We start from the raw sequence: 57141 nt of genomic DNA on the forward strand, positions 1-57141 counted from the left end.
CCGCCGCCCGACACAGCCCGCGGCGTCAAGCTCCGCCAGACAGGCTAGATTCCGCGGGCATTCCTACATGAGGCACGGGAACCATTTCGCGGGCATCTCGACATGAGGCACCTCGCGTGATTCTCCACGTCGCTCACACCAGCAGCTGATGCTTGGCGAGGTCGCGGTACAGCGGCGTGGATTCGACCAGCTCGGAGTGGGTGCCCTGCCCCACGACGCGGCCGTGGTCCATCACCACGATGTGGTCGGAATCGACCACCGTCGACAGCCGGTGCGCGATCACGATGAGCGTGCGCCCGGTCGCGACCGCGTCGATGGCCTCGCGCATGCGCTGCTCGTTCAGTCCGTCCAGCGACGACGTGGACTCGTCCAGCAGCAGGATCGGGGGAGCGGCCAGCAGCGCCCGCGCGATCGCGAGCCGCTGGCGCTCGCCGCCCGAGAGCATGACGCCGGCCTCTCCGACGGGCGCGTCGATGCCCAGCGAGCTGCGTTCGAGCACCTCGCCCAGGTTCACCGCGCGCAGCACGCGTTCGCAGTCGGCGTCGGATGCCTCGGGTGAGGCCAGCCGCAGATTGTCGGCGATGGTGCCCGCCAGGGTGGGGGCATCCTGCTCGACGTATCCGAGCTGTGCGCGCAGCGCGGCGCGGTCGAGCGTGCGCACGTCGATCCCGCCGACGAGGATCGCCCCGTCGGTCGGGTCGTAGAACCGCTCGATGAGCGCGAGCGTCGTCGACTTGCCCGCACCCGACGGGCCCACCAGCGCCACCCGCGAGCCGCGCGGCACCGTGAACGACACCCCGTGCAGCACCTCGCCGTCCGTGGTCGCCGGGCCCGAGGCATCCGTCGTCTCGGGCAGGTCCACACCCGACGTATCGACCCGGGCCGACTCGAGCAGGGCGAGCGCCTCGGTCTCGGCCTTGCGCCGGGCCTCGACGACCGCCGCCGGATAGGCGAAGTGCACGTCGCGGAACTCGATCGCGGCCGCGGCCGCGGCATCCCGCCCCTCGCTCGAGGCCGAGCCGACGGATGCGACCCGCGCCGCGATGGCGGCGTCGTCCTGCGTCTCGGTGGGCAGATCGAGCACCTCCTGGATGCGGCCCAGCGCCCCGAGCGCCTGGTTGACCGACATGATCGCGCCGAAGAACGTGCCCAGCGGCTGGATGAGCATGAACAGGAACATCACGAACGTCACCAGCGACGCGATGGTGAGGGCGCCGGATGCCACGCGGTACCCGCCGACGCCGAGCACCACCAGCAGCGACACCTGCAGCGCGATGCCGGCGATCGGCACCACCAGCGCCGACGCTTTCGCGATGCGCACGCCGACGTCATAGGTCTCGGCGGCGAGCGCCGTGATCGCGGTCTGTTCACGGTCGGCGGCGCCCGACGCGCGGATGGTGCGGATCGAGCCCACGGCCCGCTCGACGCCCGACGCGAGTTCGCCGACCTTCTCTTGCTGCGCCCGGGTTTCGCGCCGGATCCGGCCCGACAGCATCCCCACCACCGCGACCGAGGCGCCGATCACCACGAGGATCAGCACGAGCAGGATGGGGTCGATGACGGCCATGGCGATGATGGCACCGACGAACAGCAGTGCGTTGCCCACGGCATCCGCCAGCCCCTGCGTCAGCACCGCGTACAGCAGCGTCGTGTCGGTGCCCACCCGCGAGACGATGTCGCCGGTGCGGCGGGCGTCGAACTCGCTGATCGGCAGGTGCAGGATGCGGGCGATCAGGCGTCGGCGGCTGGAGTACACGACGGCGGTGCCGGTGCGCTGCAGCAGATAGTGCTGGTATCCCGAGAGGAGGGATGCCACGACCACCAGCGCGACCAGCAGCCACACCAGCGAACCGAGCGGCTGCGCGGCCTGCACGCGGGCGATCACCTGGCCGACCACGAGCGGCTGACCGAGGCTCGCGGCCGCACCGAGGATGCTGAGGATCACGACGACCGTGACGACGCCGCGGTGCTCGAAGATGTAGGGCAGCAGCTGGCGCAGGCTCGCGCGAGGGCCGTCCTGTCGGCCGCGGCGGAACAGGGAGCGCCGCGCCGGGGCGGCGGGGGATGCGGACATACGGGGTGTCTTTCCGGAATCGGGGCGAGACGTGGCGCCGGGAGGGCCGCCTGTCATTGTCGTCCGTATTTCTTATGTGCTGCCTGACGGGTCACGCCCAGGGCGTCGGCGATCGCGACCCACGGCGCGGTGGACGGTGATCGACCCGTACCCGGTGCGCACCCGCAGTTCGAGGGTGTCTTCGCCGTCGCGCGGGCCGGCGTCCGCGGCCAGGTCGGTGCGCACGACGCCGTGCTGCGAGCCGACATCCAGCCACACCGCGGTGCCGCCCCGCACGCCGACGTCCACGTTGCCGTACGACCCGTCGATCCGCACGGCGCCGCGCACCGCCTCGCGCACGGTGATGCCGCCGTAGGCGGCGCGGACGGTGAGATCGGATGCCGCGGTGCCGACCTCGATCGCGCCGCTGGAGGTGGACAGTTCGCCGGGCCCGTCGAGCGCGTCGATCTCGATGCGCCCGTCGGCGCCGGTCACCCGCAGCCGGCCGCCCACCCGGCTCAGGTGTACGCTGCCCGACTTGATCCCGATCCCGGCATCACCGTCGACCTCGCCGACGCGGTAGTCGCCGTGCCCGCCGGTGAGGTCGAAACGCTGCGCTGCCTGCACATCCAGATCGCCGTACGACACGTCGGCCCGCACGGCGCCCAGCTTCCCCGCCGTCTGCACCGACCCGTACGAGACCGTCACGGTGAGGTCGGTCCCGGCCGGCACCTCGACGCGCACCTCGACCGAGTCGCCGGGGCCGAGCATCCGCATACGGAACGGTGTCTTCACGACGATGCGCTCGCCGACCCGCTCGATGCGGGTCGCCTCGGCCGCGCGCCGATCGCCCGCCCGGTTCGGCCGGCTCGGCGTCACGGCGACGGCCACATCGGTGCGGTCGCCGGCGACCACCTCGACGCGGCCCATCTGCACCTCGACCTGCACAGTGGCGGGGCCCTCGACGGGGGACGCGGTCATCGCACCCACCCGGTGTAGGCGTTCGCCGTGCCGCCGCCTGCGGCGGGTCGGCGCGGCTCGAGTGCGGCGGTGACCGCGCGCACCAGCCAGGTGTTCAGTGACAGCCCCTCGGCCGCCGCCGCCGTCTCGGCCCGTGTCTTCAGCGCCTCGGGCAGACGCAGCGTGGTGCGCGTCGAGGCGGCATCGGCATCGTCGTCGGATGCCACGGCCGGCGCCGTCGCGGCGGGTTCGGCATTCGCGTGCTCGGCTGCGGGCAGGCTCACCACGAAGTCCACGTCGCGCCCGCGCAGGCGCACGTCCACCGAACCGGGGGCGAGTTCGCGGGTGATCTCGCCCGCCGCATCCGACAGCGCCTCCAGCAGCACCAGGCGCGCCGACGCGTCGAGCGCGGTGACCAGGTGCTCGGCGATCTCGGCGGCCTCGGGAGTGCCGGCGGCGGCCGCGGCGAGCAGCTGGCGCTGCAGGTCCTCGACGTGGGTGGTGATCTGCATGACCCTATGCTACTGTGACGCCAAGATGACGTCAAAGTGACACCATTACGACGTCAGAGTGACGGAAGAGAGAAGCAATGGACCGTGGACCCGCGATCCGCGTGCGGGACGTGCAGAAGTCCTACAAGGATCTGCACGTGCTGCGCGGGGTCGATCTTCAGGTGGCGCCGGGCAGCGTCTTCGCGCTGCTCGGCTCGAACGGCGCGGGCAAGACGACGCTCGTGCGCATCATGTCGACGCTGCTGCGGGCGGATGCCGGATTCGTCGAGGTCGCCGGTTTCGACGTGGCGGCCGCGTCGGAACGGGTGCGCGCGTCGATCAGCCTGACCGGGCAGTTCGCGGCGGTGGACGGCATCCTCACCGGCCGTGAGAACCTCGTGCTGGTCGCCCGGTTGCGGCACCTGCGCGACCCGGAAGGCATCGCCGACCGGCTGCTGGAGCGGTTCGGGCTCACCGAGGCCGGCTCGCGCCGGGCCGCGACGTATTCGGGCGGCATGACGCGGCGGCTCGACATCGCGATGAGCCTCGTGGGCGACCCCCCGGTCGTGTTCCTCGACGAGCCGACGACGGGCCTGGACCCGCAGGGCCGGCTCGAGGTGTGGGACACCGTGCGGCAACTGGCGGGGCAGGGCACCACGGTGCTGCTGACCACGCAGTACCTCGAAGAGGCGGAGCAGCTGGCCGACCGCATCGCGATCCTGCACGAAGGCCGCATCATCGCCGACGGCACGCTCGCCGAGCTGAAGCGCCTGCTGCCGCCGGTGAAGGTCGAGTACGTCGAGAAGCAGCCGACGCTGGAAGAGGTCTTCCTCGCCGTCGTCGGCGCCCGGGACGAGGCATCCGCCCGCCCCGCCGACCAGATCACGGAGGAGAACCGATGACCACCCACTTCGTCGACGACGCCGTGGTCCTGACCGGCCGGTCGCTGCGGCACATCCTGCGCAGCCCCGACACCATCATCACGACCGCCGTGATGCCGATCGCGATCATGCTGATGTTCGTGTTCATCTTCGGCGGCGCGATCGACATCGGCGCACAGCCCTATGTGGACTACATGCTCCCCGGGATCCTGCTCATCACGATCGCGTCGGGCATCTCGTACACGGCGTTCCGGCTGTTCCTCGACATGAAGGGCGGCATCTTCGAGCGGTTCCAGTCCATGCCGATCGCCCGGTCGGCGGTGCTGTGGGCGCACGTGCTGACGTCGCTGGTGGCGAACCTGGTGTCGCTGGCGGTGGTGACGGGGGTGGCGCTGCTGCTCGGCTTCCGCTCGGGCGCGGGCGTGCTGCCGTGGCTGGCGGTCGCGGGCATCCTCGTGCTGTTCACGCTGGCGCTCACCTGGATCGCGGTGATCCCGGGCCTGACCGCCAAGACGGTCGACGGGGCGAGCGCGTTCTCGTATCCGCTGATCTTCCTGCCGTTCCTCAGTTCGGCGTTCGCGCCGACCGACACCATGCCGGGCCCGGTGCGGTGGTTCGCCGAGAACCAGCCGGTGACCTCGATCGTCGACACGATCCGGGCCCTGCTGTCGGGGCAGCCCGTAGGGTCCGACATCTGGATCGCGCTGGCGTGGTGCGTGGGCATCCTCGTGGTCGCCTACGCCGGGGCGATGGCGATCTACCGTCGCCGCCTGTCGTGACGGGCGCCGCCGCCGCGGGGCCGCGGGTGCGGGTGTCGGCAGCCCCGGCTACAGTGGTCCGGTGCCTGAACCCGTGATCCGCGCCGCGAACCTCGTGAAGACGTATCGGGTGAAGGGAAAGCCTGACTTCACCGCCGTCGACGACCTCAGCTTCGAGGTCGCGCCGGGGGAGTCGTTCGGCCTGCTCGGACCCAACGGTGCGGGCAAGTCGACCACGATGAAGATGGTCGGCGCGGTGTCCACGCGCACCAGCGGCGACCTGCAGATCCTGGGCCTTGACCCCAACCGGTACGGGCCCGAGATCCGGTCGCGGCTGGGTGTGGTGCCACAGGACGACAACCTCGACGGCGAGCTCAACGCCCGCGAGAACCTGTACGTGTACGGCCGCTACTTCGGCATGCCGGGCAAGGAATGTGCGCGCAAGGCCGACGAACTGCTGGCGTTCGCGCAGCTGCAGGACAAGGCCAAGAACAAGGTCGACCAGCTCTCGGGCGGCATGAAGCGGCGGCTCACCATCGCCCGCGGGCTGATCAACGACCCGCGCATCCTGCTGCTCGATGAGCCGACGACGGGCCTGGACCCGCAGGCCCGGCACATCCTGTGGGACCGGCTGTTCCGGCTCAAGGAACGCGGCACGACCCTCGTGCTCACCACCCATTACATGGACGAGGCCGAGCAGCTGTGCGATCGCCTCATCGTCGTCGACAAGGGCCGCATCATGGCACAGGGCACACCGTCGTCGCTGATCCGTGAACACTCCAGCCGCGAGGTGCTCGAGCTGCGGTTCGGGTCCAGCCGCAACGAGCAGATCGCCCCCCGGCTGCAGGGCATCGGCGACCGCGTCGAGGTGCTGCCCGACCGCATCCTCATCTATGCCGCCGACGGCGAGGCCGCCCTCGACCGGGTCACCGCCGACGGCCACGAGCCGATCACCAGCCTCGTGCGCCGCTCCAGCCTCGAGGACGTGTTCCTGCGCCTGACCGGAAGGTCGCTGATCGAATGACGGATGCCACGACCCGCGGCGCGCACCCGACCCTCGACGAGCTGCGTGCCGAGGCCCTCGCCGGCGGTCGCGCACCCCGCCGGTTCGGCAGCTGGTACGCGGCCGAGCACATGCTGCGTGCCATGCGCGCGTACGGCTGGACGATCGTCGTCGGCGCTCTCGGGCAGCCCCTGGTGTACCTGTTCGGGCTGGCGATCGGTCTGGCCGCACTCATCCAGCAGAGCATTCCGACCGCCGGCGGCGGTCACGTGGCGTATCTCGTGTTCGTGGCGCCGGCGCTGCTGATGACCGCGACGATCGCCGTGGCCAGCGAGGAGTTCACCTACCCGGTGATGGCGGGCTTCAAGTGGCGGCGCTACTTCTACGGCTTCAACGCCTCACCGCTGTCGTCGCCGCAGATCGCGAACGGCGTCATCATCGCGGCATCCGCTCGCATGTTCTTCGCCGCCGCGGCCTATTACCTGTTCATCTGGGCGTTCGGTGCTGTGCTGCCGGTCGTGACCGTGCCGGCTGCGGCCACCGCGTGGCTGGCGGTGTTCGTCGGTCTGCTCGCCGGACTGGCGTTCGGGATGCCACTGCTCGCGTATGCCGCGTCGCTTCAGGAGGACACCGGCCAGTTCGCGCTGGTGCAGCGCTTCGTGTTCATGCCGATGTTCCTGTTCTCGGGGACGTTCTTCCCGCTGACGAACCTGCCGATCTGGTTGCAGTGGATCGGGTGGATCTCGCCGCTGTGGCACGCCACGGAACTCGGCCGGATGGCGAGCTTCGGCGCGCCGGTCGACCCGGTCATGCTGGTCGTGCACCTGGGCTACCTGCTGGTGCTGGCGGTCGGCGGCTACCTGGCGGTGCGGCGCATGTTCACCCGGAGGTTGGCGAAATGACGGCCGTGATCGACGAGGTCGACACCACCCGGCATCGCGGCGGGGTGCGCGCGCTGTGGTCGGGCAACCCGTGGGCGGTCGTGCAGCGCGGGCTGATCGCCGCGCGCTCGTCGAGCTGGGTGGTGATCCTGTCGGGCTTTTTCGAACCCGTCTTCTACCTGGCATCCATGGGTCTGGGGCTGGGCGCGCTGGTGGGTGACGTGCAGACGTCGGCGGGGATCACGGTGCCGTACGCGGCGTTCATCGCGCCCGCGCTGCTGGCGGTGTCGGCGATGAACGGGGCGATCTACGACTCGACCTGGAACGTGTTCTTCAAGCTGAACTACGGAAAGCTGTACGAGGGGATGCTGGCCACCTCGCTCGGGCCGCTGGATGTGGCGCTCGGCGAGATCCTGTACGCGCTGCTGCGCGGGCTGCTGTACGCGTGCGGGTTCATGGTCATCATGCAGGTGTTCGGGCTGAACCTGGCACCCACCGCGATCCTCGCGCTGCCGGCGGTGCTGCTGATCGCCTTCGGGTTCGCGAGCCTGGGCATGGCGGTGACCAGCTACATGAAGACGTTCCAGCACATGGACTGGATCAACATCGTGCTGCTGCCGATGTTCTTGTTCTCGGCCACGCTGTACCCGATCTCGATCTACCCGGAGTGGATCCAGACCGTCATCATGGCGTTCCCGCTCTGGCACGGGGTGGAGCTGATCCGGGCGCTGACCACCGGGGCGTTCACCCCCGCGATCGGATGGCACATCCTCTACTACGTCGTCATGATCGCCGTGGGCCTGGTGTTCACGACCAAGCGCCTGCGCGCCCTGTTTCTGGACTGAGGGGATGCCGCACCCCGCGGCATCCCCTGAACAGACCCCTCAGAGCGAGGCGGTCTCGCCGAGCCCGATGCTGTCCTCGTCGTAGTCGACGTCCTTGGTCTCCTTCGACAGGAGCAGTGCGACCAGCGTGAGCACGCCGGCCACGCTGAGGTAGACGCCGACGAGCCACGGTGATCCGCCGGCGGCAGCCCACAGCGCGACCGCGACGATCGGGGCGAGCGCGGCGCCCAGGATCGACGACACGTTGTAGGCCACGGCGGATCCGGTGTAGCGCACGTTCGTCGGGAACAGCTCCGGCAAGAGAGCGCCCATGGGGCCGAAGGTGGCGCCCATCAACGTGAAGCCGAAGATGAGGAACGCCTGGACGAGGGCGCCCGTGAACTTCGGGTCGGCCTGCGGCAGCAGGAACACGGTGAACAGGAACCCGAACACGATGATGCCGCAGGTGATCCAGATGAGGAGCTTGCGGCGTCCTATCGCGTCGGCGACGGGCCCCGCCAGCAGCGTGAAGATGCCGAAGAACACGACACCGATGATCTGCATGAGAACGAAGTCGACATACCCGAATCCGAGACCCGCGACATACGTCGACGGATCGAAGGCGGTGCCGGCGGTCTCGGCGGCGGCCTTCGCACCATCGAGCGTCGCCTTGGTGCCGTACGAGAGTGTGAAGTTCGTCATCAGGTAGAACAGCACGTACGTCGCCAGCATGATGAAGGTGCCGAGGATGAGCTGCTTCCAGTGCTTGCGCAGTGTCTCACCGAGAGGGAACCGGCGGATGGCTCCGATCTTCTCGGCCTTCGTGAACGACTCCGACTCGACGAGCTTCAGTCGCACCCACAGGCCGATGACGACCATGACCGCCGAGAACCAGAACGGCACGCGCCACCCCCACGAGAGGAACGCCTCGGAGCCCTGCAGGGCGCCGTCGGGGTGCGGCAGCGCCACGTTGATGAACAGGAAGATCGTGTTCGCGATGATGAAACCCAGCGGCGCGCCCATCTGCGGGAAGGTGCCGTACCAGGCGCGCTTGCCCTGCGGGGCGTTCTCGGTGGCCACGAGTGCCGCGCCCGACCACTCGCCGCCCAGGGCGAACCCCTGCGCGAGGCGCAGCACGAGCAACAGCAGTGCGGCCCACCATCCGATCGACTGGTAGGTGGGCAGACAGCCGATGAGGAACGTGGCGATGCCCATGGTGAGAAGGGATGCCACGAGGGTGGCCTTGCGGCCGAATCGGTCGCCGAAGTGGCCGAAGACCACGGCCCCGATCGGGCGGGCGACCATCGCGGCGCCGAAGACGCCGAACGAGGCGAGGAGGGCAGTGGTGTCGTCGCCGGTGGGGAAGAAAAGGATGGGGAAGACGAGGACGGCAGCGGTGGCGTACGCGTAGAAGTCGTAGAACTCGATGGTGGTACCGACCAGGCTGGCCAGGATCACGCGCGAACGCGGGTTGGCCGGTGCCGTCGTCGCGACGGAAGCAGACATGTGAAGTGAGGACCTCAAGACAGATGACGGACGAGGTCCTTGTGGGACGGGCCGGTGGGCACGTCCGAGGCAGGGGTGATGCGTCGGGCGGGCCGACGCTGGATCACCGGAAACGCCGGCGGAATCGCCGGCGTGCTCCCCATCCTAACCCGGGGCCGCGCGGGCTTCGTCCTACCTTCAGCATGACGTAAGCTTGCGGGTATGGACACCGTGATGAGCATCCTGCACGTCGCCACCGCCGTCTTCATCGTCGGCCCGATGGCGATCATCCCGATGACGGGGCTGCGCGCACTGCGCTCGGGCAACGCCGGCCAGGTGAGGACGCTGGCGAAGTCCACCGCGATCTTCTCGTGGCTGTCGCTGATCACGTTCGTGCTCGGCTTCGGCCTGGCCGGCATGTGGAAGATTTCGATCACCACCCCGTGGGTGCTGTGGTCGATCATCCTGTACGTGATCGCGTTCGTGCTGAACGTGTTCGTGGTGGTGCCGCAGATGAACAAGGCCGCCGAGACCACCGCCGGTGCGACCGAGGGCGCCAAGCCCGCGGGGTACGGCATGATCGTCGGCAGCAACGGCGTGGCGACACTGCTGCTGGTGGTCGTCGTGATCCTGATGATCTGGCGCCCGTAACCCGCCTACGCGCACGGCCCCGCGGACGACGTTCCCGCGGGGCCGTCGTCGTACGACGGCGTCGTCGCCCGAATCCTCAGCGCCCGGTGCGCACCTCGCGCAGCACGCCGACCATCTGCAGTGCGGCGTCGGCCGCTTCGGCGCCCTTGTCTTCGTGCGAGCCGGGCAGGCCGGCGCGGTCGAGCGCCTGCGCGTCGTCGTCGCAGGTCAGCACTCCGAAGCCGACCGGCTTGCCGGCATCCAACGCCACCCGGGTCAGCCCGTCGGTGGTCGCCTGCGACACGTACTCGAAGTGCGGCGTGCCGCCGCGCACGATCACGCCGAGGGCCACCACGGCATCGGCGCCGGCGGCGAACGCGGCCTGCGCCGCCAACGCCAGCTCGAACGAGCCGGGCACCCGCACGAGTCGGTGCGTGGCCCCGGCTGCGTCGAGGGTGCGCTGCGCCCCGGCCACCAGGCCGTCCATGACGGTGCGGTGCCAGGATGCCGCCACCACCACGACCTGCATGCCCCGGCCGTCGATCTGCGCCGCTTCGGGCGCGCCGTCCTTGCTCACTCGTGTGCTCCTTCGGTTTCAGCGCCGTCGGGGCCGGACGCGTGCAGCCGGCCGACGGCGTCGGCCAGCTCGTCCGCGTCGATGATGTGGCCCATCTTGTCGCGTTTGGTCTGCAGATACTGATGGTTGTTCGGGCCGACGCCGACCAGCAACGGCACCTGTTCGACGATATCGAGTCCGAACGCGCGCAGCTGGTCGACCTTGTCGGTGTTGTTGGTCAGCAGTCGCACCCGCTCCACGCCGAGATCGGCGAGGATGCCGGCCGCCGCCGCATAGTCGCGGGCGTCGGCAGGCAGGCCGAGCGCGAGGTTCGCGTCGACGGTGTCCATGCCGCGCTCTTGCAGGCTGTAGGCGCGCAGCTTGTTGATCAGACCGATGCCCCGGCCCTCGTGCCCGCGCATGTAGATGACGACCCCGCCGTCGCGGTCGATCGCATCCAGCGCCGCCTGCAGCTGCGGGCCGCACTCGCACTTGAGCGAACCGAACGCCTCACCGGTCAGGCACTCGGAGTGCACCCGCACCAGCGGGGCGGCGTCGCCGGTCAGGTCGCCCGAGACCACTGCGAGGTGGTCGGTGCCGGTGGTGCGGTCTTTGTAGGCGAGAAAGCGGAACCGCCCGTGCGCGGTCGGCACGGTCGCCTCGGCGCGTAGGCTCACCCGGCGCCGCCGGGTCACCGGCTCGGTGCGCGGCTCGTGCTCGTCGAGGTAGGCGATGAGCTGCTCGATGGTGATCACCGGGATACCTTCGCGTTCGCCCATCTCGATCAGCCCCGGCAGGCGCATCATGCTGCCGTCGTCGGCGACGACCTCGCCGATCGCGCCCACCGGCGCGAGCCCCGCCAGTCGCATGAGTTCGACGGCCGCCTCGGTGTGGCCGCTGCGCTCGCGCACCCCGCCGTCCACGGCGCGCAGCGGCAGCACATGGCCGGGACGGATCACCGAGGACGGCGTCGAGTCCGGGTCGGCGAGCACGTTCAGGGTGTGCGCACGATCGGCGGCGCTGATCCCGGTCGAGATGCGGTCCGCGGCATCCACGCTCACCGTGTACGCCGTGCCGCGCGAGTCTTCGTTGTGGGCGACCATCGGGGGCAGATCGAGCCGGTCGGCCCAGTCGGCGGGCATCGGCGCGCACAGGTAGCCGCTGGAGTAGCGGATCGTCCAGGCCAACCATTCCGGTGTGGCCAGCTGTGCCGACAGGATGACGTCGCCCTCGTTCTCGCGGTTCTCGTCGTCGGCGACGAGCACGGGACGGCCCGCACGCAGGCTCGCAAGCGCCTCGGGGATGGTGGACAGGCTCATCGCGAGCCTCCTTCGGTCGATGCGAGGGGTGCGGCATCCGGCCCCGACGCGGCAGCCGGTTCCGGCGTGGCGGCGTCCGGGGCGACGGATGCCTCGGCCCGCGGCTCGAACGCGAGCAGTCGTCGCACGTGCCGGGCGAGGATGTCGGTCTCGAGGTTCACCCGGTCGCCGGCGACGCGCTCGCCGAGCGTGGTCGCCGCCAGCGTCTCGGGGATCAGCGACACCTCGAACCAGGGTTCGGCGTCGCCGGGGGAGCCGGCCGCGCTGACGGTGAGCGAGACGCCGTCCACGGCGATCGAGCCCTTGTCGACCACGAGCGGTGCGAGCGTCGCGGGCAGGCCGATGCGCAGCACCCGCCACTGCTCGCCGGGCCGCACCGCAAGCACGCGGCCGGTGCCGTCGATGTGCCCCTGCACGATGTGTCCGCCCAGGCGGGCGCCCGCGGCCAAGGCCCGCTCGATGTTGACCGCGCGCCCGGTGGCCGCCTCGTCGAGCGTGGACATGTCGAGGGTCTGTCGCATCACGTCGGCGCTGAACCAGTCGGGGCCCTGGTCGACCACGGTCAGACACACGCCCGACACCGCGATCGAGTCGCCGTGTGCGGCATCCGTCACCGCCTGCGGCGCGTGCACGGTCAGCCGCACGCCGTCGCCCGACGGTGTGACAGCGGTGATGCGGCCGATCTCTTCGATGATCCCGGTGAACATCAGCTCTCCTTCTCGGTGGATGTGCGCGGCGGCGTGTCGGTGGGTGTGCGCGGCGGGGTCTCGGTGGATGTGCGCGGCGGGGCTGCGGTGGATGCGCGCGGCGGCGCGGCGGTGGATGCGCGTGGCGGCGCGGCGGTGGATGCGCGAGGCGGGGCGGCCGGGCGGGCGACGACGAGCAGGTCGTCGCCGAGCGGGTGAACCGACGCGACCTGCAGACGGCGCGCGTCGGCGATGGTGCCGACACCGATGTCGCCGAGGGCGAGCCGGTCGCCGCCCAGCAGCATCGGCGCGATGTAGGCGAGCACCTCGTCGAACAGTCCGGCCCGCACGAACGCGCTGGCGAGGGTCGGGCCGCCCTCGACGAACAGGCGATGGATGCCTCGGGCCTGCAGATCGGCGAGGGCGCTGTCGATGTCGCTGTAGAACAGCGGCGGGTGCGGATGGCGGCGCACGGCCGCATCGGCGGGCACCGGGCGCGTGCCGAGCACGACCGGCACCGGCTGGTGGTCGTACAGGCCGCCGTCGGGGGTGCGGGCGGTCAGCGCCGGATCGTCGGCGAGCACGGTGCCGGTGCCGGCGAGGATCGCGTCGGAGCCCGCGCGCCGGGCGTGCACGTCGGCACGGGCGGCGGGGCCGGTGATCCACCGGCTGGTGCCGTCGGATGCCGCGGCCCGGCCGTCGAGGCTCTGTGCCCACTTCACGGTGATGAACGGGCGGCCCAGGCGCGCGGCGACCAGCCAGTCCCCGATGAGGGCGGTCACGTCGTCGGCGAGCACCCCGCCGACGACGTCGACGCCGGCCGCGCGCAGCCGGTCGGCACCGCCGCCGGAGTGCACGCCGGGGTCTTCGGCGCCGAACACGACCCGGGTGATGCCGGCGTCGATCAGGGCGAGCGCGCACGGGCCGGTGCGGCCGGTGTGGTTGCAGGGTTCGAGGGTGACCACGGCGGTGGCGCCGCGGGTCTGCTCGGGGGTCAGGTGCGAGAGCGCGTCGACCTCGGCGTGGGCGGTGCCCGCGCCGCGATGCCAGCCTTCGGCGAGCACGGCACCGTCGGGCGAGAGGATGACCGCCCCGACCTGCGGGTTGACCCCGCGCGGGCCGCGGCGGGCGAGTTCGAGCGCGCGCTCCATCGCGGTGCGCTCGGCCGGGGTCACCGCCATCCGCTCTCCTCACTGTCGTGCAGCGGGCGCGGGGAACCGGAAGGCGACAGCCCACGGCGACGCCGTGCGCTGTGCGTGCTGCCTCCCATCCGGACTAGCGATGGCGGACCATCGCATCACCGTCGGTTCCGGAATTGCACCGGATCAGCCGGGCGGCCTTTCGGGCCGTGCGGCTCGCGGACTGTCACCGCCGGTTCGGATTCTCACCGACCCCGGAGCACGTTGCTGCTCCCGAGTCTACCCAACGCATTCCGGCCCGGCGCATTCCCCCGGTTCCCGCCCGCCCGCGCACTCACCGCGCGCCTCGAGGCCTTGCCCCTGACGCCGCGCGCCCTGACGCCGCGCGCCCTGACGCCGCGCGCCCTGACGCCGAAAGTGCTTCTGACGGACGAAGGTGCGGGTAACACCCGACCTCTCGTCCGTCAGAAGCACTCTCGCGGATCGTCGTCGCCGGGCGGCCCGGCTGGGCCGGTCGTCGCCGCGCGGCCGGGCTGGGATCGTCGTCGCCGGGCGGCCGGCCGGGCCGGCGGCGCGGGGGAGCGCCGGGGTCGGTGGGGGCGCATAGCCTGGAGGCAGGGGAAGGGGACCCATGCACGTCACACTCGACCGCGCCGGTTTCGCCGCGCTCGCCGCGCGGCCGTACGCCGATGTGCTGGTGATCGGCGGCGGCATCAACGGCATCGCCACGTTCCGCGACCTCGCGATGCAGGGCGTCGACGTCGCCCTCGTCGAACGCGGCGATTTCGCCGGTGGCGCGTCCGCCGCGTCCAGCCACATGATCCACGGCGGCATCCGCTACCTCGAGAACGGCGAGTTCAGGCTCGTGCACGAGGCCGTCACCGAGCGCAACATGCTGCTGCGCACCGCGCCGCACTACGTCCGGCCGCTGCAGACCACGATCCCGATCTTCTCCACCTTCTCGGGGGTGCTGTCGGCGCCGCTGCGGTTCCTGCGGCACGGCACCGGCCGCCCGCACGAGCGCGGTGCGGTGCTCATCAAGATCGGCCTGGTCATCTACGACTCGTTCTCGCGCGGCGGCGGGCGCGTGCCGCGGCACGCGTTCCACGGGCGCCGTGCGTCGCTGCGCATGCTGCCACGGCTGAATCCCGATGTGAAGTACACCGCGACCTACTGGGACGCTTCGCTGCGCGACCCCGAGCGGCTCGCGCTCGACGTGCTGCGTGACGGCGTCGCGGCGGGCCGGGATGCCACGGGCACGACGCTCGCGTCGACGGCTGCATCCGCAGCACCCGACCAGGTCGTGGGCGCGACCGCGACCGCCGCACCGTCCGCCGCAGTCGACCGGGCCGGCCGGTCCGCGCGTGCGGCCAACTACACCTCGGCGGTCGGGGTGGACGGCGGTCGCGTCGTGCTGCGTGACGGCGACACCGGCGAGGAGGTGCGGTTCGCGGCATCCGTCGTCGTCAACGCCACCGGGCCGTGGACCGACCTGACCAATGCGGCCCTGCACGAGCCCACCCGGTACATGGGCGGAACCAAGGGGTCGCACATCGTGCTCGACGACCCGGCGCTGCTGGCGGCGACCGGCGGGCGCGAGCTGTTCTTCGAGCACCGCGACGGCCGCATCGTGCTGATCTACCCGCTGCGTGGGCGCGTGCTCGTGGGCACCACCGACATCGAGCACGACATGGCCGAGCCGATCGTGTGCACCGAGGCCGAAGTCGACTACTTCCTCGACCTGATCGGGCACGTGCTGCCCGACGTGCCGGTCGACCGTGACCGCATCGTGTACCGGTACTCGGGGGTACGGCCGCTGCCCGGGCACGGCGACCTCGCGCCCGGGTTCGTGTCGCGCGACTATCGCATCGAGCAGACCCGGCTGCCCGGCGACGCGGTGCTGCTGAGTCTGGTCGGGGGCAAGTGGACGACGTTCCGCGCGTCGGCCGAGCACCTCGCCGACCGGGCGTTGGCCGCCCTGGCCGTGCCGCGGCGGCGCACCACCCGGTCGGTGCCGATCGGCGGCGGGCGCGGATTCCCGACCACCGAACGGGCACGGCAGCAGTGGACCGCCGACCACGGCACCGTCGTCGGCGTCGCCCGCGCCGGCGAGCTGCTGGCGCGGTACGGCACGGTCGCCGCCGACGTGATCGCTGCGATCGCCGCCGATCCCGACGACCGGATGCTCGCCGCCGCGCCCGGGTACTCGACGGGCGAGCTGCGCCACCTGGCACGCACCGAAGCCGTGCAGCACCTCGACGATATGCTGCTGCGCCGCACCGGTCTGGCCTTCACGGGCATGGCCGGCCCCGAGGCCGCGCGCGAGGTCGCCGCTGCGGTCGCGCCCGTCATGGGGTGGGATGGCGCAGCCTGCGAGACCGAGGTGGCCCGCGCGCTCGCCGCCGTGCACGCCGCCGACCCGGTCACCGCGCCCTGACCCACACCGCACCACGGGATGAGACGGCTCTCATCGAGGCGATAGTCTGGCGTGACCGACACCGCGCAGGGAGGCGACGTGGCAGATCACGTGTTGGCGATCGACCAGGGCACCACCTCGACCCGGGCGATCGTGTTCGACGCGGCCGGGCAGATCGTCTCGGTCGCGCAGCGTGAGCATGCGCAGATCTTTCCGCGTGCCGGGCAGGTCGAGCACGACCCGGTCGAGATCTGGACGAACACCGAGTGGGTCGTCTCGCACGCCCTGTCGCGGGCCCGGCTGATCGCCGGTGAGGTCGCCGCGATCGGCATCACCAACCAGCGCGAGACCGCCATCGTGTGGGATCGCCGCACCGGGCGTCCCGTGCACAACGCGATCGTGTGGCAAGACACCCGCACGCAGGAGCGCATCGACGCGATCGCCGCCGCCGACGAGGCCGGCACCCGGCGGTTCGCCGCGCAGACCGGACTGCCACTGGCGACGTACTTCTCGGCATCCAAGATCGACTGGATCCTGCGCCACGTCCCCGGCGCCCGCGAAGCGGCCGAATCCGGCGACCTGCTGTTCGGCACCCCCGACACGTGGGTGATCTGGAACCTCACCGGCGGGGCGTCCGGCGGCGTGCACGTGACCGATGTCACGAACGCGTCGCGCACCCTGCTGATGGACCTCGAGACCCTCGACTGGGCGGACGACCTGCTCGAGGTGTGGGGCATCCCGCGTGCGATGCTGCCGCAGATCCGTTCCTCGTCAGAGGTCGTCGGCGAAACGCGCGTGCCGAGCGTGGCCCGCGGCATCCCGATCGCCGGAATCCTCGGCGACCAGCAGGCCGCGACGTTCGGGCAGGCCGCGTTCGACGCCGGCGAATCGAAGAACACGTACGGCACCGGCAACTTCCTCATCGTGAACACCGGTGAGCGCATCGTGCGCAGCGAGCACGGCCTGATCACCACGGTCGCCTATCGCCTCGGCGACGAGCCGGCCCGCTATGCACTCGAGGGCTCGATCGCGGTCACCGGCTCGCTCGTGCAGTGGTTGCGTGACAACCTCGGCATCATCCGCACCTCTGAAGAGGTCGAGACGCTCGCCGCCACCGTCGACGACAACGGCGGCGCCTACTTCGTGCCCGCGTTCTCGGGCCTGTTCGCCCCGTATTGGCGACCGGATGCCCGGGGTGCCCTGGTCGGTCTGACCCGCTACGTCACCAAGGCGCACATCGCCCGGGCGGCGCTGGAGGCGACCGCGTTCCAGACCCGCGACGTGATCGACGCGGTCGTCGCCGACACCGGACGGGTGCTGCCCGATCTGCGGGTGGACGGCGGGATGACGCGCAACGACATGCTCATGCAGTTCCAGGCCGACATCCTCGGCACCCCGGTGGTGCGACCCAAGGTGGTGGAGACCACCGCGCTCGGTGCCGCCTACGCGGCGGGACTGGCCACCGGCGTGTGGGGCGGGCGCGACCGGCTGCGCGAGCTCTGGGCCGAGGACCGGCGGTTCGAACCGGCGATGGATGCGGACGAGCGCGACCGCCGCTGCCGGATGTGGCAGAAGGCGGTGGCCAAGTCGCTCGACTGGGTCGACGACGACGCCCGCATCCTGATGGGAACGACCGAGCGATGACCGGCGGTCAGATCCCGCGCCTGCCGCGGGCTGGATCGACGTCGCCCGACGACCGCGCCGGTGGCAGGCCGCCGCGCGGGCGCGGTTCGGTGCGGCAGGGTTCCGTACCGCGCGGGCGCGGTTCGGTGCGGCGCGGTTTGGTGCGGCGCGGTTTGGTGCGGCGCGGTTCGGTGCGGCGTGGGATGCCCGTGGTCGTGCTCGCCGCGCTGGTCGCGGTCGGCGTCGGCTGGCCGCTCTCGGCGACCTCGGCCGCCGCGTCGGCGATTCCGACGGCGGTGTCCGCCGGCGAGGTTCCGCGCGCCGGCGCGCCGGCGATCGCCGGATCGGCCGGCACGGCATCGTCCGGCACGGCGTCGGGCACCGCGTCGGCCGGCACGGCGTCGGGCACCGCATCGGCGGCCGTGCCCGTGGCATCGCGAGCCGCTGCCGAGGCGTGGACCGGGCCGGAGGTGCCCGAACTGGACGTCATCCCCGCGGCCGGAAGTCGCCCGCACGCACCGAAGACGATCTTCGTCGACGTCGACGGCGGCGAACTCACCGACACGTACTGGAACGACGAGGCGAACACGGCTCGGATCGAGTATTCGGCGGCGAAGCTGTCTGCCGACGAGCTGCTCGACGCCTACCGGACGCTGGTGCAGGTGTTCTCGCCGTTCGACGTCAACATCACGTTCACCGATCCGGGGCGCGACAAGCTCGTCAAGGACTCGCTCGACGATCGGGAGTACGGGGCGAAGGTCATCGTCACCGAGAGTATGACCGCTTCCGACGGCGCCACCGCCGGCCACGCATACCCGGACGGCTCGCTGCTCGGTCTGATCGAAGGGGATGCGCTCGGCACGGGCCCGATCAACATGTTCGGCACCGAACACGTCGGCTCTGCGCTGGTGTCACTGCCCCACGTTCGCGACGACGACGGGTACGACACCGTCGCGGGCATCGTGCCGTGGGAGGGAGGCATCGGCGCCCGGGTCGGCAACGTCGCCGCGCACGAGGTGGGTCACCTGCTCGGCCTTCAGCATCAGGGGTATGACGATGACGAGTACTTCTTCACCATGAGAGGGGTGTGGGGACCGATCATGGGATCAGCCGACCCGGTGGGGCAGAACCGGTGGACCGCCGCGTACCCGCACGCCACGCGCGACCAGGACGACCTCGCCGTCCTCACCGCGCAGCTGCCGCCGGACGAGGCCGTGTTCCTGTGGAAGTTCGACCACCACGGCACCGCGCTGCACCCGGTCGACACCGCTGTCTGTCTGCGGGGCGACCGGGTCTACCTCGAGACCGCGTCGGGTGAATGCCGTGCCCGTGACGAAGACGAGGTCATCCCGGTGTTCGATGATCGCGGGCGCCTCGATTACCGCGAGTCGCCCGAAAGCCACGATGTGACCTCGCCGCGGTTGTTGCCGGATGCCGGTGGCCGGATCGCCGACGGCACCTTCGGCGAGTTCGTGCGCAACGACCAGGCCGACTACTACCGGGTGAACGCGGCCGCCGGGCCGGCGTCGATCACGGTCGCCCCGTACGGCGACCGTCATCTGCTCGATCTGAAGCTGACCGTGCTCGACAGGGCAGGCACCGTGATCGCCGGGCCGGTCGATCCGCCGATCGCCCAGGTCACCGCTCCGCTGCGGTTCGGCGACAAGTGGTTGGCCGACGTGCCCATGCCCGGGCTGGTGACCGGCGCGGATGCCCGGGTGAGCTTCGATGCTCCCGCAGGCGGGTTCATCGTCAAGGTCGAGCAGGGCTCGTACGGCGACGTCCACGACAACTCGCCCCGATCGACGCCGGCGTCCCCCACCTACGGGGCGCTGGGTTGGTTCACGATCGCCGGAGACTACCCGGTGGCCGGCGGGTCGACACCGGCACCCTCGCCCACCCCGAGTGCGACTCCCAGCCCGGGCACGCCCACACACCCGGCCCCCGGCCCGGGGCAGTCGGTCGTGATGGTCCGCCCGGCTCCGTCGGCGCCGCGCGGCGACGACGCCGTGGTGCTCGGTCCCGTATGGTCGCCGCCGACGGCGGCGGGGTCGGAGGCCGACACCGCCTCGCCTGCCCCAGCCGACACCGCCTCGCCCGCCCCATCCGACACCGCCTCGCCGGCCCCCGGCGCGACCGGGTCGCCGGCAACGGGGGCGACCGCCTCGCCCGATGACACGGCGTCCGACGCGACGGATGCGGCCGGCACGGCCGTCGCCGCCTCGTCCGCCGGCAGCGTGCTGGTGCCGCTGGTGATCGCCGTCGGTCTCGTCGTGCTCGCCGGGATCGTCGTGGCGGTCGTCGCCGTCCGTCGCAGGATGGTGTCGTGATGACGGGGCCGTCGATGAGTGCGTTCGGGCGCAGGGCGGCGGCGGTCGCACTGGCCGCGTTCGTGACGGCTGGGCTCGCGTGGCCGGTGCAGGCCGCTCACGCCGTTCACGCTGCGGCGGCGTCGGAGCCCGCGCGGGCGGCCGGGGCGGCGTCGGGGTCGGGGTCCGCGCAGACCACCGCGATGGTGGCGGGCCTGGGTCAGGGCACGGCGGCGTCGGGGTCCGCACAGGCGGCCGGGCCGGTGGCATCCCGCACCGGTGCCGGGGCGGTGGCATCCGGAACCGGAGCCGGGCCGGTGGCATCCGGAACCGGTGCCGGGGCGTGGGCGCCGCCGGATGTTCCCGAGCTCGACGCGATTCCGGCGGCGGGCAGTCGGCCGCAGGCGTCGAAGACGATCTTCATCGACGTCGACGGCGGCGAGCTCACCGGCACCTTTTGGAACGCCGCGACGAAGACCGAGAAGATCGTCTACTCGGCGGGGCAGCTGCGGTCCGACGAGATGCTGGACGTGTACCGCACACTGGTGCAGACGTATTCGCCGTTCGACGTCAACATCACATTCACCGATCCCGGGCGCGACAAGCTCGTCAAGGACTCGCCCGCCGATCAGGAGTACGGCGTGACCGTGCTGATCACCCAGGACTTCAACGGCGACACCTCGATGCTCGATCTGATGGTTCCCGACGCGCTGGGGCTGGCCCCCATCGGCGGCTTCGGTGCGGAGCACTTCTCGTACGTGCTGGTGTCGGCGCGGCACATCCGCGACGGCGCCGGGTTCAACGCGCCCGACGGACTCATCCCGTGGCCGGACGGGGTGGGGTACGCCGTCGGCAGCACGACCGCGCACGAGATCGCACACACCCTCGGATTGCAGCACCACGGATACGACGACCGGGAGTACTTCGCCAGCGTCGAGGGCGTGTGGGGGCCGATCATGGGATCCGCCGACCTCGTGGGACAGCTCCGGTGGACGGCGGGTTACCCGCATGACACGCGCGATCAGGACGATCTGGCGATGCTCACCGAGCAGCTGTCGCCGGACCGGATGCGGATGACGGTCTTCTACGACCGAGGCGGCATGCCGCTCGTGTTCACCTCGACGGACCAATACTGCACGGTGGGGGACCGCACCTTCCTCTCTGTCGTCGGAAGCGAATGCGGGGCCCGCCCCGAAGACGTGCTCAGCCCGCGGGTCTTCTACCAGGGGCGCCTCGACTACCGCCCGTCGGTCGAAAGTCATGCCATCGCCTCGCCGCGGCTGCTGCCGGATGCCGGTGGCACGATCGCCGACGGAACCTTCGGTGAGTTCGTGCGCAACGATGAGGCGGACTACTACCGGGTGGATGCGGCTGCCGGACCGGCGACGATCTCGGTGGCCCCGTACGGCGAGCACCACGTGCTGGATCTGAAGCTCACCGTGCTCGACCGGGAGGGAAAGGTGATCGCCGGACCCGTCGACCCGCCGATCACCCAGGGGAAGGGGGATCTGCTGATCCCGTGGGAGCCGGGTCTGCAGTATTCCGGTGTCCCGTTCCCGGGCCTGGTGACCGGGGCGGCCGCACGGGTCGACTTCGATGCGCCCGAGGGCGGGTTCATCGTCAAGGTCGAGCAGGGCTCGTACGGCGACATGGCCGACAACTCGGTCGACGGCTCGCCCGCCTCGCCCACCTACGGGGCGCTGGGCTGGTTCACGATCACCGGCGAGTATCAGGCGGTGGGCGCGGCGCCCGGCCCGATCACGCCCACACCCACTCCGTCGACCACTCCGACCCCGGCTCCCTCGACCGGCCCCTCGCCGGGTCCGTCGACGAAGCCGTCACCGGGGCACACGCTGACGCCGCCGCATCCGCGTCCGCCGACACCGCGCCCGAACGATGGGGTGTCCGTCGAACCGGCGCTGTCGGGCCCGGCCGGTTCGCCGGGTTCGGCGTTCGACGGGTCCGCTCCGGGCGACGGGTCTCCGCAGGTTCCGGCCGGTGGGGCGGTACCGGGTGACACGGCGTCGCCGGCGCCGTCCACCGCTGCGTCGCCGGCGCCGGGCATGACCGCGTCGCCCGGTGGCGCGGCATCCGATGCCGACGGCAGGGCCGCGGCCGACTCAGACGAGGCGACTGCTGCGGATACCGGCGGGAATGTGCTGGTGGCGGTGGGGATCGCCGTGGGTGCCGCGGTGCTCGCCGGGCTGGTCGTCGTGATCGTCGCCCTGCGCCGCCGAACGACGCCCTGACGACAGTCGCCGCCGCCGGCGCCCGCGCCCTACTTCAGCAGGCGCGAGAGCCGCCGGTCGGCGAGGATCTTGCCGCCGGTCTGGCACGTCGGGCAGTACTCCAGGCTGTTGTCGGCGAAGAACACCGAGCGCACCGTGTCGCCGCACACCGGGCACGTCTCGCCGCGCCGTCCGTGCACGCGCATGCCGCGGCGCTTGGCGTCCTTCAGATCGGCCGGGGGCTTTCCGGATGCGGCGGCCACCGCATCCGTCACCGTCTCGGTCATCGCGGCGTAGAGGCCGTCGATCTCCGCGTCCGACAGGTTCGCGGCCAGCGCGTACGGCGACATGCGCGCGGCGTGCAGGATCTCGTCGGAGTAGGCGTTGCCGATGCCGGCGATGATCGACTGATCGCGCAGCACGCCCTTGATCTGGGTGCGCCGGCCGGCAAGCAGCGTCGCGAAGGCGTCACGCGTGAACTGCGGGTCGAGCGGGTCGGGGCCGAGCCGGGCGATGCCGGGCACGTCCTGCGGATCGCGCACCACGTACACCGCGAGCGACTTCTTCGTGCCCGCCTCGGTGAGGTCGAACCCCGCGCCGTCGTCGAACGCGACGCGCAGCGCGATCGGCGTGCGTCCCGGCTTGATGATCGTCGACGGCAGCTGGTCGTACCAGCGCAGCCACCCGGCCTTGGCGAGGTGGAACACCAGGTGCGCGGCGTCGGTGGCGACGTCGACGAACTTTCCATGCCGGGTGACGCCGCGAACGGATGCCTCGCGCAGTGCCTCGATCGGCGGGTCGTAGGTCTTCAGCGCGGCGATGTTCGCCACCGTGGCGCGGGTGATGCGCAGGCCGGCGATCCGCCCGGCCAGGAACTCGACCAGGCCCTGCACCTCGGGCATCTCGGGCATGCGCCCATCCTGTCACGGGGTGCCGACGCCGTCAGCCCCGGTTCCCGGGCCGTCGACAGGCGGAAACGGCACGCACCGCCGCGCGGCGCATGTTCCGCGCATCTGAGCATGTCGACGGCCCGCCATGGCCACCGGCCCCGCCCGGCGGCCGCATGAACCCAGTCGACCGACTCAGTCACCCCCGCCCGGCGGCCGCATGCACCCAGGCGACCGACTCAGAGCACGGGCCAGGCCACCGGCGTCCGGTCGTCCGTCGGCAGCAGTCCGGCGATCCAGCAGTCCGAACGCACGCCGGCACCGTTCACCAGCGCCCCGCGCAGGGTGCCCTCGAAGCGGAACCCGACGGAGCGGGCGGTGCGGGCGGATGCCGTGTTCCCGACGACCGCACGCCACTCGATGCGCTGCAGATCGAGGCCGTCGGGCGACAGTCCCCAGTCGACCACGGCACGTGCCGCCTCGCCGAGCAACCCCTGACCGCGCAACGGCGCCGCCGTCCAATACCCGATCTCGCCGGAGCCCGCGTTCAGGCGGTGCAGCCCGATCATCCCAGCCAGCACACCGTCGCGCCGGAACGCCCACGTCGCCTCGGCCCCGGCATCCCACCACTGTGCGACCTTCTCGACGAACTCGACCGCATGCTCACGCCGGTACGGCGACGGCACCGTGGTGAAGCGGCGCAGCGTCTCGTCCTGACAGGCGTCGGTGATCACGTCGATGTCGGCCTCGACCGGGATCGACAGCTCCAGCCGCGCGGTGCGCAGCACGATCGGCTGCACTACAGCGCCACCCGCCGCAGCAGCCCGACCTTCTCGTACACGTCGGCCAGGGTGCGCTCGGCCACCTCGGACGCCCGCGCCGCGTTCGCGGCGAGCACCCGGTCGAGCTCGGCCGGATCGGCCAGCAGCTCGAGCGCGCGCTCGCGCACCGGACCGAACTGGTCGGTCACGACCTCGGCGAGTCCCTTCTTGAAGTCGCCGTACCCGCGCCCGGCGTACTCGTCCTCGATCGCCGGGATCTGCCGGCCGGTCAGCGCCGCGTAGATCACGAGCAGGTTCGACACGCCCGGCTTGTTCTCGCGGTCGTACCGCACCGACCCTTCTGAATCGGTCACAGCGCGCATGATCTTCTTCGCCGAGACGCCCGGCTCGTCCAGCAGCCACAGCACACCGGCATCCGACGCGGCCGACTTCGACATCTTCGCCGTCGGGTTCTGCAGGTCGTAGATGCGGGCGGTCTCCTTCTGGATCACCGGCACCGGCACCGCGAACGCCGTGCCGTACCGCTGGTTGAACCGCTCGGCGACGTCACGGGTCAGTTCGACGTGCTGCTTCTGGTCCTCGCCGACCGGCACGATGTCGGTCTGATAGAGCAGGATGTCGGCGGCCATCAGCACCGGGTAGGTGAACAGGCCCACCGTGGTGGCGTCCTGACCGTACCGCTGCGATTTGTCCTTGAACTGCGTCATCCGGTTCGCCTCACCGAACCCGGTGATGGTCGACAGGATCCACGCCAGCTCGGCGTGCGCGGGCACGTGCGACTGCACGTACAGCGTCGATTTCGACGGCTCGATGCCGGCGGCGATGTACTGCGCGGCGGTGCGCCGGGTCTTCTCGCGCAGCTCGGCCGGGTCGTTCGGCTGGGTCAGCGCGTGCAGGTCGACCACCGAGAAGAAGGCGTCGTACGCGTCCTGCAGCTCCCGCCACTGCAGCAGCGCCCCGATGTAGTTGCCGGCCTGAAGCGAGTCGGCCGATGGCTGCATTCCAGAGTAGAGACGGGGCTTGTTCACCCGTCAATCCTATGGGTGACGGATGCCACGCCCCGGGCGCCGCCGTCCGCCCCCGGTCGAAGTTCGTCCGGGCGAAAGATCCGCCGGTCTTTCACGGCCGATTCGCCGGAAACCGGGTGCTTGCGGCCCGTATTCTGATCGCAGGCCGGGATCTTGCCGGCGCCCCGACCGGAGTCCGTGATGATCGACCCCCGCATCGAGCCCGTGACCGTCGCCCCCGGCGGCGACGGCCCCCGTCCGCGGCGTGCGGCGTACTTCATCTCCGACAGCACCGGCATCACCGCCGAGACCCTGGGCAGCGCCCTGCTCGTCAACTTTCCCGGCATCGACTTCGTGCGGCACACCATCCCGTTCGTCGACACCACCTCCGGCGCCGACCGGGTGGTCGCCGACATCCGCCGCGCCGAGGCCGAGGGGCTGGCGCCGTTGGTGTTCACCACGGTCAAGCAGCCGCCGCTGCGTCGCATCATCGCCGACTCGGGCGCCGTCGTCATCGACCTGCTCGCCGGGCACCTCACCCAGCTCGAACAGGCGCTGGGCACGACGGCATCCGAGCAGCTCGGTCAGTATCACGGTGTCGGCGACATGCACCGCTACCTCGCTCGCATGCGTGCGGTGGAATACGCGATCGAGCACGACGACGGGCAGAGCACCCGGGCGCTCGACATCGCCGACGTCGTCATCATCGCGCCGTCGCGCTGCGGCAAGACGCCGACGACGATGTACCTGGCGCTGCAGTACGGGCTGCTGGTGGCGAACTACCCGCTCACCGACGACGACTTTCCGACCGAGCACCTGCCGCGCACGGTCGCCCCGTACAAGGCGCGGTGCTTCGGGCTGACGACGACGCCGTTGCGGCTGAGCCAGGTGCGCCACGAGCGCCGGCCCGCCTCGCGTTACGCCAGCCTCGAGCAGTGCACGCTCGAACTGCGCCGTGCCGAAGACCTGTACCGGCGCAACAACGTGCCGTTCCTGAACTCCGCGACCAAGAGCGTCGAGGAGATGTCCGCCGTCATCATGCAGACCATGAAGCTGCGTGCCTGAAGCCGGGAGGCGACCGAAGATGAGCAATGTCCTGTGGTTCCACGAGATCGGAATGGACGACCTCGCCCAGGTGGGCGGCAAGAACGCGTCGCTGGGCGAGATGGTCTCGAACCTCGCCGACGCCGGCGTGCGGGTGCCGGGGGGCTTTGCCACCACCGCCGACGCGTATCGCGCGTTCCTCGCGCACGACGGCCTGGCAGATCGCATCCGCAGCGCCGTCGAGTCGCTCGACATCGACGACGTCGCCGCCCTCGCCCGGGTGGGCGCGCAGGTGCGCCGGTGGATCGAGGAGCAGCCGTTCCCGTCCGATTTGGAACGCGACATCCGCGACGCGTACGCCACCCTCATCCAGAACGACCCCGACCCGGATGCGGTGACCTGGGCGGTGCGCTCGTCGGCCACCGCCGAAGACCTTCCCGACGCCTCGTTCGCCGGACAGCAGGAGACGTTCCTGAACATCGGCGGCATCGACAACGTGCTGCAGGCGATCGCCCGCGTGTTCGCGTCGCTGTACAACGACCGCGCCATCGCCTACCGCGCCCACCACGGCTTCGAGCACCACGAGGTCGCGCTGTCGGCCGGCGTGCAGCGCATGGTGCGCTCGGACGTCGGCGCGTCGGGGGTCATGTTCACCGTCGACACCGAGTCGGGCTTCGATCGGGCCGTGTTCATCACCAGTTCGTACGGGCTCGGTGAGGCGGTGGTGCAGGGCGCGGTCAACCCCGACGAGTTCTACGTGTACAAGCCGGCGCTGCGCGCGGGCCGCCCGGCGATCCTCAAGCGCCAGGTGGGCGAGAAGGCCGTCGCGATGCGGTACACCGAGGCGGTGGGGGTGGATGCCTCGACCGCGTTCGAGGACGTGCCTCTCGCCGATCGGGTGCGGTTCAGCATCACCGACGACGAGGTCTTGCAGCTGGCGCGGCACGCGCTGGTGATCGAGGAGCACTACGGCCGGCCGATGGACATCGAGTGGGCGCGCGACGGCGTGGACGGGCAGCTGTACATTCTGCAGGCCCGTCCCGAGACGGTGGTCTCGCGCGCGGACGGCAACGTGATGCGCCGGTTCGTGCTGCGCGAGCGCGGCGACGTGCTGGCCACCGGCCGCGCCATCGGGCAGAAGATCGGCGCCGGCGCGGTGCGCGTGCTGCGCGACATCTCGCAGATGGACCAGTTCCGCCCCGGCGATGTGCTCGTGGCCGACATGACCGATCCCGACTGGGAGCCGATCATGAAGCGGGCCTCGGCGATCGTCACCGACCGGGGCGGACGCACCTGTCACGCCGCGATCATCGCCCGTGAACTCGGCATCCCCGCCGTCGTCGGCACCGGTGACGCGACCCGGTCGCTGGCCGACGGCACCGAGGTGACGGTGTCGTGCGCCGAGGGCGACGACGGACACGTCTACCGCGGCACGCTGGAGTTCGTCGAGGAGGAGACCCGGCTCGACGCGATGCCCGAGATCCCGGTCAAGCTCATGATGAACGTGGGCACGCCCGACCAGGCGTTCTCGTTCTCGAAGCTGCCCAACCGGGGCGTGGGGCTGGCGCGGCTCGAGTTCATCATCAACCGCCAGATCGGCATCCATCCCCGTGCCCTGCTCGAGCACGACAGTCTTCCCGACGCGCTGCGCGCGCAGATCGACGAGCGCATCGCGGCGTACCCGTCGCCGCGCGACTACTTCGTGCAGCGGGTGGCCGAGGGCGTGTCGATGATCGCCGCGGCGTTCGCGCCCGAGCCGGTGATCGTGCGGATGAGCGACTTCAAGTCCAACGAGTACGCGAACCTGCTCGGCGGCGAACGGTACGAGCCCGACGAAGAGAACCCGATGCTCGGCTGGCGCGGCGCGTCGCGCTACGTGTCGCCGGCGTTCCGGGAGTGCTTCGACATGGAGTGCGCGGCGCTGCGGTACGTGCGCGACGAGATGGGCCTGGACAACGTCAAGATCATGATCCCGTTCGTGCGCACCGTCGCCGAAGGGCAGGCCGTGGTCGACCTGCTCGCCGAGAACGGGCTGCGGCGCGGCGAGAACGGCCTTCAGGTCGTGATGATGTGCGAGATCCCGTCGAACGCGCTGCTGGCCGACGAGTTCCTCGACCACTTCGACGGGTTCTCGATCGGCTCGAACGACATGACCCAGCTGGTGCTCGGCCTCGACCGCGACTCGTCGCTGGTGGCCGATCGGTTCGACGAGCGCAACCCGGCGGTCAAGAAGGTGCTCGGCATGGCGATCGAGGCCTGCACCCGCCGCGGCAAGTACATCGGCATCTGCGGTCAGGGGCCCTCGGACCACCCCGACCTGGCCCAGTGGCTGCTCGAGCAGGGCATCGAGTCGATGTCGCTGAACCCCGACACCATCGTGGAGACCTGGATGCGGCTCGCCCGCTGACGCGGCGTGCGCCGCCGGGTCTGGTGCGCGGACTTCGACAGGCGTACTCTGAGACCACTGGTCCGACCGATGGTCTGAGGGGTGATCCGGATGCGGGTGCTCATCGTCGGGGCCGGGATCGCCGGTCCCACCCTCGCGTACTGGCTGCGGCGCACCGGGCACGACGTCACGCTCGTCGAGCGCGCGCCGCGGCTGCGCGAGGGCGGCTACGTCGTCGACTTCTGGGGTGCCGGCTTCGAGGTCGCCGAGCGGATCGGGATCGTGCCGCGGCTGCGGGACGAGGGCTACCGCTTCCGCGAGGCGCGCGAGGTGGGCGGCGATGGCAGGCGCATCGCGCACTTCGACCCGCAGCGCGTCATCGACGGCGCCGCCGGCCGTTACGTCACGATCGGCCGCTCCGATCTGTCGCGGGCGATCTACGACGCGCTGGACGGCGATGTCGAGACGATCTTCGGCGACACCGTCGCGGCCCTCGCCGACGACGGCGGCCGGGTGGGGGTGACGTTCCAGAGCGGGGCGGAGCGCGAGTTCGACCTGGTCGTGGGCGCCGACGGGCTGCACTCGCGGGTACGTGCGCTCGCGTTCGGTCCTGAGCGCGAGTTCGAGCGGCATCTCGACATCGCCGTCGCCGCCTTCGACATCGACGGGTATCGGCCGCGCGACGAGCTCGTCGCCGTCATGCACACCGAGGTCGGGGCGCAGGCGCTGCGGATCGCGCTGCGCGACGGAGCGACCATGTTCTGCATCATGTTCCGGCACGAGGGCGAGCTGCCCGTCGACGACGTGACGGCCCAGCAGGACCTGCTGCGCGAAAGGCTGACCGGATTCGGCTGGGAGATGCCGCAGATCCTCGCGCAGCTGCCGCAGGCGCGCACGTTCTACATGGACGGCGCGAGCCAGATGCTCATGCCGTCGTGGTCGCGCGGGCGCATCGCCTTGGTGGGGGATGCCGCGGCCTGCCCGTCGCTGCTGGCAGGTCAGGGCTCGGCGCTGGCCATGGTCGAGGCCTACGTGCTCGCCTGCGCGCTGGCCGAGGCATCCGGCGATCACCGGGCGGCGTTCGCGGACTATGAGAACCGGCTCGCCGGGCTGGTGCGGCGCAAGCAGGACGGGGCGGTCGGACTCTCGGGCGCGTTCGTGCCGCGCAACCGGATGATGCTGCTGCTGCGCAATGCCGTCTTCGGCCTGATGGGTGTCCCGTTCATCGAGAACCTGGCGATCGGGCGCAGCCTGCGCGACCCGATCGAGTTGCCGCCGGTTCCGGCGGGGTGAGCCGGGCGCACGGTTGAATGGCAGCATGGCCCGTCCCCGATTCCATCGGCTCCCCGCCGCGCAGCAGGAGGCGATCCTCGACGCCGCGCTGGCGGAGTTCGCCGCTCACGGCTTCGCCGCCGCCTCGCTGAACCGTGTCATCGCGGCGGCGGGGCTGTCGAAGGGGGCGATGTACTACTACTTCGACGGCAAGGAGGACCTCTACGCCGACGTCATCCGCCGCCAGCTCGAGGGGCTGATCTCCGCCGGCGGGGCCATGCCGGTGCCCGAGGACGCCGCGGACGCCGCGGCGTTCTGGGGCGCGGTGGAGGAGTACTACCTGCGCATGATGCGGCTGCTCGCGCAGACGCCTGCGACCGAGGCGCTGCTGCGCGACTGGCTCACCGGCACCTCCTCGCCGTCGCTGGCCGCGGCGCAGCACGACGCCGAGCAGCAGCTGATGCCGTGGCTGATGCGCCTGGTGGCCGTCGGGCAGCGGGCGGGCGCGGTGCGCACCGACCTGCCGGCGGAGTTCCTGATCGCCGTGGCGATGGGCATGGGTCAGGCGATGGACACCTGGATGATCGCGAGTCCGCCCGACGAGTCCAGCCTGACGGATGCGGTGCACACGCTCGTCGACATGATGGCCCGGGCGCTCGGGCCCTGATCATTCCGACCGATTGCGGCAACGACCGTGTGTCGGGTGGGTAGGTGGGCCGGTGGTCGGTGGGTGGGTGAGCGCGCTCACCATTGGCTCCAGATGAGGTGCTGCACGAGCAGCGCGAACACGACCTGCACGCCCAGGCCGACCCGGCGCCACCGCGCGGGCAGCAGCGCCGAGGCGACCAGCAGCCACGGCACGAACGGCAGCCAGATCCGCTCGACCTCCGCCCGGCTCATCTGCGACAGGTCGGCCAGCAGCACCATCGCCACCGCGGCGGCGGTCAGCGCGGCCACGACGATCCGGGCGCGGGTCGCGGCATCCGTCGCCGGCAGGGATGCCACGCCCCGGCGTGTGTGCCCGGTCCCGGCGGGTGCAGCCTGGTGCTGCTGCTGCCGCCCCGCGTCTGACCGCGGTCGGTGACGTGCCGACGGCCGCCGGCTCCGCGCATCGTCGCTCACACGGTCCACCGACGTCCCGCGCCGGCGCCCTGCGCTTGGCCACCCGCGCACCGCGTCGACGAGCGTCGCTCCGGCAGTGCCGACCGATGCGCCCAGCCATGGCCCGGCGCTGAACGTGAGCGCGGCGAGGTCGCCCCAGATCCAGTACCCGCCCGGTCGGGCGCTTGCGATGCCGTCCCAGTAGCGCTGCACCAGCACGGGGTACGCCTCCCACCACGCGAACCCGCCGAGCGCGAACCCGCCGACCACGGCCAGCGCCGCGGGGATTGCGCCGGCAAGCGGCAGCGCCGAACGAGCGAGCACCAGGATCGTCACCGCCAACACGCCCAGCAGCGGCAGCCCGTACGAACTCATGACGCACCACCCGAACAGCAGGCCGGGTGCCGCCCCCCACGCGATCCGGCCCGCTGCGCTTCGGGAGGTCGCGGCCACGGCCAGGGCGCACGCGCCCCAGGCCGCGACGGCCGCGAACACGGCGTCGGCCGACACCGCCATCCAGATCGCGGCGGGCCCCGCGACCAGGAACGGCGCCGCCTGCCGCGCCAGCTGCTCGGACGCCAGCCGGCGCACCGTGATCATCACCGCCACCGCCGTGGTCGCGGCCAGCACGATGACGACGAGCCCGGCGGCGAGCGCGCTGCCCAGGCCCAGCCGCACCAGCAGCACGAAGAACAGCACCGCCCCCGGCGGATGCCCGGCGAGGTGCGTCGGCCAGGCGCCGTCGCTGTGCAGCGGGATGCGGGCGATGTACTCGCGCAGCAGCGCCCCGACGTCGGTGATCTCGCGCGCGGGGCCGAGGTACTCGCCCTGCCGTTCGAGCACCGCGCCGAGCCCGGCGACGCCGTCGACGGCGGCCAGGCTCACCATCCACGCCACGCCGAACCCGAACACGACCAGCAGCAGCCGGTGCCATGGCCAGCGCTGCACGCGCGGCGCCCACACGATCGCCGCGACGCCGAGCAGGATCGCCGCGGGCGTGCCCGGCCCGAGCCGCGGCTCACCGCGCGCGTGCAGCGGCGCGAGGCCCTGCGCGTGCACCTCCCACCCGGTCCACAGCGGCACCACCATCGCGACGACCATCAGCACGACGCACACGCCGACCCCGATCGCGACGACGCGGCCCCAACGGGGGCCCGTCGGGCGAGGGGATGCCGCGGCCCGCCGCGACGTCGCCGTCGCCGTCACCGCCGACCCTCCGCAGGGAACCGGTTGCTCGTGGTCGCAGCGTAGCGGCCTGCCAGCCCGCCCGTGTCGGCCGGTGCACCGGCCAGGTTCCGCGCGCCGGCCACGCCCCGCGTCGACGGGCCGGCCGCGGTTTCGGTCGGCCTGTCGGCCTGAGCCTCAGCCCGCGCACCGACCACGCCTCGCACCTGCGCGCCGGCCGCAGCTCCGGCCGGCCCGTTGGCGCGAGCCCCGGCCCGCGCACCGGCCACGGTCGGTCGCATCGCGGCGAGGGCGAACTCCCCCACCCCCTCGGAAAAGCCCACGCGGGCGCGCCAGCCCAGCTCGGCGTGGATCCGATCGGCCGAGGCGGTGATGTGCCGCACGTCTCCGGCCCGGAATCGGCCGGTCACGACCGGTGGCGGACCGCCGCGGGCCGCGGCGATCGCGGCGGCCAACTCACCCACGGTGTGCACCTCGCCGGTGGCCACGTTGAACGCGCGCACGGCACCGGCATCCTGCCCCGCCGTCGTGCCCGGCGCAGTCCCGCCCGGCACCGTCCCCTCCGGCACCGTCCCATCCCGCGCGGTCCCGTCCGGCATCGCCCCGGCCCGCCCCGCCCCCTCCGGCACCGCCGTGTCCGGCACGGTCCCGTCCCGCGCGGTCCAGTCCAGCGCGGCGAGGTTCGCCGCGGCGACGTCGTCGACGTGAACGAAGTCGCGCCGCTGTCCGCCATCCTCGAACACGAGCGGCGGCCTGCCGGCCTCGGCCTCGGTGCGGAACAGTGCCGCCACCCCGGCATACGGCGTACCCTGCGGCATGCCCGGCCCGTACACGTTGTGATAGCGCAGCAGCGCGGCGCGGCCGCCGGTCTCGCGCGCCCACGACGCGGCCAGCTGTTCCTGCGCGAGCTTGGTCGCCGCGTACACGTTGCGCGGGTCGGTCGGCGCGGATTCGTCGATACGCTCCGGCTGCAGCGGCTCGCCGGTGCGCGGCGAGCGCGGCTCGAACATCCCCGCCTCAAGGTCGGCGATCGTGCGCGGCGCCGCGGCCACCGGCCCGAGCGCATCGCGGTAGCGGCCCTCGCCGTACACGACCATCGACGACGCCAACACCAACCGCTCGACGCCGGCGTCAGCCATCGCGGCCAGCAGCACGGCGGTGCCGAGCACGTTGCTCGCCGTGTAGTCGGGGGCGTCGGCGAAGTCGACGCCCAGTCCCACCTTCGCGGCCTGATGGCACACCGCCCGCACGCCGCGCAGCGCCCGCGCGCACATCTCGGCGTCGCGCACGTCGCCGCGGATGAACTCGACGTCGTCGGGCAGCGGGGGCGGGGTGGATGCCGGGTGCACATCGTCGCGCAGCGAGTCGAGCACCCGCACCCGCAGTCCGCGCTCGCGCGCTGCCGCGACGATGCGCGAACCGATGAACCCCGCCCCGCCGGTGACCAGCAGCACGTCGCTCACCGGGTCGCCACCGCGTCGGAGACGTCCGACGGCGAGCCCGCACCGGTGTCGATCGGCGTCGGGGGCGTGGCATCCCGCGCCGGACGTGACGCCTCGCGACGGGGATGTGCGCCCACCACCCCGCGGTCGGGGTCCGAGCCCGCTCCGGCCGCGACCGGCGTCGGGCACGCGGCATCCCGCGCCAGCACGCGTCGCACGGCATCGGAATCGACCAGGCCGCGCGGTGCGGGCTCGGCGGGCAGGGCACGCACCGCGTGCTCGAGCACCGCGACCAGCCGCGGCCGGGCGTCGGCCAGGCGCCCCAGCACGACCTCAGCGGTGACCGGCTCGGCGCCGTCGGTGTCGCGGTCGGTGACGATGCACAGGCTCGCGTAGCCGAGATCGAGCTCGGCGGCCAGCGCCGCCTCGGGATACTGCGTCATGTTCACGAGGTCCGCGCCCGCGGCCCGCAGCGCCCGCGACTCGGCGCGCGTCGAGAACCGCGGCCCGGGGATCACCGCCGTGGTCGCCCGGTCGACGACCGGCTCGCCACAGGCGCGCAGTCCCGCGATCAACGCCTGCCTCGTCTGCGGGCAGAACGGGTCGGCGAACGCCAGATGGCACACGTCCGGTCCGTCGAAGAACGTGTCGTCGCGCCGGCCCGACCGGTCGAGCAGCTGGTCGGGAACCACGAGCGCCCCCGGCTCCAGCGACGGTTGCAGCGACCCGACCGCGGCGGTGGCCAGCACCGCGCGCACGCCGAGGCGGGCCAGCGCCCACAGGTTCGCGCGGTGGTTCACGCGGTGCGGCGGCAGCGTGTGTCCGGCACCGTGCCGTGCCAGGAACGCCACTTCGCGCCCGGCGAACCGGCCGATCGCGATCTCGTCCGACGGCGCACCGTACGGGGTCGACACCGACACCCGGCGGGCCGCGTCGAGCAGCGTGTACAGTCCGGAGCCGCCGATGACGGCGATATCGGGGGAGGCCATGCCCCTTACGGTGGCATCCCGCCCCCGCGTGCGGCACCGCCGAACCCTTACGGTTCGATGACGCTGCAGGTCGCGGTCGGTCTTGTTCTCGGTTCGTCACCGGATGCCACGGTGCCGGGGTGCGGGCGACGGGCACACTGGCGGAATGAGTGTGGTCGATCGGCTCGGCGCGGTGGTGCAACCGCGGTTCGCCGCCGTGCAGCGGGCACTCGGCGCACCCGAGCGCACCACCGGCACCGCGGTCGCGATCGGCCGTGTGCTCGGCGCGGCGGTGGGGGTGTGCTTTCTCACCGGCGTGTACAGTCACCTGCTGCAGCATCCGATCCCCGGCCTTGCGCTGCCGGTGCGCCCGGTCGGCCTGTACGCCTGGACGCAGGGGGTGCACGTCGCCGTCGGCACCGCGCTCATCCCGCTGCTGCTGGCAAAGCTCTGGGTGGTGTATCCGCGGCTGTTCGACTGGCCGCCGGTGCGGTCGGTCACCCATCTGCTCGAACGGGTGTCGGTCGCGGTGCTCGTGGCGACCGCGCTGCTGCAGGTGTTCATGGGCACGCTGAACACGTTCCAGTGGTACCCGTGGCCGTTCTCGTTCACGAAGACGCACTGGGCTCTCGCCTGGGTGCTGGCCGGCGCGATGCTGCTGCATGTGGGGGTCAAGCTGCCGCTGATCCTGCGGCGGCCCGGCGCCACCGGCTCGGCCGAGGATGCCGCAGGCGCCGGGCGGGACGGCACCGCCGATCGTACGGATGCCTCGGCCACGGGTGCGCCGGACGACACCATCGGTCGTACGGATGCCTCGGGCACAGGTGCGCCCGACGGCACCGCCGGTCGTACGGATGCCTCGGGCACGGGTGCGCCGGACGGCACGGGCGGCCGAGGGGATCCGACATGACCGAGACACCGCCGGGTACCGGCTGGCCGGGCACCGGTGGCCTGGGCAGGCGTGGGTTCCTCATCGGCACGGGGGTGGCCGCCGTAGGGCTCGTCGCGCTCACCGCGGGTCAGTCGTTCGACGCACTCGCGCCGGTCAACGCGTTCGCGCCGCGGACGATCGGTGCCGGTCCGCTGCACGTTCCGGTCAATCGCACGGCGCGTCAGGCGGAGGTCGAGTCCGCCGCATCCGCCCCCGACTGGACCCTCGAGGTGGCCGGTCCGAACGGCACGCTCGCCTTCTCACGCGACCGACTGCTGGCGATGCCGCAGGCGCAGGCACGGCTGCCGATCGCGTGCGTGGAAGGGTGGAGCACCGTGGCCGACTGGACCGGCGTGCGGTTGTGCGATCTGCTGGATGCCGCCGGCATCCCCGCCGATCGCACGGTCGAGTTGGCGAGTCTGCAGCGGCGGGGACCGTACCGCACCACGACCATGCCACCCGCGTACGCGCGCGATCCGCTGACCCTGGTCGCACTCGCGCTGAACGGACAGCCGCTCGACCTCGACCACGGATACCCCGCGCGCGTCATCGCGCCAGGGCGGCCCGGCGTGCTGCAGACGAAGTGGCTGCGTTCGATCCGGGAGGCGCCGTGATCGCGGCGCGGATCGCCCTCGGTGTCGCGGGGCTGGGTCTGGCGGGATTCGGCGTGGTCACCCTCGCCCAGACGCTGGCGCTTGCGTCACTGATCTGGGTGGGCGTGTGGCTGGCAGGGGCGGTGGTCGTGCACGACGGCGTGCTGGTGCCCGCGGTCTCCCTGCTGCGCGCCCGGCTGCGCCGGCGCGGGCGCCGCTGGCCGCGGGCGGCGACGGCGGTGATCGAGCTGGGCGCGATGGTCACCGGCGTGCTCGTGCTGTTCGTGGTGCCCGAGCTGATCGCCCAGGCCCGCGGCAACCCGAATCCGACCATCCTGCAGGGCGACTACGCACTGCGGCTGCTGGTCGCGGTGCTCCTGATCGCGGCTGCCGCCCTCGTCGTGGTGCGCGTGCTCGTGCGCCGTGCCCGCCGCCGCGACGCGGATCAGGACGCCGGACGGTAGCGGGCGAACCAGCGCCCGCCGACGCACCACTCGTGCTGCAGGGCCAGACCGGCCTCGGCCGCGCATCCGCGTAACGCGCCGGTGCCGACCTCGGCCCACGGGAACGGCAGGCTCGCCGCACCGGTCTCGTCCACGAGCATCCCTTCGAACCGGCGGTCCCGGTCCGGATGCGCGTGCGCCTCGACGAGCACGGCCCCGCCGGGCGTGACCAGCTCGCGGCACCGGGCGAGCAGACGCACCGGGTCGCCGCCGATCCCGATGTTGCCGTCCATCAGCAGCACGGTGCCCCACCCGGCCTCGTTCGGCAGCGGATCGAACACCGACCGGCGCAGCGCCGGCAGCCCGCGTTCGCGGGCGAGGGCGACGGATGCCTCAGACACATCGACCCCGAGGCTCACCCGTCCCGCCAGCAGCGCGGCCCGCAGCATCCGCCCCGGCCCGCACCCCACGTCGAGCACCGGGCCGGCGCAGCCGCGCAGCATCCTGCGTTCGGCCGCGTTCGGGCCGGTGAGAAACCGCACCACATCCAGTGGAGCACGGCGTTCGGGTGCCCCCGCCTCGCACAGCGTCAGCCGCGGCGTCGGGTGCCTGCCCGCGCGCAGCGCGCGTTCGTACGGCTCGTCGGGCCCGGCGCCGAACACCCGCTCCAGCGCCAGGTCGGTCACGATGCCACCCTATCGGTGCCCGCACCCGCCGCGTCGAGTTCGGCGAGTGTCGCCTGCAGGCGGCCGTCGACGGATGCCGCGGCCCGCACGACGCGCAGACTCGCGGCGTCGTCCAGATCGGTGTGCAGCGGCAGCGTCTGCACGCGCAGGCCGGCGGCCCACAGCCGCCCGAGCTGGTGCGCACCGGTGTCGGCGCGCGACATCCGCACCCCGCGCACCAGGGCGCCGTCGGGCCGGGTCAGCCCCAGCGCCCAGAAGCCGCCGTCCGCGGCGGGACCGAGCCAGGCGTCCGCCTCGGCCGCGCCCGTCGCCCACGCCCGCAGCGGGGCGTCGACGTCGGCCGCCTGCAGCTGCGGCGTGTCCATGCCGAGCACGAGCGCCGGGCCGCGGCATCCGTCCAGCGCTGCGGCGATCCGCTCGTCCAGTCCGCCGTCCGCCTGCGGCTGCACCTCGAATCCCGGGGCGGCCGGTGCCGGGCCGTCGATGCACAGCACCCGCCGTGTGACCGGCAGCGCCTGCACGAACGCGAGCGTGTCGGCCAGGCTCGCGGCAGCGATCCGCGCCGCCTCGGCGGGCGTGTAGGGCGGGGTCAGCCGGGTTTTCACACGGCCCGGCTCGCACGCCTTGGCCATCACGATCACCGTCGTCATGCCGCCGCGTTCGGTGACATCCGCCCCCGTCGTCATGCCGCCGCCTCCCGCAGCAGACGGCTCATGTCGGCCACCGCGGTCGCGGTGCCGCGCACCGTGCCGGTCACCTTCGACCGGCCGATGCGGGGTCGGTACGTGACATCGGTCTCGACGATGCGCCACCGGTCGGCCGCCGCGCGCAGCACCATCTCGAGCGGATACCCGCTGCGCCGATCGCGCAGCCCCAGCCCGAGCAGCGCCTCACGCCGCGCCGCCCGCAACGGGCCGAGATCGTGCAGCGGCAGCCCCGTCATCCGCCGCAGCCGGCGCGCCAGCAGCAGGTTGGCCAGGCGGGCGTGCACCGGCCACGCCCCGCGCACCGGTCGCCGCCGGCCGAGCACCAGATCGGCCGAGCCGCATTGCACCGGCGCACACACCCGCACCAGGTCGGCGCCGTCGAACGACCCGTCCGCGTCGCAGAACGCCACCACCTCGGCGGTCGCCGCCTGCAGCCCACGGTGCGCGGCCGCGCCGAACCCGCGCCGCGGCTCGTGCACCACCCGTGCGCCGCACGCCCGCGCCACCTCGGCCGAGCCGTCGCTCGAGCCGTTGTCGACGACGATCGCGCGAAAGCCGGGCGGCAGTGCGGCCAGCACGCCCGGCAGCGCGGCCGCCTCATCCAGGCAGGGGAGCACCACGTCCACGGTCATGGCTCGACGCTACGGGCGCACCCGGCCTCGACACCGCCCGCAGGGATTACGAACCGGGGACACCGCGCGGTACGGCCGGGTCGCGGCATCCCGCCACGCCTAGCATGGGCTCATGGCATCCGTCACCTCCGACGCCGCTGGACGCGACGCGGCGCTGACCGACCGGCGCGTGCTCGTCGTCGAGGACGACGAGACCGTCCGCGAAGTGGTGCGCACCTACCTGGATGCCGCCGGCTTCGTCGTCGATGAGGCGGCCGACGGGTTCGCCGCACTCGACGCGATCGCCGCGTGCACGCCCGACCTGGTCGTCATGGACCGCATGCTGCCGGGCATCGACGGCGCCGAGGTGTGCCGCCGCATCCGTGCCGACGATGACGTGCCGGTCATCCTGCTGACCGCGCTCGGCGGCACCGACGACCGCATCGGCGGGCTCGAGGCGGGCGCCGACGACTACATCACCAAGCCGTTCTCGCCGCGCGAGCTCGTGCTGCGCGTGCAGTCGGTGCTGCGCCGCAGCCTCGCCGACTACGCCCCCGAGGCGCCGTTCACGCTCGGGCCGTTCCACCTGCATCCGTCCGCCCGCATCGTCGAGAAGCACGGGATGCCGCTACCGCTGTCGGCGCGCGAGTTCGACCTGTTCGCGTTCCTGCTGAAACACCCGCAGCGTGCGTTCACCCGCGACGAGCTGCTGGCCGCGGTGTGGGGGTGGGAGTTCGGTGACCTGTCCACGGTGACGGTCACCATGCGGCGGCTGCGCGAGAAGGTCGAAGACGACCCCACCGACCCGCAGGTGCTGCGCACGGTGTGGGGCGTCGGCTACCGGCTCGATGCGGACCCGGACGCATGATCCCGCTGCCCGACCTCGCCGTCATTGTCGCGACGGCGCTGGCGTGCGCGATCGTGGTCGGCGGGGTCGGGATGCTGCTGCTGCACGTCGCGCGCCGTACTCCGCTGATCGTGCAGTTGTGCATCGTCGTGCTGACCGCGACGGTCTCGGTGGCGGCGGGCATGGTCGCGGTGGCCCAGGCGATGTTCCTGTCGGGCCACGACCTGCTGGTGGGCATCTGGGTGGCCGTGTCGGCGACGGTGGTGTCGCTGCTGACCGCACTCGTGCTCGCGCGCGCGTTCACCCGGCAGAGCCGGCGGCTGCGGCGCCTGGCGGCCGACCTGGCCGAGGGCACCCCGGTGCCCGCGTCCGACGGGCGTGACCGATCCGAGCTGGCGGCGGTCGAGGCGCAGCTGGCCGAGACCAGTCGCCGGCTCGACGAGGCACGCGCCGAGGTCGAGGCGCTCGAAGCCTCGCGTCGCGAACTGGTCGCCTGGATCTCGCACGACCTGCGCACGCCCCTGGCCGGGTTGCGCGCGATGGCCGAGGCGCTCGAAGACGGTATGGCCGACGACCCGCAACGGTTCCACCGGCAGATGCGCTCGCAGGTCGACCACCTCTCCGACCTGGTCGACGACCTGTTCGAGCTGTCGAAGATCCAGTCCGGCCGGCTCGCGCTGCACCGTGAGGCGGTGTCGCTGTACGACCTGGTCAGCGACGCGGTCGCCGAGCTGCGCCAGGTGGCGCAGGCGCACCGGATCGTCATCCGCGAGTCGCCGAGCCCCGACCTGGTCGTCGACGGCGACGCCCGCGAACTCGCCCGGGTGGTCGGAAACCTGCTTATGAACGCCATCCAGCATTCCCCGCCCGGCAGTGCGATCTCGGTGACGACCGCCACCGACGCCGACGGGCACGCGGTGCTGTCAGTGGTCGACGCCGGCGGCGGCATCCCCGAGTCCGATCTGCCGCAGATCTTCCGCGCCGGCTGGCGCGCCACCGTCGCCCGCACCCCCGAGCAGCTATGGGGCCGCTCGGCGGGCGCGGGTCTGGGACTGGCGATCGTCGAAGGCATCGTGAAGGCACACGCCGGTCGGGTCACCGCGCACAACGTCGACGGCGGATGCCGGTTCGACGTCGTGCTGCCCCGTACCGCCTGAGCACCGTGATCGCAGCCGTCGGGCTGTGCGGTTCAGCCCTGGTCCGGAACGACCGCGTCGCGGATCTGCATCACCAGGCCGGTGAGCGCATCCAGGCGTTGGTCGATCCCATCCAGGCGCTTGCCGTGGGCGGTGGTCATCGCCGTGAGCAGCGCGACGTGCTCTTCGACGGTGGCGATGTCGCGACGGGCGGCGGCGATGTCGGCCGACACCAGCAGATGCTGCGAGCGGATCGTGTCGCGCAGCCCGTCGAACTGCTTGTCCATCCCGGCGAAATACAGGCTCGAGGCCTGGATGTGGGTGTCGAGCCGCTCGCGTGTCGTCTGCAGCTGCGCGGCGTTCTGGTCGAGACCTCGGGCGATCGCCTCCAGGGTCGGCGCGGCGCGTTCGGTCATGATGGTCACGGTACTCCTCTCACGACCGTTCACCGCGGTCGATGGATCGAGGCGACGGAAGATCCCGCCGGCGCGACCGACGTTAGCGTTTCACAGGCCTGTGGAGGGCGCGCAACGGCACATCCGTGGATGGCGCCGGCCGCCGCCGCGGCTGTGGAGAAGCCGACGGGCCGCGCTCACGCTCCCACCGCGTAGTCGACCACGACCGGGGCGTGGTCGCTCCACCGGGTGTCCCACGACTCGGCGCGGTCGATCCGGTAGTCGCGCACCCGCTCGGCGAGCGCGGGCGTCGCGACGTGGTAGTCGATGCGCCATCCGGTGTCGTTGTCGAACGCGCGGCCGCGCATCGCCCACCAGGTGTACGGTCCGTCCACGTCGCCGTGGAACCGGCGCCCCACGTCCACCCAGCCGAGCCCGGTGCCGGTCGTGCCGTCGACGCACTCGACCGGGGAGCCTGCGGGAGCGAAGAACCGGTCGAAGTACGCCCGCTCGCGGGGCAGGAACCCGGCCTTCTTGCGGTTGCCCCGCCAGTTGCGGATGTCGAGCTCGCGATGCCCGACGTTCAGGTCGCCCATGATCAGGGCCAGGGCCCCGACGGCGTTCAGCTGCGACATCCGCTGCGCCATCGCATCGAGGAACGCCCACTTGTGGTCCTGCTTGGGGGTGTCGGCCTCGCCGGTGGGCACGTAGGCGCTCACCACCGTGAGCCGGTCGGTGCCCAGCGGCACCTCCGCCTCGATCCAGCGCCCGGCCGAGTCGAGTTCGTCGGCCTCGAGCCGCGCGCGTACCGACAGCACCGGCGCACGGGTCGCGATCGCGACGCCGGCGCGTCCCTTGGCGAGCGCTTCGTCGGCGACGATGTGCCAGCCGGGCAGTGCCGTGCGCAGCTGCTCGTCGGTGGCGCGCACCTCCTGCAGCGCCAGCACATCGGGCGCGGCGACATCGAGCCACGCGAGCATGCCCTTGCGGACGGCCGCCCGGATCCCGTTGACGTTGACGGTGGCGATGCGGAGGGTATCGGGCAGGCGTTCGTGGGCGGGCACCGTCCCACCTTAGCGAGGGCCGCCGACAGGCCGGTGCGCCGCCGACGGGGGCGCGGATGCCTGCACCCGCGCGAGCTCGTCCTCGGCCGCGCGTACGGCCCGGTCGGCCGACCAGCGCCGGTACCAGGGGGCGCCGCGGCGGGCGACCTGGGCGTCACGCAGGCGGATGCGGCCAGCCAGCAGCAGCGCCTCGTGCTCCGCGCGCAGCCGGTCGGTCTCGCTCTGCTCCTGCAACGGGATGTCGCGGTCGTGCGCGGCCACGGCGATCCACGAGGCCGACACCAGGATCACGATGCCCACGAGCCGGAACCACAGCAGGAACGCGATGAGCACCGAGAAGGTCGCCAGCAGCGGGTTGGTGGGGGAGTAGCTCAGCAGCAGACCGATGCCCACCTGCAGCACGGCCACCGCGGCACCGCCCAATAGCGCGCCGGGCCAGATCGTGCGCCACGGCAGTGACGTGCCGGCCAGAAAGCGGAACAGGCTCGCCAGCGCCGCCGAGTTGACCGCGAACGCCACCACCGCGGTGAGCAGCCGCACCAGCACCTGCGACAGCATCGACTGGTCGCGCAGGCCCACCAGCGCCAGCAGGGCATCGAGGGCGCCGCTGGTCATGCCGCCCAGCGCCGCGCCGACGATGAGAGCGACCCCGAAGATCGCGGCGGCCATCAGGTCGCGGGCCTTCAACAGCACGTAGTTGCGCGGGTCGAACGGCAGATCGAAGATGTCGCGCACGGCGCGGCGGGTGAAGGTGACGAAACCGACCGCGGTCCAGATCGCGACCACCACCGCCACCGCACCGGTGACCGCGAGCACGCCGCCGCTGCTGCTCGCGATCTGTCGCACCTGTTCCGGGGTGGCCAGCCCGTGCTCGGCGATGAGCCCGGGGATGTAGGCGTTGAGCAGGTCGATCACCCGTTGCACGGCGCGCTCGCTGGCGCCCACCCACACGCCGAGACCGGCGAACACGACGTAGATCACCGCGAAGATCGAGAACAGCGACTGGTAGCTGATGCTCGCCGCCAGCAGAAACCCGTTGTGTCGCAGAAAGTGCCGCCACACCCGCACCGGGAACCAGGCCAGGGTGCGCCGGGTCAGCGCGGTGGCGCGGGCCTGCGCCGCCTCCCACCGTTCGCGCAGTCGCTGATCGTCGGGCGGTGCGGCCACTGGCAGGGGAGCGGTCACGCCCCGGGCGGGGTCGGCGGCACGCTCATCGGTCACGCTCACAGACTAGCGAGCGCCCGCTGGCGTGCCGACGAGCGCTCCCCGCAGGCACGCAGGTCAACGGCCCCCGCGCAGCACGGCCTGCTTGACCTCGGCGATGGCACGGGTGACTTGGATGCCACGGGGGCACGCCTCGGTGCAGTTGAAGGTCGTGCGGCAGCGCCACACGCCTTCCTTGTCGTTGAGGATGTCCAGGCGCACATCGGCCGCGTCGTCCCGCGAGTCGAAGATGAACCGGTGCGCGTTCACGATCGCGGCGGGACCGAAGTACTGCCCGTCGGTCCAGAACACCGGGCAGCTCGAGGTGCACGCCGCGCACAGGATGCACTTGGTCGTGTCGTCGAAGCGGGCACGGTCCTCGGGGGACTGCAGGCGCTCCTTGCCGGCCGGCGGCTTCGAGTTCGCGACCAGGAACGGCTGCACCGCCTTGTAGGCGTCCAGGAACGGGTCCATGTCGACGACCAGGTCCTTCTCCAGCGGCAGGCCCTTGATCGCCTCGACGTAGATCGGCTTCGAGATGTCGAGGTCCTTGATCAGCGTCTTGCAGGCCAGTCGGTTGCGGCCGTTGATGCGCATGGCGTCCGAACCGCAGATGCCGTGCGCGCACGAGCGGCGGAAGGTGAGCGAGCCGTCCTGCTCCCACTTGATCTTGTGCAGCGCGTCGAGCACCCGCTCGGTGGGGTACATCTCGACGTCGTAGTCGACCCAGCGCGGCTCGGCGTCCACCTCGGGGTCGTACCGGCGGATGATGAACGTGACCAGGAACGACTGGATCGGCGCCTCTTCGGCAGGGGCGCTGGATTCCGAATCGATGACCGTGGACATCAGTACTTCCTCTCCAGCGGCGGGTACCGCAGCTCGCCCTGCTCGTTCTTGGTGAAGACGACGGGTTTCCAATCGAGTCTGATGTGATCGGTGGCATCCGACGAGTGCGGGTCACCGGTCAGGTAGGCCATGGTGTGCTGCATGTAGTTCTCGTCGTCGCGGTTCGGGTAGTCGTCGCGCATGTGCCCGCCGCGGCTCTCTTTGCGGTTGCGGGCGGCGTAGACGACCACCTCGGCGATGTCGAGCAGGAAGCCGAGTTCGACCGCCTCGAGCAGGTCGGTGTTGTACCGTCGGCCCTTGTCGTCGACGTGCACGTTCTTGTACCGCTCGCGCAGCTGCTCGATCACCCCGAGCACCTCGGTCAGCGACTCGTCGGTGCGGAACACCTGGGCCTTCAGGTCCATGTCGTTCTGCAGCGTCTTGCGCAGCGTCGCGATCCGCTCGGTGCCGGTGTTGGTGCGCAGCCCCTCGATCATCTCGCGCACCTCGCGGGCGGGGTCGTCGGGCAGCGGCACGAACTCGGCGGTCTTGACGTACTCGACGGCGTTGCGACCGGCCCGCTTGCCGAACACGTTGATGTCCAGCAGCGAGTTGGTGCCCAGCCGGTTCGAGCCGTGCACCGAGACGCACGCGCACTCACCGGCCGCATACAGCCCCGGCACGATGTCGGTGTTGCTGCGCAGCACCTCGGCGTTGTTGTTGGTGGGGATGCCGCCCATCGCGTAGTGGGCGGTGGGCATCACCGGCACCGGCTCGACCACCGGGTCCACGCCCAGGTAGGTGCGGGCGAACTCGGTGATATCGGGCAGCTTGCTCTCGAGCACCTCGGCGCCCAGGTGGGTGCAGTCCAGGTACACGTAGTCCTTGTGGGGGCCGGCGCCGCGGCCGTCGAGCACCTCCTGCACCATCGACCGGGCGACGATGTCGCGCGGGGCGAGGTCCTTGATGGTGGGGGCGTAGCGCTCCATGAACCGCTCACCTGACGCGTTGCGCAGGATCGCGCCTTCGCCGCGGGCCCCCTCGGTGAGCAGGATGCCCAGGCCGTACAGGCCGGTCGGGTGGAACTGGAAGAACTCCATGTCCTCCAGCGGCAGGCCCTTGCGCCACACGATGCCCACGCCGTCACCGGTGAGGGTGTGCGCGTTCGAGGTCGTCTTGAAGATCTTGCCGAACCCGCCGGTGGCGAAGATGACGGCCTTGGACTGGAACACGTGCAGCTCGCCGGTGGCCAGCTCGTACGCGACCACGCCCGCGACCTGGGTGCCGCCTGCGGCATCGGTCACCGTGATCAGGTCGAGCACGTAGAACTCGTTGAAGAAGTTGATGCCGAGCTTGACGCAGTTCTGGTACAGCGTCTGCAGGATCATGTGCCCGGTGCGGTCGGCGGCGTAGCAGGCGCGGCGCACCGCGGCCTTGCCGTGGTCACGGGTGTGACCGCCGAACCGGCGCTGGTCGATCTTGCCTTCGGGGGTGCGGTTGAACGGCAGCCCCATGTTCTCGAGGTCGATCACCGCGTCGATGGCCTCTTTGGCGAGGATCTCGGCCGCGTCCTGGTCGACCAGGTAGTCACCCCCCTTGACGGTGTCGTAGGTGTGCCACTCCCAGTTGTCCTCTTCGACGTTGGACAACGCCGCGGCCATGCCCCCCTGCGCCGCACCGGTGTGCGAGCGGGTGGGGTACAGCTTGGAGATGACCGCGGTGTTCGCATTCGGGCCCGCCTCGATGGCCGCCCGCATGCCGGCGCCGCCGGCGCCGACGATCACGATGTCGAACTGGTGGTAGTGGACGCCGTCCTTGACGACGCCGCCGGAAGTGGAGGTGCTCACGTGTGGGATGCCTTCGTGTCGAGGTCGTTCGCGGTCAGCCGGCGCAGACGCCGGCGAGGGCGCCGGGAACGGGCGGGATGCAGGGGTCGAATGTGAAGACGACGAGCGTGCCCAGCAGGATGAGGAACGCCGCGACCAGCCACAGCGCCCAGACCAGCACGCGGCGCGTGCCGTTGTGTGTGACGTAGTCGTTCACGATCGTGCGCATGCCGTTCGTGCCGTGGATGAGCGCCAGCCACAGCATGACGACATCCCACCACTGCCAGAACGGGGTGGCGTACTTGCCGGCGACGAACGCGAAGTCGATGCCGCGCACGCCCTCGCCGAGCATGAGGTTCACGAACAGGTGCCCGAAGATCAGCACGATCAGCAGCACGCCCGAGGCGCGCATGTAGACCCAGCCCCACTTCTCGAGGTTGACGCCCTTGCGGCGCGGGGCGGGGGTGCGCGGCGCGGCGATGGTGTCGGCGGTCATGTCAGTGTCCTCCGGTGATCTCGGCCACGATGACCATCAGCTGGCGGGGGACGAAGCCGAGCATCGTCACCACCCACAGCCCGATGACGCCCCACCACAGCTGCCGCTCGTACTTGGCGGCCCAGCGCGACAGGTCGACGAGGATGATCCGCAGCCCGTTGAACGCGTGGTACACGATCGCGCCGACCAGGGCGATCTCGCCGACGCCCATGATCGGGTTCTTGTACGTGCCGATCACGGCGTCGTAGGCGTCGGGTGCGACGCGGATCAGGGCGGTGTCGAGCACGTGCACCAGCAGGAAGAAGAAGATCGCGATGCCGGTGATGCGGTGCAGGACCCAAGACCACATGCCCTCGTGACCGCGGTACAGCGTTCCCCGCGGTGTTCGGGAAGTCGTCTCGGCTACCGTCGGTGTGACGCGTGCTGGTGCAGACACGTCCGTCCTCCTTGGGTCGAACTCGAGTCGGGGCTTGTTCGTGCCCCTCGAAGGCCGAACGGCCTCGGCGTCACACGGGCGCGAGCCCATCCTATTCCTCTCCTGTGGTGCGTTGCCGCTTAGGCGGGCCTTATCCGATCCCGGCAGGCCCGGCCGCACCGGGATACCCTGGTGCGCATGGCCGAGCCCGTCTCCGACTTCCACGCGATCATCCCCGCCGGCGGCATCGGCAGCCGGCTGTGGCCGCTGTCGCGTGCCGACGCGCCGAAGTTCCTGCACGATCTGACCGGGTCGGGGCACACCCTGCTGCGCGACACATGGGACCGCCTGGAGCCGCTGGCCGGACACGACCGGATCGCGGTGGTCACCGGTCGGGCCCACCGCGCCGCCGTCGAGAAGGAGCTGCCCGGCATTCCCGACCGCAACGTGATCCTCGAGTCCGAGCCACGCGATTCCACCGCGGCGATCGGGCTGGCCGCGGCGATCCTCGCCCGGCGCGAGCCCGACGTGATCGTCGGGTCGTTCGCCGCCGACCACGTCATCGGCGTGCCGCACCTGTTCGACTGGGCGGTGCGACAGGCGATCCAAATCGCCCGCGAGGGCTACATCTGCACCATCGGCATCCCGCCCACAGAGCCCTCGATCGGGTTCGGCTACATCAAGAAGGCCGACGAGCTCATCGTCGACGGCGCGCCCGAGGCCGCGCTGGTCGAGCGCTTCGTCGAGAAGCCCGACCTGGCCACCGCGAAGCAGTACTTCGCCGACCGCTCGTACCTGTGGAACGCCGGCATGTTCATCTCGCGCGCCGACGTGCTGCTGGGCGAGATCGCCGAGAACCGCCCGCAGCTGTACGCGGGGCTGATGGACCTCGCCGAGGCGTGGGACGACCGCGACGCCCGCGGCCCGGTCGTCGACCGGGTGTGGCCGACGCTCGAGAAGATCGCGATCGACTATGCGGTGGCCGAGCCGGCCGCAGAGCGGGGCCGGCTGGCGGTGGTGCCCGGGCATTTCGACTGGGACGACGTGGGCGATTTCGCCAGCCTCGCCAAGCTCAACTCGCACGGCCGCAAGAACGACCTGGCGATCCTCGGCCCGAACGCCCGCATCCTCTCCGACGCCGCCAGCGGCATCGTGGTCAGCCAGACCGATCGGGTGATCTCGCTGGTCGGGGTCAAAGACATCGTCGTCGTCGACACCCCCGACGCCCTGCTGGTGACCACCAGCGAGAACGCGCAGCGGGTCAAGGGCGTCGTTGACGCGCTCAAGCTCACCGGCCGCGGCGACGTGCTCTGACCGCAGTCGGTCGGCACGGTCGCCGGATGCCGCCGGCACGAGCGTGGGCACGGTCCCGGCCGGTTCGGGGCGCCCATCATTGCGGATCGGTAACCATTCCGGCGCACAGGCGTGCGGAATGCGCAACCGGAGTGTCACACTGGGTAACTTCGAAGCATCGCCGCGAAGGCCGCGGCCCATCTGTGTGGAGGTCGAGTTGACCATCTCTTCTGCTCGCAAGTTCGCCGGCGCCGCCATCGCCGCGGGCCTCATCGTCGCCCTCGCCGGCTGCGGCCAGGCGCCGCAGTCGAACACGCCCACCGAGGGCGGCAAGACCGCTGTCGCCGGCTTCAAGCCCTGCATCGTCTCGGACGACGGCGGGTGGAACGACAAGTCCTTCAACGAGTCGGCCAAGAACGGCATCGACAAGGCCGCCAAGGAGCTGAACGTCAAGAGCGTCGAGCTCGAGTCCAGCTCCGAGAGCGACTACGCGCCGAACATGGACAGCGCGGTCAGCCAGAACTGCACCCTGATCATCTCGGTCGGGTACAAGCTGTCGGCCGACACCATCAAGGCCGCCAAGGCCAACCCCGACCTGAACTTCGCGATCATCGACGACGGCGCCGACGCCGACCAGGACGGCAAGCCGGACGCCCCGAACATCAAGCCGATCCTGTTCAACACGGTCGAGGCGGCCTACCTCGGCGGCTACGCCGCCGCCGCGTGGTCGCACCAGGCCGGGGTCGACAAGGTCGGCACCTTCGGTGGCCTGCAGATCCCGTCGGTGTCGATCTTCATGGACGGCTTCATCGACGGCGTGCAGGGCTACAACAAGGACAACAGCGCCGACGTGAAGACGTTCGGCTGGGACGTCGCCACCCAGAAGGGCTCGTTCACCGGTGGCTTCACCGCGAACGACACCGCGAAGCAGACCGCGAAGGGCATCCTCGACCAGGGTGTGGACGTGATCCTGCCGGTCGGCGGCCCCATCTACAAGAGCGCCGCCGCCGCGATCAAGGACAGCGGCAAAGACACCGTCATGCTCGGTGTGGACTCCGACCTCGCCGTCGCCGACCCGTCGGTCGCCGACGTCACCCTGGTCTCGATCATGAAGCGCATCGACCAGGCCGTCTACGACACCGTCATGTCGGCCGCCACCGGCGACTTCGACGTCACCCCCTACATCGGCACGCTCAAGAACGACGGCGTGGGGCTGAGCAGCTTCCACGACTTCGAGAGCAAGCTGCCGCAGGGCCTGACCGACAAGCTCGACCAGCTCAAGCAGCAGATCATCTCGGGCGAGCTGAAGGTCACCTCGCAGAACTCCCCGAAGTAAGCACGTCGGCAAGAACACCGGTCGTTGAGCGGGCGCGCCGGGCGCGCCCGCTCAACGAGCGTTTCCGGATAGGGTGCACTCTATGAAGCTCGAGCTGCGGGGCGTGACGAAGCGCTTCGGAAGCCTGGTGGCCAACGACCACATCGACCTGGAGCTGCGCAGCGGTGAGATCCATGCGCTGCTCGGCGAGAACGGGGCCGGCAAATCGACCCTGATGAACGTGCTCTACGGCCTCTACCAGGCCGACGAGGGCCAGATCCTGCTCGACGGCGTCGAGCAGCATTTCCGCGGCCCGGGCGATGCCATCGCCGCCGGCATCGGCATGGTGCACCAGCATTTCATGCTCATCCCGGTGTTCACCGTCGCCGAGAACCTCATGCTCGGGCATGAAGACACCACGGCCGTCGGCATCCTGAACATCGCCAGCGCCCGCGCCCGGGTGCGTGAACTGGCCGACCGGTTCGGGTTCCAGATCGACCCGGATGCCCGCGTCGGCGACCTGCCGGTGGGCGTGCAGCAGCGCGTCGAGATCATCAAGGCGCTCGCCCACGACGCCAAGATCCTGATCTTCGACGAGCCCACCGCCGTGCTCACCCCGCAAGAGACCGACGAGTTCATGCAGATCATGCGGCAGTTGCGCGACGAGGGCACGGCCATCGTGTTCATCACGCACAAGCTGCGCGAGGTGCGCGAGGTCGCCGACCGCATCACCGTCATCCGTCTCGGAAAGGTCGTCGGCGAGGCCAGCCCCACCGCCACCAACACGGAGCTCGCCTCGATGATGGTCGGGCGGGCCGTGGAACTCACGGTGCACAAGGACCCGCCGCAGGTGCGCGAGGGCGCGGGCCTTGTGGTACGCGGACTGCACGTGCTCGCCGCCGACGGCACCGTCGTCGTCGACGACGTCGACTTCCAGGTGCGGCCCGGCGAGGTGCTCGCGATCGCCGGTGTGCAGGGCAACGGGCAGACCGAACTGGCCGAGGCCATCGTCGGCCTGCAAGAGAAGGTCACCGGCTCGATCACACTCGACGGCGAAGAGCTGGTCGGCAAGAGCGTGCGCGGCATCCTCGACGAGGGCGTCGGCTTCGTGCCCGAAGACCGTCAGGAGGACGGCCTGGTTGGTTCGTTCACGGTCGCCGAGAACCTCATCCTCGACCGCAGCGCCGACCCCGCCTTCCGCACCGCCGGCACCATCCGGCGCGGCGATCTCGACCGGTTCGCCCGCGATCGGATCGCCGAGTTCGACATCCGCACCCAGGGGCCGTCGTCGCCGGCCGGCTCGCTGTCGGGCGGCAACCAGCAGAAGGTCGTCATCGCCCGCGAGCTCAGCCGCGAGCTCAAGCTGCTGCTGGCCTCGCAGCCCACCCGCGGCGTCGACGTCGGCTCGATCGAGTTCATCCACAAGCGCATCATTGCAACGCGGGATGCCGGGGTGCCGGTCGTCGTCGTGTCCACCGAGCTCGACGAGGTCGTCGCGCTCGCCGACCGCATCGCGGTCATGTACCGCGGCGGCATCGTCGGGATCGTTCCCGCCGACACCCCCCGCGACGTGCTCGGCCTGATGATGGCCGGAGAGACCCCGACCAAGGACGCCGCATGAGCGAGAGTGTTCCCGGCCCCCAGCCCGCGGGCCTGCCGCCCGAGCAGCTGCCCACGGCATCCGGCCCCCTCACCGGTCACACCGTGCGGTCCGAGGCCGCCGGCACACCCGTGCAGGTGCCGCCCCCGCCGGCGTCCAACCGCATCATGCGCGAGATCCTGCGCGGCTCGGTGGTCACCACCATCCTCGCCATCGTCGCCTCGATGATCGTCGGCGGCATCCTCATCGCCGTCACCGACGAGAACGTGCAGAAGGCATCCGGGTATTTCTTCGCCCGCCCGCAAGACACCCTCGTCGCCATCTGGCAGGCGGTGGCAGGCGGCTACTACGCCCTGTTCCAGGGGGCGATCGTCAACCCCGAAGCGACGAGTTTCGCCCGGTTCATCCGGCCGCTGACCAACACGCTCGGCTTCGCCGCACCGCTGATCGCCGCGGGCCTGGGCGTCGCGCTGGCGTTCCGTGCAGGACTGTTCAACATCGGCGCCCGCGGCCAGATGCTCGTCGCCTGCGCGGCGGCGGCGCTGGCCACCTTCGGCCTCGACCTGCCGATGTGGATCCACCTGCCGCTGACCCTGGCCGCCGGCATCCTCGGCGGGGCGATCTGGGGCGGCATCGCCGGCCTGCTGAAGGCACGCACCGGTGCGCACGAGGTGATCCTGACGATCATGCTCAACTTCGTGGCGCTGTACCTGGTGCGCTGGATGATCCGCACCCCGGAGCTGCTGCAGAAGCCCGGCACGAACCAGCCGATCTCGGCGCCCACCCCCGACTCGGCGCAGTTCCCGTCGCTGTTCGGGGCGCAGTTCCCGCTGCTGAACTGGGGCTTCCCGGTCGTGATCGTGGCCACCCTGATCGTCTGGTGGCTGATCGAGCATTCCAGCCTCGGCTTCCGGCTGCGCGCGGTCGGTGAGAATCCGCACGCCGCGCGGGCGGCCGGCATCAGTGTGCCGCGCATGTACGTGTACGCGATGCTGTTCGCCGGCGGACTGGCGGGCCTGGCCGGCATGAACCAGATCCTCGGCTCGGTGACCACCGGGTTCGGCGACGGCATCGACGCCGGCATCGGATTCGACGCGATCACCGTGGCGCTTCTCGGCCGCAGCCGCGCGTGGGGCACGTTCTGGGCGGGCCTGCTGTTCGGCGCGCTGAAGGCGGGATCGTTCACGATGCAGGCGGCGCAGGGCATCCCGGTCGACATCGTGCTGGTGGTGGAGTCGATGATCGTGCTGTTCATCGCCGCCCCGCCGCTGGTGCGCACGATCTTCTTCCTGCCCAAGGACGACAGTGACCGGTCGGCGAAGGGGCGCGCCAAGGCCGCCCGCAAACGCGCGGCCGTGGACGGCAAGGCGGTGGCCTCATGACCACGACGACGGCCCCGGCGGGTGCGGCCCCGACCATCGTGCGCACCCGCAAGCTGAAGGTGCCGATCACCCTCACCGTCGTGACGGTGCTGCTCGGGCTGCTGTTCGTGCTCTCGCCGGTGGCAGGGCAGAGCGTCTTCCGCATCAGCGACGGCATCGCGTTCGCGATCCCCGACATCCACCTGCCGTCGGCGCCGACGATCTGGGTCGTCTGGGCGGCGCTGGTCGTGCTCACCGCCTGGGCGTGGTGGGATGCCGTCGGCTACCGCCGCACCGGACTGTGGCTGCCGATCGTGTATGCCGTGCTCGGCATGTTCGCCTTCCTCGCCTGGGCGGCGCAGGACGGCGGCGTGGTGCCGGTGGCGGGCACACTCGCCGGGGCGCTGTCGCTGTCGGTGCCGCTGGTGTACGGCGCGTTGGCCGGCGTCATCGGCGAGCGCGGCGGCGTGGTCAACATCGCCATCGAAGGTCAGCTGCTGCTGGGCGCGTTCACCGCCGTGATGCTCTCGAGCCTGACCCACAACCCGTTCGTCGGGCTGGTCGGCGCGATGATCGGCGGGATGCTCGTCGCGTTCGTGCTGGCGGCGTTCGCGATCCGGTACCTGGTCGACCAGATCATCGTCGGCGTGGTGCTGAACGTGCTGGTGTCGGGCCTGACCGGGTTCTTGTACGGCGCGCTGCTGGCGCCCAACGAGGCCACGTTGAACAACGCCGTCACCTTCCCGAACTGGAAGATCCCGCTGCTGGGTGACATCCCGGTGATCGGCCCGGTGCTGTTCCACCAGACGTTCATCGTCTACCTCATGTACGTGGTCGTCGCCGTGGTGGCGTGGGGGATGTACCGCACCAAGTGGGGATTGCGCCTGCGCGCGGTCGGCGAGCATCCACAAGCCGCCGACACGGTCGGCATCAAGGTCAACCCGACGCGGTTCTGGAACGTGCTGCTGGCCGGCGCGATCGCCGGCATCGGCGGTGCCTACTTCACCCTGGTGTCGGTGCCGCAGTTCACCAAGGACATGACCGCGGGTCTGGGCTTCATCGCCCTGGCCGCGGTGATCTTCGGCGGTTGGGACCCGCTGCGCGCCACCCTGGCCGCGCTGCTGTTCGGCTTCGCCACCAACCTGCAGAACCTGCTCACGGTGCTGAAGACCCCGATCCCCAGCGAGTTCATGCTGATGCTGCCATACGTCGTGACGATCCTGGCGGTGGCCGGGTTCGCCGGGCAGATCAAGGCGCCGGCGGCCGACGGAAAGCCGTACATCAAGGGATGACCGCGGCTGCGGCATCCGTTCTTCGGAGGAATCGAACGTGACCGACATCGACTGGGGCGCCCTGCACGACGCGGCCCGCGAGGCGTCGCAGTACGCGTACGTGCCGTATTCGCGGTACCGCGTCGGCGCCGCCGCGCTGGTGACCGACGGGCGCATCATCGCCGGCTGCAACGTCGAGAACGCCTCGTACGGCCTGACGCTGTGCGCCGAGTGCGGGCTGGTCAGCGAGCTGCACCTCTCGGGCGGCGGGCAGCTCGTCGCGTTCGTGTGCGTGAACGGCGACGGCGAGACGATCATGCCGTGCGGCCGGTGCCGGCAACTGCTGTACGAGCACGCGATCCCCGGGATGCTGCTGGACACCGTGTCGGGCGTGCGCAGCATCGACGAGGTGCTGCCCGACGCGTTCGGCCCGCGCGATCTCGAGGGCATCGGCCGTTGAGCGCTGTTGTCAAGCGCTGTTCACACACCCGGCGGATGCAGCGGATCGACACGGTTCGCCGACCCGCGACCCATCCGGTCTCGGTCGCTCGGTGCGCCGGCCCGGGCGTTGCGTGGGCGGCGCACAGCGACACGCGCAGCAGAGTGGCACGACGGAAGGAACCGCGATGACAGAGCCCTTCGACGCCGTCGATGTGATCCGCGCGCAGCGCGACCGCACCGGCCTTCACCCCGACGCGCTGCGCTGGATGGTCGACGCCTACACCCGCGAGTACGTCACCGACGCACAGATGGCCGCGTTCGCGATGGCGGTGCTGCTGAACGGCATGGCGCGCGACGAGATCCGTGTCATGACCGACGCCATGATCGCCTCGGGCGAGCGGATGAGCTTCTCGGGGCTGGGTAAGCCCACCGTCGACAAGCACTCCACCGGGGGCGTGGGCGACAAGATCACACTGCCGCTGGCGCCGCTGGTGGCCTCGTTCGGCGTCGCCGTGCCGCAGCTGAGCGGCCGCGGGCTCGGGCACACCGGCGGCACCCTCGACAAGCTCGAGTCCATCCCCGGATGGCGGGCCGCGCTGTCGAACGACGAGATGACCGCGCAGCTGCGCGAGATCGGCGCCGTGATCTGCGCGGCCGGCGCCGGCCTCGCTCCCGCCGACAAGCGCCTGTACGCGCTGCGCGACGTCACCGGCACCGTCGAGGCGGTGCCGCTGATCGCCTCGAGCATCATGTCGAAGAAGATCGCCGAGGGCACCTCGTCGCTCGTGCTCGACGTCAAGGTCGGCACGGGCGCGTTCATGCACGACCTCGACCGGGCCCGTGAACTGGCCCGCACCATGGTCGAGCTCGGTGCCGACTCGGGGGTGGCCACCACCGCCCTGATCACCGGCATGGACACCCCGCTCGGGCGTGCCATCGGCAACGCGAACGAGGTGCGCGAATCGGTCGAGGTGCTCGCCGGCGGCGGCCCCGCCGACGTGGTCGAGCTGACCGTGACCCTCGCCCGCGAGATGCTGGCCCTCGCCGGACAGCCCGACGCCGACGTCGAGGCGGCACTGAAGGACGGCCGCGCGATGGACGTGTGGCGGGCGATGATCCGCGCACAGGACGGCGACCCCGATGCGCCGCTGCCGACCCCGCGCGAGACGCACACTGTCACCGCGCCGTCCGACGGCTTCGTCACCGAACTGGACGCCTGGGGCTTCGGCATCGCGGCGTGGCGGCTGGGCGCGGGCCGTGCCCGGCCGCAGGACCCGGTGGTGCACGAGGCCGGCATCGACCTGCACGTGCAGCGCGGCGACGCGGTCACGGCCGGGCAGCCGTTGTTCACCCTCGGTGCCCGCGACGCCGACCGCATCCCGCGCGCCCTGCAGGCGCTCGAGGGGGCGTGGACCATCGGCGCATCCGCGCCCGAGGTGGCCCCCATCGTGCGCGAGAAGATCACCGCGTAGGCTTCGGGTGCCGCGCGGCACGCGGCATCCGTCACCGTCTTCGTCCCAAGGAGGATCATGCCCATCGACCAGAACGGCGACGCCCGCATCGGCGGCGTCTCGCTGCGCAGCCTGCCCAAGGTGTCGCTGCACGATCACCTCGACGGCGGGCTGCGGCCGGCCACGATCATCGAGCTGGCCGACGCGGCCGGTGTCGCGGTGCCCGTCACCGACCCGGCCGGGCTCGGCGAGTGGTTCGCGCGGCAGAGCGACTCGGGGTCGCTCGTGGAGTATCTGAAGACGTTCGACCTGACGTGTGCGGTCATGCAGACCCGCGAGGGGCTGACCCGGGTGGCGCGCGAGTTCGTCGACGACCTGGTCGCCGACGGGGTCGTGTACGGCGAGGTGCGCTGGGCGCCCGAGCAACACCTGGCCGGCGGGCTGAGCCTGGACGAGGCGGTCGCCGCCGTGCAGGACGGTCTGGAACAGGGGGAGGATGCCGCGGCCGCGGCCGGTCACGACATCCGGGTCGGGCAGCTGATCACCGCCATGCGGCACACCGACCGGTCGCTTGAGATCGCGAAGCTGGCCGTGTCGTGGCGCGACCGCGGCGCCGTCGGGTTCGACATCGCCGGGCCAGAGGACGGTTTTCCGCCGGCGCGACACCGCGCCGCGTTCGACTATCTGGCGGCCGAGTTCTTCCCCGCCACGGTGCACGCCGGCGAGGCGGCCGGGCTCGAGTCGATCCGTTCGGCGCTGCTCGACGGCCGTGCCCTGCGGCTCGGGCACGGGGTGCGCATCGCCGAAGACCTCGAGGTCGTCGGCCGCGACGGCGAGGACGTGCAGGTGCGCTTCGGCGACCTGGCGGCGTGGGTGCGCGACCGCGAGATCCCGCTCGAGCTCTCGCCCAGCTCCAACCTGCAGACCGGGGCGATCGCCGCGTGGGGCACCGAGCTGGCCGACCACCCGTTCGACCTGCTGTACCAGCTCGGGTTCGCCGTGACGGTGAACGTCGACAACCGCACCATGAGTCGCACCTCGCTCACCCGCGAGCTGGCACTGCTGGCCGAGACGTTCGACTACGACCTCGCCGACCTGGAGATGTTCCAGCTCAACGCCGCCGCCGGCGCGTTCCTGCCGGTCGAGGAGCGCGAGGAACTCATCGGGATCATCTCCGACGGCTACGCCGGGTAGCGTCAGGCCGCGGCGCCCAGCGCCTCCACACAGAGAGCGATGATGCGCTCCAGCCGGTGCGACAGGTGCCGCTGCGCCGGGTGCGCGAGATAGACCCCGACGCCGTCTTCGAGGTCCTCGGCGAGGGGCCGCGACACTACGGTGAGCCCGTCGTACGTGACATCCATCGCGGGCCGCTGCATGAGCACCGAGACCTCGTCTCGGCTCGGCCCCACGGGTTTGGGGCGCATCTGTGCGTTCGGGGCGCATCTGTGCACCCGTTCGCGCACGAATCCGCCCCAAACCGAGCCGGCCCGCCGGCGGATGACGGTGTGTGTCGGCTGATCCGGGTGCCGGACGGCAGTTCGTGTCGGCCGGCCCGGGGTGCCGGACGGCGGTTCGTGTCAGTCGATCCGGGCGGCGGATGACGGTGTGCGTCGGCCGATCCGGGGCGGTGGATGTCGGCCCGTGTCGGCCGATCCGGGCGGCAGATGACGGTGCGTGTCGACCGATTCCGGGAATACGCTGAGCGGGTGGCACGCTGGCCTTTACCGACGACACAAGGAGCCCCATGAGACGACACGTGGTGGCGGCCGTATCCCTGGCCGCAGTGACCGCCCTCGCCCTGACCGCCTGCTCGGGCGGCGGAGGCGCGGCCAAGACCGCCGAGAAGGGCGGGACGCTGACGATCCTGACCTCGGCGACCCAGATCGACCTGGATCCGGCGAAGAGCCAGAACCTC

Annotated in this window: 52 protein-coding genes, 1 pseudogene and 1 riboswitch (1 of these 54 only partly in view); of the genes and pseudogenes, 28 read left to right on the forward strand and 25 right to left on the reverse strand. The window is 71.4% G+C overall.

Features of this window, described 5'->3' with window-relative positions; genetic code table 11:
- Positions 1-133 precede the first annotated feature (133 nt).
- From H577_RS0113695 to H577_RS0113705, 3 genes are all read right to left on the reverse strand, one after another.
- Positions 134-2074 (reverse strand): ABC transporter ATP-binding protein, encoded by a 1941-nt coding sequence (locus tag H577_RS0113695; protein WP_029146425.1) that lies wholly within the window; start codon positions 2072-2074, stop codon positions 134-136.
- Positions 2075-2146: 72 nt separating this feature from the next.
- Positions 2147-3034 (reverse strand): DUF4097 family beta strand repeat-containing protein, encoded by an 888-nt coding sequence (locus H577_RS16620; protein WP_051192052.1) that lies wholly within the window; start codon positions 3032-3034, stop codon positions 2147-2149.
- Positions 3031-3525, reverse strand: a complete 495-nt coding sequence (locus H577_RS0113705; protein ID WP_029146426.1) for a toxin-antitoxin system HicB family antitoxin — start codon at positions 3523-3525, stop codon at positions 3031-3033. The genes H577_RS16620 and H577_RS0113705 overlap by 4 nt, the downstream gene beginning before the upstream one ends.
- 77 nt (positions 3526-3602) lie before the next feature.
- Between H577_RS0113705 and H577_RS0113710 the strand changes: the two genes are divergently transcribed.
- The 5 genes from H577_RS0113710 to H577_RS0113730 all read left to right on the forward strand — a co-directional run bounded on the left by H577_RS0113710 (position 3603) and on the right by H577_RS0113730 (position 7872).
- Positions 3603-4406: an ABC transporter ATP-binding protein gene (locus tag H577_RS0113710; protein ID WP_029146427.1), complete on the forward strand. Its 804-nt coding sequence runs from the start codon at positions 3603-3605 to the stop codon at positions 4404-4406.
- A complete protein-coding gene (locus tag H577_RS0113715; RefSeq protein ID WP_029146428.1) occupies positions 4403-5164 on the forward strand; it encodes an ABC transporter permease in 762 nt (253 codons plus the stop codon). The genes H577_RS0113710 and H577_RS0113715 overlap by 4 nt, the downstream gene beginning before the upstream one ends.
- A 61-nt stretch (positions 5165-5225) precedes the next feature.
- Positions 5226-6167: an ABC transporter ATP-binding protein gene (locus H577_RS0113720; RefSeq protein ID WP_029146429.1), complete on the forward strand. Its 942-nt coding sequence runs from the start codon at positions 5226-5228 to the stop codon at positions 6165-6167.
- The gene (locus H577_RS0113725) at positions 6164-7048 is read left to right on the forward strand and encodes an ABC transporter permease (RefSeq protein WP_029146430.1); all 885 of its coding nucleotides are present in this window, start codon (positions 6164-6166) and stop codon (positions 7046-7048) included. Before H577_RS0113720 ends, H577_RS0113725 begins: the two co-directional genes overlap by 4 nt.
- Positions 7045-7872 (forward strand): ABC transporter permease, encoded by an 828-nt coding sequence (locus tag H577_RS0113730; RefSeq protein WP_029146431.1) that lies wholly within the window; start codon positions 7045-7047, stop codon positions 7870-7872. Before H577_RS0113725 ends, H577_RS0113730 begins: the two co-directional genes overlap by 4 nt.
- A gap of 39 nt (positions 7873-7911) precedes the next feature.
- On the opposite strand, the gene H577_RS0113735 is transcribed toward H577_RS0113730, so the two are convergent.
- Positions 7912-9357: an MFS transporter gene (locus H577_RS0113735; RefSeq protein WP_029146432.1), complete on the reverse strand. Its 1446-nt coding sequence runs from the start codon at positions 9355-9357 to the stop codon at positions 7912-7914.
- 201 nt (positions 9358-9558) lie between these two features.
- Here H577_RS0113735 and H577_RS0113740 point away from each other — a divergent pair, with 201 nt between their 5' ends.
- The gene (locus H577_RS0113740; RefSeq protein WP_029146433.1) at positions 9559-9987 is read left to right on the forward strand and encodes a DUF2269 family protein; all 429 of its coding nucleotides are present in this window, start codon (positions 9559-9561) and stop codon (positions 9985-9987) included.
- Between the two features lie 76 nt (positions 9988-10063).
- On the opposite strand, the gene ribH is transcribed toward H577_RS0113740, so the two are convergent.
- Genes ribH through ribD form a run of 4 tightly spaced genes read right to left on the reverse strand, consistent with a single transcriptional unit; the run spans position 10064 to position 13708 of the window.
- The gene (gene ribH, locus H577_RS0113745) at positions 10064-10543 is read right to left on the reverse strand and encodes a 6,7-dimethyl-8-ribityllumazine synthase (protein WP_029146434.1); all 480 of its coding nucleotides are present in this window, start codon (positions 10541-10543) and stop codon (positions 10064-10066) included.
- Positions 10540-11841, reverse strand: a complete 1302-nt coding sequence (locus tag H577_RS0113750) for a bifunctional 3,4-dihydroxy-2-butanone-4-phosphate synthase/GTP cyclohydrolase II (RefSeq protein WP_029146435.1) — start codon at positions 11839-11841, stop codon at positions 10540-10542. The genes ribH and H577_RS0113750 overlap by 4 nt, the downstream gene beginning before the upstream one ends.
- A complete protein-coding gene (locus H577_RS0113755; RefSeq protein WP_029146436.1) occupies positions 11838-12548 on the reverse strand; it encodes a riboflavin synthase in 711 nt (236 codons plus the stop codon). The genes H577_RS0113750 and H577_RS0113755 overlap by 4 nt, the downstream gene beginning before the upstream one ends.
- On the reverse strand, positions 12548-13708 hold the full coding sequence (ribD, locus tag H577_RS16625; RefSeq protein ID WP_084516260.1) for a bifunctional diaminohydroxyphosphoribosylaminopyrimidine deaminase/5-amino-6-(5-phosphoribosylamino)uracil reductase RibD: 1161 nt from the start codon (positions 13706-13708) through the stop codon (positions 12548-12550). The genes H577_RS0113755 and ribD overlap by 1 nt, the downstream gene beginning before the upstream one ends.
- Before the next feature lie 72 nt (positions 13709-13780).
- A riboswitch (FMN riboswitch) is annotated at positions 13781-13932 on the reverse strand.
- A 365-nt stretch (positions 13933-14297) separates the two neighbouring features.
- Between ribD and H577_RS0113765 the strand changes: the two genes are divergently transcribed.
- From H577_RS0113765 to H577_RS0113780, 4 genes are all read left to right on the forward strand, one after another.
- A complete protein-coding gene (locus H577_RS0113765; protein ID WP_029146437.1) occupies positions 14298-16103 on the forward strand; it encodes a glycerol-3-phosphate dehydrogenase/oxidase in 1806 nt (601 codons plus the stop codon).
- A gap of 78 nt (positions 16104-16181) precedes the next feature.
- Positions 16182-17726, forward strand: a complete 1545-nt coding sequence (gene glpK / locus H577_RS0113770) for a glycerol kinase GlpK (RefSeq protein WP_029146438.1) — start codon at positions 16182-16184, stop codon at positions 17724-17726.
- A gap of 182 nt (positions 17727-17908) precedes the next feature.
- Positions 17909-20035: a zinc metalloprotease gene (locus tag H577_RS0113775; protein WP_036285278.1), complete on the forward strand. Its 2127-nt coding sequence runs from the start codon at positions 17909-17911 to the stop codon at positions 20033-20035.
- Entirely contained in the window at positions 20035-22263 is a 2229-nt protein-coding gene (locus H577_RS0113780) for a hypothetical protein (RefSeq protein ID WP_029146440.1), read from the forward strand. Before H577_RS0113775 ends, H577_RS0113780 begins: the two co-directional genes overlap by 1 nt.
- Before the next feature lie 29 nt (positions 22264-22292).
- Here the strand turns inward: H577_RS0113780 and H577_RS0113785 are convergent, their stop codons facing one another.
- The 3 genes from H577_RS0113785 to trpS all read right to left on the reverse strand — a co-directional run bounded on the left by H577_RS0113785 (position 22293) and on the right by trpS (position 24939).
- Complete coding sequence (locus H577_RS0113785; protein ID WP_029146441.1) at positions 22293-23153, reverse strand: Fpg/Nei family DNA glycosylase; 861 nt, start codon at positions 23151-23153, stop codon at positions 22293-22295.
- Between the two features lie 215 nt (positions 23154-23368).
- On the reverse strand, positions 23369-23929 hold the full coding sequence (locus H577_RS0113790; protein WP_029146442.1) for a GNAT family N-acetyltransferase: 561 nt from the start codon (positions 23927-23929) through the stop codon (positions 23369-23371).
- Positions 23929-24939, reverse strand: coding sequence for a tryptophan--tRNA ligase (gene trpS, locus H577_RS0113795; RefSeq protein ID WP_084516263.1), 1011 nt, complete (start codon positions 24937-24939; stop codon positions 23929-23931). The genes H577_RS0113790 and trpS overlap by 1 nt, the downstream gene beginning before the upstream one ends.
- 180 nt (positions 24940-25119) lie before the next feature.
- Between trpS and H577_RS0113800 the strand changes: the two genes are divergently transcribed.
- The 4 genes from H577_RS0113800 (at position 25120) to H577_RS0113815 (ending at position 30287) form a co-directional block, all read left to right on the forward strand.
- On the forward strand, positions 25120-25983 hold the full coding sequence (locus H577_RS0113800) for a pyruvate, water dikinase regulatory protein (RefSeq protein ID WP_084516265.1): 864 nt from the start codon (positions 25120-25122) through the stop codon (positions 25981-25983).
- A 19-nt stretch (positions 25984-26002) separates the two neighbouring features.
- Positions 26003-28369, forward strand: a complete 2367-nt coding sequence (gene ppsA / locus H577_RS0113805) for a phosphoenolpyruvate synthase (RefSeq protein WP_029146445.1) — start codon at positions 26003-26005, stop codon at positions 28367-28369.
- Positions 28370-28459: 90 nt separating this feature from the next.
- Positions 28460-29641 carry an FAD-binding domain gene (locus H577_RS0113810; protein ID WP_029146446.1) on the forward strand — a complete coding sequence of 394 codons (1182 nt, stop codon included), beginning with the start codon at positions 28460-28462 and terminating at the stop codon, positions 29639-29641.
- 25 nt (positions 29642-29666) lie between these two features.
- Positions 29667-30287 carry a TetR/AcrR family transcriptional regulator gene (locus H577_RS0113815; RefSeq protein ID WP_029146447.1) on the forward strand — a complete coding sequence of 207 codons (621 nt, stop codon included), beginning with the start codon at positions 29667-29669 and terminating at the stop codon, positions 30285-30287.
- 77 nt (positions 30288-30364) lie between these two features.
- Here H577_RS0113815 and H577_RS0113820 read toward each other — a convergent pair whose 3' ends face one another.
- The 3 genes and pseudogenes from H577_RS0113820 to mtnP form a co-directional block, all read right to left on the reverse strand.
- Positions 30365-31927: a hypothetical protein gene (locus H577_RS0113820; protein ID WP_029146448.1), complete on the reverse strand. Its 1563-nt coding sequence runs from the start codon at positions 31925-31927 to the stop codon at positions 30365-30367.
- A gap of 443 nt (positions 31928-32370) precedes the next feature.
- A pseudogene (locus H577_RS16630) lies at positions 32371-33369 on the reverse strand (NAD-dependent epimerase/dehydratase family protein); the annotation flags it as partial.
- Positions 33366-34337 (reverse strand): S-methyl-5'-thioadenosine phosphorylase, encoded by a 972-nt coding sequence (gene mtnP, locus H577_RS16635; protein WP_084516269.1) that lies wholly within the window; start codon positions 34335-34337, stop codon positions 33366-33368. The pseudogene H577_RS16630 and the gene mtnP, both read right to left, overlap by 4 nt.
- Positions 34338-34482: 145 nt before the next feature.
- On the opposite strand from mtnP, the gene H577_RS17750 reads away from it, so the two are divergent.
- The 3 genes from H577_RS17750 to H577_RS0113840 are packed head-to-tail and all read left to right on the forward strand — an operon-like array spanning position 34483 to position 36304.
- Positions 34483-35226, forward strand: coding sequence for a hypothetical protein (locus H577_RS17750; protein ID WP_051192053.1), 744 nt, complete (start codon positions 34483-34485; stop codon positions 35224-35226).
- Positions 35223-35861: a molybdopterin-dependent oxidoreductase gene (locus tag H577_RS17755; protein WP_051192054.1), complete on the forward strand. Its 639-nt coding sequence runs from the start codon at positions 35223-35225 to the stop codon at positions 35859-35861. The genes H577_RS17750 and H577_RS17755 overlap by 4 nt, the downstream gene beginning before the upstream one ends.
- Entirely contained in the window at positions 35858-36304 is a 447-nt protein-coding gene (locus tag H577_RS0113840; RefSeq protein WP_036285309.1) for a hypothetical protein, read from the forward strand. Before H577_RS17755 ends, H577_RS0113840 begins: the two co-directional genes overlap by 4 nt.
- On the opposite strand, the gene H577_RS16650 is transcribed toward H577_RS0113840, so the two are convergent.
- Genes H577_RS16650 through H577_RS0113860 form a run of 3 tightly spaced genes read right to left on the reverse strand, consistent with a single transcriptional unit; the run spans position 36286 to position 38308 of the window.
- Positions 36286-36969, reverse strand: a complete 684-nt coding sequence (locus H577_RS16650) for a methyltransferase domain-containing protein (protein ID WP_245570410.1) — start codon at positions 36967-36969, stop codon at positions 36286-36288. The genes H577_RS0113840 and H577_RS16650 overlap by 19 nt on opposite strands.
- Positions 36966-37655, reverse strand: a complete 690-nt coding sequence (locus H577_RS16655) for a TIGR04282 family arsenosugar biosynthesis glycosyltransferase (RefSeq protein WP_051192056.1) — start codon at positions 37653-37655, stop codon at positions 36966-36968. The genes H577_RS16650 and H577_RS16655 overlap by 4 nt, the downstream gene beginning before the upstream one ends.
- The gene (locus H577_RS0113860) at positions 37652-38308 is read right to left on the reverse strand and encodes a glycosyltransferase family 2 protein (RefSeq protein ID WP_029146450.1); all 657 of its coding nucleotides are present in this window, start codon (positions 38306-38308) and stop codon (positions 37652-37654) included. Before H577_RS0113860 ends, H577_RS16655 begins: the two co-directional genes overlap by 4 nt.
- Before the next feature lie 112 nt (positions 38309-38420).
- On the opposite strand from H577_RS0113860, the gene H577_RS0113865 reads away from it, so the two are divergent.
- Entirely contained in the window at positions 38421-39155 is a 735-nt protein-coding gene (locus H577_RS0113865) for a response regulator transcription factor (protein ID WP_029146451.1), read from the forward strand.
- A complete protein-coding gene (locus H577_RS0113870; protein WP_029146452.1) occupies positions 39152-40291 on the forward strand; it encodes a sensor histidine kinase in 1140 nt (379 codons plus the stop codon). Before H577_RS0113865 ends, H577_RS0113870 begins: the two co-directional genes overlap by 4 nt.
- Positions 40292-40323: 32 nt before the next feature.
- Here the strand turns inward: H577_RS0113870 and H577_RS0113875 are convergent, their stop codons facing one another.
- The 7 genes from H577_RS0113875 to sdhC all read right to left on the reverse strand — a co-directional run bounded on the left by H577_RS0113875 (position 40324) and on the right by sdhC (position 46515).
- Complete coding sequence (locus tag H577_RS0113875) at positions 40324-40686, reverse strand: hypothetical protein (protein ID WP_029146453.1); 363 nt, start codon at positions 40684-40686, stop codon at positions 40324-40326.
- A 176-nt stretch (positions 40687-40862) separates the two neighbouring features.
- Positions 40863-41711, reverse strand: a complete 849-nt coding sequence (locus H577_RS0113880) for an exodeoxyribonuclease III (protein ID WP_029146454.1) — start codon at positions 41709-41711, stop codon at positions 40863-40865.
- A 27-nt stretch (positions 41712-41738) separates the two neighbouring features.
- Positions 41739-42950, reverse strand: coding sequence for a YihY/virulence factor BrkB family protein (locus tag H577_RS16660; protein ID WP_245570411.1), 1212 nt, complete (start codon positions 42948-42950; stop codon positions 41739-41741).
- A gap of 60 nt (positions 42951-43010) precedes the next feature.
- The gene (locus H577_RS0113890) at positions 43011-43778 is read right to left on the reverse strand and encodes a succinate dehydrogenase iron-sulfur subunit (protein WP_029146455.1); all 768 of its coding nucleotides are present in this window, start codon (positions 43776-43778) and stop codon (positions 43011-43013) included.
- Complete coding sequence (gene sdhA, locus H577_RS0113895; protein WP_029146456.1) at positions 43778-45604, reverse strand: succinate dehydrogenase flavoprotein subunit; 1827 nt, start codon at positions 45602-45604, stop codon at positions 43778-43780. The genes H577_RS0113890 and sdhA overlap by 1 nt, the downstream gene beginning before the upstream one ends.
- A 34-nt stretch (positions 45605-45638) precedes the next feature.
- Entirely contained in the window at positions 45639-46079 is a 441-nt protein-coding gene (locus H577_RS0113900; protein WP_029146457.1) for a succinate dehydrogenase hydrophobic membrane anchor subunit, read from the reverse strand.
- Position 46080: 1 nt separating this feature from the next.
- Entirely contained in the window at positions 46081-46515 is a 435-nt protein-coding gene (gene sdhC / locus H577_RS0113905) for a succinate dehydrogenase, cytochrome b556 subunit (protein ID WP_245570412.1), read from the reverse strand.
- Positions 46516-46692: 177 nt separating this feature from the next.
- Between sdhC and H577_RS0113910 the strand changes: the two genes are divergently transcribed.
- The 8 genes from H577_RS0113910 to H577_RS0113945 all read left to right on the forward strand — a co-directional run bounded on the left by H577_RS0113910 (position 46693) and on the right by H577_RS0113945 (position 56420).
- Positions 46693-47808: a mannose-1-phosphate guanylyltransferase gene (locus tag H577_RS0113910; RefSeq protein ID WP_029146459.1), complete on the forward strand. Its 1116-nt coding sequence runs from the start codon at positions 46693-46695 to the stop codon at positions 47806-47808.
- A 196-nt stretch (positions 47809-48004) separates the two neighbouring features.
- Positions 48005-49123 (forward strand): BMP family lipoprotein, encoded by a 1119-nt coding sequence (locus tag H577_RS0113915; protein WP_029146460.1) that lies wholly within the window; start codon positions 48005-48007, stop codon positions 49121-49123.
- A gap of 82 nt (positions 49124-49205) precedes the next feature.
- Positions 49206-50723, forward strand: a complete 1518-nt coding sequence (locus H577_RS0113920; protein ID WP_029146461.1) for an ABC transporter ATP-binding protein — start codon at positions 49206-49208, stop codon at positions 50721-50723.
- The gene (locus H577_RS16665) at positions 50720-52084 is read left to right on the forward strand and encodes an ABC transporter permease (protein ID WP_036285285.1); all 1365 of its coding nucleotides are present in this window, start codon (positions 50720-50722) and stop codon (positions 52082-52084) included. The genes H577_RS0113920 and H577_RS16665 overlap by 4 nt, the downstream gene beginning before the upstream one ends.
- Positions 52081-53355 carry an ABC transporter permease gene (locus H577_RS0113930; protein WP_029146462.1) on the forward strand — a complete coding sequence of 425 codons (1275 nt, stop codon included), beginning with the start codon at positions 52081-52083 and terminating at the stop codon, positions 53353-53355. Before H577_RS16665 ends, H577_RS0113930 begins: the two co-directional genes overlap by 4 nt.
- A 37-nt stretch (positions 53356-53392) precedes the next feature.
- Positions 53393-53794 (forward strand): cytidine deaminase, encoded by a 402-nt coding sequence (locus H577_RS0113935; protein ID WP_029146463.1) that lies wholly within the window; start codon positions 53393-53395, stop codon positions 53792-53794.
- Positions 53795-53960: 166 nt separating this feature from the next.
- The gene (locus tag H577_RS0113940; RefSeq protein ID WP_029146464.1) at positions 53961-55247 is read left to right on the forward strand and encodes a thymidine phosphorylase; all 1287 of its coding nucleotides are present in this window, start codon (positions 53961-53963) and stop codon (positions 55245-55247) included.
- Between the two features lie 57 nt (positions 55248-55304).
- The gene (locus H577_RS0113945; RefSeq protein ID WP_029146465.1) at positions 55305-56420 is read left to right on the forward strand and encodes an adenosine deaminase; all 1116 of its coding nucleotides are present in this window, start codon (positions 55305-55307) and stop codon (positions 56418-56420) included.
- A 2-nt stretch (positions 56421-56422) separates the two neighbouring features.
- On the opposite strand, the gene H577_RS0113950 is transcribed toward H577_RS0113945, so the two are convergent.
- On the reverse strand, positions 56423-56650 hold the full coding sequence (locus tag H577_RS0113950; protein ID WP_156876668.1) for a type 2 periplasmic-binding domain-containing protein: 228 nt from the start codon (positions 56648-56650) through the stop codon (positions 56423-56425).
- A gap of 320 nt (positions 56651-56970) precedes the next feature.
- Here H577_RS0113950 and H577_RS0113955 point away from each other — a divergent pair, with 320 nt between their 5' ends.
- Positions 56971-57141, forward strand: partial view of an ABC transporter substrate-binding protein gene (locus H577_RS0113955; RefSeq protein WP_029146467.1) — the 5' end (the start) only. 1485 nt of this gene lie beyond the right edge of the window; the window shows 171 of its 1656 coding nt (coding positions 1-171); it begins with the start codon at positions 56971-56973; the stop codon falls past the right edge of the window.

This window comes from Microbacterium luticocti DSM 19459, from assembly GCF_000422405.1.
GTDB classification, from domain to species: domain Bacteria; phylum Actinomycetota; class Actinomycetes; order Actinomycetales; family Microbacteriaceae; genus Microbacterium; species Microbacterium luticocti.

Coding starts and splice junctions, on each gene's coding strand:
- H577_RS0113710 (WP_029146427.1), top strand. CDS start 3,603: ATGGACCGTGGACCCGCGATCCGCGTGCGGGACGTGCAGAAGTCCTAC.
- H577_RS0113775 (WP_036285278.1), top strand. CDS start 17,909: ATGCCCGTGGTCGTGCTCGCCGCGCTGGTCGCGGTCGGCGTCGGCTGG.
- H577_RS0113765 (WP_029146437.1), top strand. CDS start 14,298: ATGCACGTCACACTCGACCGCGCCGGTTTCGCCGCGCTCGCCGCGCGG.
- H577_RS0113920 (WP_029146461.1), top strand. CDS start 49,206: ATGAAGCTCGAGCTGCGGGGCGTGACGAAGCGCTTCGGAAGCCTGGTG.
- H577_RS16620 (WP_051192052.1), bottom strand. CDS start 3,034: ATGACCGCGTCCCCCGTCGAGGGCCCCGCCACTGTGCAGGTCGAGGTG.
- H577_RS0113865 (WP_029146451.1), top strand. CDS start 38,421: ATGGCATCCGTCACCTCCGACGCCGCTGGACGCGACGCGGCGCTGACC.
- H577_RS0113930 (WP_029146462.1), top strand. CDS start 52,081: ATGACCACGACGACGGCCCCGGCGGGTGCGGCCCCGACCATCGTGCGC.
- H577_RS0113945 (WP_029146465.1), top strand. CDS start 55,305: ATGCCCATCGACCAGAACGGCGACGCCCGCATCGGCGGCGTCTCGCTG.
- ppsA (WP_029146445.1), top strand. CDS start 26,003: ATGAGCAATGTCCTGTGGTTCCACGAGATCGGAATGGACGACCTCGCC.
- H577_RS0113910 (WP_029146459.1), top strand. CDS start 46,693: ATGGCCGAGCCCGTCTCCGACTTCCACGCGATCATCCCCGCCGGCGGC.
- H577_RS0113705 (WP_029146426.1), bottom strand. CDS start 3,525: ATGCAGATCACCACCCACGTCGAGGACCTGCAGCGCCAGCTGCTCGCC.
- H577_RS16655 (WP_051192056.1), bottom strand. CDS start 37,655: ATGACGACGGGGGCGGATGTCACCGAACGCGGCGGCATGACGACGGTG.
- H577_RS0113750 (WP_029146435.1), bottom strand. CDS start 11,841: ATGAGCCTGTCCACCATCCCCGAGGCGCTTGCGAGCCTGCGTGCGGGC.
- H577_RS0113785 (WP_029146441.1), bottom strand. CDS start 23,153: ATGCCCGAGATGCCCGAGGTGCAGGGCCTGGTCGAGTTCCTGGCCGGG.
- H577_RS0113755 (WP_029146436.1), bottom strand. CDS start 12,548: ATGTTCACCGGGATCATCGAAGAGATCGGCCGCATCACCGCTGTCACA.
- H577_RS0113735 (WP_029146432.1), bottom strand. CDS start 9,357: ATGTCTGCTTCCGTCGCGACGACGGCACCGGCCAACCCGCGTTCGCGC.
- H577_RS0113695 (WP_029146425.1), bottom strand. CDS start 2,074: ATGTCCGCATCCCCCGCCGCCCCGGCGCGGCGCTCCCTGTTCCGCCGC.
- H577_RS16665 (WP_036285285.1), top strand. CDS start 50,720: ATGAGCGAGAGTGTTCCCGGCCCCCAGCCCGCGGGCCTGCCGCCCGAG.
- H577_RS0113740 (WP_029146433.1), top strand. CDS start 9,559: ATGGACACCGTGATGAGCATCCTGCACGTCGCCACCGCCGTCTTCATC.
- H577_RS17755 (WP_051192054.1), top strand. CDS start 35,223: ATGACCGAGACACCGCCGGGTACCGGCTGGCCGGGCACCGGTGGCCTG.
- H577_RS0113815 (WP_029146447.1), top strand. CDS start 29,667: ATGGCCCGTCCCCGATTCCATCGGCTCCCCGCCGCGCAGCAGGAGGCG.
- H577_RS0113870 (WP_029146452.1), top strand. CDS start 39,152: ATGATCCCGCTGCCCGACCTCGCCGTCATTGTCGCGACGGCGCTGGCG.
- H577_RS0113725 (WP_029146430.1), top strand. CDS start 6,164: ATGACGGATGCCACGACCCGCGGCGCGCACCCGACCCTCGACGAGCTG.
- H577_RS0113940 (WP_029146464.1), top strand. CDS start 53,961: ATGACAGAGCCCTTCGACGCCGTCGATGTGATCCGCGCGCAGCGCGAC.
- H577_RS0113860 (WP_029146450.1), bottom strand. CDS start 38,308: ATGACCGTGGACGTGGTGCTCCCCTGCCTGGATGAGGCGGCCGCGCTG.
- H577_RS0113875 (WP_029146453.1), bottom strand. CDS start 40,686: ATGACCGAACGCGCCGCGCCGACCCTGGAGGCGATCGCCCGAGGTCTC.
- H577_RS0113900 (WP_029146457.1), bottom strand. CDS start 46,079: ATGACCGCCGACACCATCGCCGCGCCGCGCACCCCCGCCCCGCGCCGC.
- H577_RS0113730 (WP_029146431.1), top strand. CDS start 7,045: ATGACGGCCGTGATCGACGAGGTCGACACCACCCGGCATCGCGGCGGG.
- H577_RS0113810 (WP_029146446.1), top strand. CDS start 28,460: ATGCGGGTGCTCATCGTCGGGGCCGGGATCGCCGGTCCCACCCTCGCG.
- mtnP (WP_084516269.1), bottom strand. CDS start 34,337: ATGGCCTCCCCCGATATCGCCGTCATCGGCGGCTCCGGACTGTACACG.
- H577_RS0113780 (WP_029146440.1), top strand. CDS start 20,035: ATGACGGGGCCGTCGATGAGTGCGTTCGGGCGCAGGGCGGCGGCGGTC.
- ribD (WP_084516260.1), bottom strand. CDS start 13,708: ATGGCGGTGACCCCGGCCGAGCGCACCGCGATGGAGCGCGCGCTCGAA.
- H577_RS0113890 (WP_029146455.1), bottom strand. CDS start 43,778: ATGTCCACGGTCATCGATTCGGAATCCAGCGCCCCTGCCGAAGAGGCG.
- H577_RS0113950 (WP_156876668.1), bottom strand. CDS start 56,650: ATGCGCCCCAAACCCGTGGGGCCGAGCCGAGACGAGGTCTCGGTGCTC.
- H577_RS0113715 (WP_029146428.1), top strand. CDS start 4,403: ATGACCACCCACTTCGTCGACGACGCCGTGGTCCTGACCGGCCGGTCG.
- H577_RS17750 (WP_051192053.1), top strand. CDS start 34,483: ATGAGTGTGGTCGATCGGCTCGGCGCGGTGGTGCAACCGCGGTTCGCC.
- H577_RS0113800 (WP_084516265.1), top strand. CDS start 25,120: ATGATCGACCCCCGCATCGAGCCCGTGACCGTCGCCCCCGGCGGCGAC.